Origin of the sequence: Culturomica massiliensis (assembly GCF_900091655.1) — a bacterium.
Taxonomy (GTDB): Bacteria; Bacteroidota; Bacteroidia; order Bacteroidales; family Marinifilaceae; genus Culturomica; species Culturomica massiliensis.
The window spans coordinates 749,731-807,401 of sequence record NZ_LT594621.1 but is presented as its reverse complement, the minus strand read 5'-3'; the positions used below and the strand labels follow the sequence as shown (position 1 = coordinate 807,401).

61 protein-coding genes (2 of these 61 only partly in view) are annotated in these 57,671 nt (G+C 41.6%); 5 read left to right on the top strand and 56 right to left on the bottom strand.

Translation table 11 applies throughout. The annotated features are described in order from the left end of the window. Positions 1-554, bottom strand: the start of a protein-coding gene (gene rimO / locus BN8908_RS04560; protein ID WP_187373427.1) for a 30S ribosomal protein S12 methylthiotransferase RimO. It extends 742 nt beyond the left edge of the window; 554 of the gene's 1,296 nt are visible here — the first part of the coding sequence; it begins with the start codon at positions 552-554; its stop codon lies beyond the left edge, outside the window. Between the two features lie 76 nt (positions 555-630). On the opposite strand from rimO, the gene BN8908_RS04555 reads away from it, so the two are divergent. From BN8908_RS04555 to BN8908_RS04545, 3 genes are all read left to right on the top strand, one after another. Further along, positions 631-2,460 carry a YgiQ family radical SAM protein gene (locus BN8908_RS04555; RefSeq protein ID WP_068689426.1) on the top strand — a complete coding sequence of 610 codons (1,830 nt, stop codon included), beginning with the start codon at positions 631-633 and terminating at the stop codon, positions 2,458-2,460. An 80-nt stretch (positions 2,461-2,540) separates the two neighbouring features. After that, positions 2,541-3,251, top strand: a complete 711-nt coding sequence (locus BN8908_RS04550) for a tetratricopeptide repeat protein (protein ID WP_235837408.1) — start codon at positions 2,541-2,543, stop codon at positions 3,249-3,251. 74 nt (positions 3,252-3,325) lie between these two features. Further along, complete coding sequence (locus BN8908_RS04545) at positions 3,326-4,777, top strand: DUF5106 domain-containing protein (protein ID WP_082989221.1); 1,452 nt, start codon at positions 3,326-3,328, stop codon at positions 4,775-4,777. Between the two features lie 166 nt (positions 4,778-4,943). Here the strand turns inward: BN8908_RS04545 and BN8908_RS04540 are convergent, their stop codons facing one another. Beyond that, positions 4,944-5,546, bottom strand: a complete 603-nt coding sequence (locus tag BN8908_RS04540) for a MarC family protein (RefSeq protein WP_021988644.1) — start codon at positions 5,544-5,546, stop codon at positions 4,944-4,946. A 139-nt stretch (positions 5,547-5,685) separates the two neighbouring features. Here BN8908_RS04540 and BN8908_RS04535 point away from each other — a divergent pair, with 139 nt between their 5' ends. Beyond that, complete coding sequence (locus BN8908_RS04535; RefSeq protein WP_068692102.1) at positions 5,686-6,390, top strand: peroxiredoxin; 705 nt, start codon at positions 5,686-5,688, stop codon at positions 6,388-6,390. 112 nt (positions 6,391-6,502) lie between these two features. On the opposite strand, the gene BN8908_RS04530 is transcribed toward BN8908_RS04535, so the two are convergent. The 6 genes from BN8908_RS04530 to BN8908_RS04505 all read right to left on the bottom strand — a co-directional run bounded on the left by BN8908_RS04530 (position 6,503) and on the right by BN8908_RS04505 (position 15,711). Further along, positions 6,503-7,417: a cation diffusion facilitator family transporter gene (locus BN8908_RS04530; protein WP_068689422.1), complete on the bottom strand. Its 915-nt coding sequence runs from the start codon at positions 7,415-7,417 to the stop codon at positions 6,503-6,505. Positions 7,418-8,152: 735 nt separating this feature from the next. Then, positions 8,153-8,716 (bottom strand): epoxyqueuosine reductase QueH, encoded by a 564-nt coding sequence (locus tag BN8908_RS04525; RefSeq protein ID WP_068689420.1) that lies wholly within the window; start codon positions 8,714-8,716, stop codon positions 8,153-8,155. Between the two features lie 6 nt (positions 8,717-8,722). Then, positions 8,723-10,783: a cation:proton antiporter gene (locus BN8908_RS04520; RefSeq protein ID WP_068689418.1), complete on the bottom strand. Its 2,061-nt coding sequence runs from the start codon at positions 10,781-10,783 to the stop codon at positions 8,723-8,725. A 196-nt stretch (positions 10,784-10,979) separates the two neighbouring features. Then, positions 10,980-12,509 carry a bifunctional metallophosphatase/5'-nucleotidase gene (locus BN8908_RS04515; RefSeq protein WP_068689415.1) on the bottom strand — a complete coding sequence of 510 codons (1,530 nt, stop codon included), beginning with the start codon at positions 12,507-12,509 and terminating at the stop codon, positions 10,980-10,982. Between the two features lie 327 nt (positions 12,510-12,836). Next, a complete protein-coding gene (locus BN8908_RS04510; protein WP_068692100.1) occupies positions 12,837-15,137 on the bottom strand; it encodes a TonB-dependent receptor in 2,301 nt (766 codons plus the stop codon). A 244-nt stretch (positions 15,138-15,381) separates the two neighbouring features. After that, positions 15,382-15,711 (bottom strand): hypothetical protein, encoded by a 330-nt coding sequence (locus tag BN8908_RS04505; protein ID WP_068689414.1) that lies wholly within the window; start codon positions 15,709-15,711, stop codon positions 15,382-15,384. A 204-nt stretch (positions 15,712-15,915) separates the two neighbouring features. Here BN8908_RS04505 and BN8908_RS04500 point away from each other — a divergent pair, with 204 nt between their 5' ends. Beyond that, positions 15,916-16,092, top strand: coding sequence for a (2Fe-2S)-binding protein (locus BN8908_RS04500; RefSeq protein WP_021986896.1), 177 nt, complete (start codon positions 15,916-15,918; stop codon positions 16,090-16,092). 32 nt (positions 16,093-16,124) lie between these two features. Here BN8908_RS04500 and BN8908_RS04495 read toward each other — a convergent pair whose 3' ends face one another. The 48 genes from BN8908_RS04495 to BN8908_RS04260 form a co-directional block, all read right to left on the bottom strand. Then, a complete protein-coding gene (locus BN8908_RS04495) occupies positions 16,125-19,031 on the bottom strand; it encodes an insulinase family protein (RefSeq protein ID WP_068689412.1) in 2,907 nt (968 codons plus the stop codon). Between the two features lie 151 nt (positions 19,032-19,182). Next, positions 19,183-19,653, bottom strand: a complete 471-nt coding sequence (locus BN8908_RS04490) for a nucleoside deaminase (protein ID WP_021986898.1) — start codon at positions 19,651-19,653, stop codon at positions 19,183-19,185. Positions 19,654-19,658: 5 nt separating this feature from the next. Next, positions 19,659-20,522, bottom strand: coding sequence for a prolipoprotein diacylglyceryl transferase (gene lgt / locus BN8908_RS04485; protein WP_068689410.1), 864 nt, complete (start codon positions 20,520-20,522; stop codon positions 19,659-19,661). A gap of 78 nt (positions 20,523-20,600) precedes the next feature. After that, on the bottom strand, positions 20,601-23,885 hold the full coding sequence (gene secA, locus BN8908_RS04480; protein WP_021986900.1) for a preprotein translocase subunit SecA: 3,285 nt from the start codon (positions 23,883-23,885) through the stop codon (positions 20,601-20,603). 183 nt (positions 23,886-24,068) lie between these two features. Beyond that, positions 24,069-24,389 carry a hypothetical protein gene (locus BN8908_RS04475; RefSeq protein WP_021986901.1) on the bottom strand — a complete coding sequence of 107 codons (321 nt, stop codon included), beginning with the start codon at positions 24,387-24,389 and terminating at the stop codon, positions 24,069-24,071. A 145-nt stretch (positions 24,390-24,534) separates the two neighbouring features. Further along, entirely contained in the window at positions 24,535-25,011 is a 477-nt protein-coding gene (locus tag BN8908_RS04470; RefSeq protein WP_021986902.1) for a hypothetical protein, read from the bottom strand. Positions 25,012-25,345: 334 nt separating this feature from the next. After that, positions 25,346-26,392, bottom strand: coding sequence for a type II secretion system F family protein (locus BN8908_RS04465; RefSeq protein ID WP_068689406.1), 1,047 nt, complete (start codon positions 26,390-26,392; stop codon positions 25,346-25,348). A gap of 35 nt (positions 26,393-26,427) precedes the next feature. Further along, complete coding sequence (locus BN8908_RS04460; RefSeq protein ID WP_161945854.1) at positions 26,428-26,985, bottom strand: type II secretion system protein; 558 nt, start codon at positions 26,983-26,985, stop codon at positions 26,428-26,430. A 66-nt stretch (positions 26,986-27,051) separates the two neighbouring features. Then, a complete protein-coding gene (locus BN8908_RS04455; protein ID WP_021986905.1) occupies positions 27,052-27,384 on the bottom strand; it encodes a hypothetical protein in 333 nt (110 codons plus the stop codon). Continuing rightward, on the bottom strand, positions 27,372-28,589 hold the full coding sequence (locus BN8908_RS04450; protein WP_068689402.1) for a hypothetical protein: 1,218 nt from the start codon (positions 28,587-28,589) through the stop codon (positions 27,372-27,374). The genes BN8908_RS04455 and BN8908_RS04450 overlap by 13 nt, the downstream gene beginning before the upstream one ends. 4 nt (positions 28,590-28,593) lie before the next feature. Continuing rightward, entirely contained in the window at positions 28,594-29,055 is a 462-nt protein-coding gene (locus tag BN8908_RS04445) for a hypothetical protein (RefSeq protein WP_068689400.1), read from the bottom strand. A 28-nt stretch (positions 29,056-29,083) separates the two neighbouring features. Next, entirely contained in the window at positions 29,084-29,443 is a 360-nt protein-coding gene (locus tag BN8908_RS04440; RefSeq protein ID WP_021986908.1) for a hypothetical protein, read from the bottom strand. An 87-nt stretch (positions 29,444-29,530) separates the two neighbouring features. Beyond that, the gene (locus BN8908_RS04435; RefSeq protein WP_068689398.1) at positions 29,531-30,025 is read right to left on the bottom strand and encodes a hypothetical protein; all 495 of its coding nucleotides are present in this window, start codon (positions 30,023-30,025) and stop codon (positions 29,531-29,533) included. 22 nt (positions 30,026-30,047) lie between these two features. Beyond that, the gene (locus BN8908_RS04430; RefSeq protein WP_068689396.1) at positions 30,048-31,031 is read right to left on the bottom strand and encodes a PilN domain-containing protein; all 984 of its coding nucleotides are present in this window, start codon (positions 31,029-31,031) and stop codon (positions 30,048-30,050) included. Positions 31,032-31,042: 11 nt separating this feature from the next. Then, positions 31,043-32,938 (bottom strand): type II secretion system protein GspD, encoded by a 1,896-nt coding sequence (locus BN8908_RS04425; RefSeq protein WP_068689394.1) that lies wholly within the window; start codon positions 32,936-32,938, stop codon positions 31,043-31,045. 10 nt (positions 32,939-32,948) lie between these two features. Beyond that, complete coding sequence (locus BN8908_RS04420) at positions 32,949-34,355, bottom strand: GspE/PulE family protein (protein ID WP_068689392.1); 1,407 nt, start codon at positions 34,353-34,355, stop codon at positions 32,949-32,951. After that, complete coding sequence (locus tag BN8908_RS04415) at positions 34,348-34,809, bottom strand: hypothetical protein (RefSeq protein ID WP_068689390.1); 462 nt, start codon at positions 34,807-34,809, stop codon at positions 34,348-34,350. The genes BN8908_RS04420 and BN8908_RS04415 overlap by 8 nt, the downstream gene beginning before the upstream one ends. An 18-nt stretch (positions 34,810-34,827) precedes the next feature. Further along, positions 34,828-35,241, bottom strand: coding sequence for a type IV pilin protein (locus tag BN8908_RS04410; RefSeq protein WP_068689388.1), 414 nt, complete (start codon positions 35,239-35,241; stop codon positions 34,828-34,830). A 686-nt stretch (positions 35,242-35,927) separates the two neighbouring features. After that, the gene (locus tag BN8908_RS04405; RefSeq protein ID WP_068689386.1) at positions 35,928-36,755 is read right to left on the bottom strand and encodes a hypothetical protein; all 828 of its coding nucleotides are present in this window, start codon (positions 36,753-36,755) and stop codon (positions 35,928-35,930) included. A 116-nt stretch (positions 36,756-36,871) separates the two neighbouring features. Next, complete coding sequence (locus BN8908_RS04400; protein WP_148453204.1) at positions 36,872-38,620, bottom strand: RHS repeat domain-containing protein; 1,749 nt, start codon at positions 38,618-38,620, stop codon at positions 36,872-36,874. Between the two features lie 365 nt (positions 38,621-38,985). After that, a complete protein-coding gene (locus BN8908_RS04395; RefSeq protein WP_068689381.1) occupies positions 38,986-39,435 on the bottom strand; it encodes a hypothetical protein in 450 nt (149 codons plus the stop codon). A gap of 12 nt (positions 39,436-39,447) precedes the next feature. Further along, a complete protein-coding gene (locus BN8908_RS04390) occupies positions 39,448-40,020 on the bottom strand; it encodes an RHS repeat domain-containing protein (RefSeq protein WP_082989220.1) in 573 nt (190 codons plus the stop codon). Further along, entirely contained in the window at positions 40,014-40,193 is a 180-nt protein-coding gene (locus BN8908_RS04385; RefSeq protein ID WP_148453201.1) for a hypothetical protein, read from the bottom strand. The genes BN8908_RS04390 and BN8908_RS04385 overlap by 7 nt, the downstream gene beginning before the upstream one ends. Positions 40,194-40,383: 190 nt before the next feature. Beyond that, positions 40,384-40,866, bottom strand: coding sequence for a hypothetical protein (locus BN8908_RS04380; RefSeq protein ID WP_148453198.1), 483 nt, complete (start codon positions 40,864-40,866; stop codon positions 40,384-40,386). A 1,070-nt stretch (positions 40,867-41,936) separates the two neighbouring features. Further along, positions 41,937-42,491, bottom strand: coding sequence for a hypothetical protein (locus tag BN8908_RS04370; protein ID WP_068689374.1), 555 nt, complete (start codon positions 42,489-42,491; stop codon positions 41,937-41,939). A gap of 69 nt (positions 42,492-42,560) precedes the next feature. Further along, complete coding sequence (locus tag BN8908_RS04365; protein ID WP_068689371.1) at positions 42,561-42,989, bottom strand: M91 family zinc metallopeptidase; 429 nt, start codon at positions 42,987-42,989, stop codon at positions 42,561-42,563. A gap of 64 nt (positions 42,990-43,053) precedes the next feature. Then, positions 43,054-43,167: an RHS repeat-associated core domain-containing protein gene (locus BN8908_RS18895; RefSeq protein ID WP_235837407.1), complete on the bottom strand. Its 114-nt coding sequence runs from the start codon at positions 43,165-43,167 to the stop codon at positions 43,054-43,056. Further along, entirely contained in the window at positions 43,116-43,502 is a 387-nt protein-coding gene (locus BN8908_RS18890) for a hypothetical protein (protein WP_235837406.1), read from the bottom strand. The genes BN8908_RS18895 and BN8908_RS18890 overlap by 52 nt, the downstream gene beginning before the upstream one ends. A 1,199-nt stretch (positions 43,503-44,701) precedes the next feature. Continuing rightward, positions 44,702-45,013 carry an RHS repeat-associated core domain-containing protein gene (locus tag BN8908_RS04345; protein ID WP_068689363.1) on the bottom strand — a complete coding sequence of 104 codons (312 nt, stop codon included), beginning with the start codon at positions 45,011-45,013 and terminating at the stop codon, positions 44,702-44,704. After that, positions 45,010-45,477, bottom strand: a complete 468-nt coding sequence (locus BN8908_RS04340; protein WP_148453196.1) for an RHS repeat domain-containing protein — start codon at positions 45,475-45,477, stop codon at positions 45,010-45,012. Before BN8908_RS04340 ends, BN8908_RS04345 begins: the two co-directional genes overlap by 4 nt. Positions 45,478-45,586: 109 nt before the next feature. Next, positions 45,587-46,183: a hypothetical protein gene (locus tag BN8908_RS04335; RefSeq protein WP_068689359.1), complete on the bottom strand. Its 597-nt coding sequence runs from the start codon at positions 46,181-46,183 to the stop codon at positions 45,587-45,589. After that, positions 46,180-46,485 carry a hypothetical protein gene (locus BN8908_RS04330; RefSeq protein WP_148453190.1) on the bottom strand — a complete coding sequence of 102 codons (306 nt, stop codon included), beginning with the start codon at positions 46,483-46,485 and terminating at the stop codon, positions 46,180-46,182. The genes BN8908_RS04335 and BN8908_RS04330 overlap by 4 nt, the downstream gene beginning before the upstream one ends. 158 nt (positions 46,486-46,643) lie before the next feature. Next, a complete protein-coding gene (locus BN8908_RS04325; protein ID WP_068689355.1) occupies positions 46,644-47,336 on the bottom strand; it encodes a hypothetical protein in 693 nt (230 codons plus the stop codon). A 1-nt stretch (position 47,337) separates the two neighbouring features. Then, positions 47,338-48,309 (bottom strand): RHS repeat domain-containing protein, encoded by a 972-nt coding sequence (locus tag BN8908_RS04320; protein ID WP_068689353.1) that lies wholly within the window; start codon positions 48,307-48,309, stop codon positions 47,338-47,340. Then, positions 48,303-48,479 carry a hypothetical protein gene (locus BN8908_RS18440; protein WP_154670132.1) on the bottom strand — a complete coding sequence of 59 codons (177 nt, stop codon included), beginning with the start codon at positions 48,477-48,479 and terminating at the stop codon, positions 48,303-48,305. The genes BN8908_RS04320 and BN8908_RS18440 overlap by 7 nt, the downstream gene beginning before the upstream one ends. Positions 48,480-48,495: 16 nt before the next feature. Beyond that, a complete protein-coding gene (locus BN8908_RS04315; RefSeq protein ID WP_068689351.1) occupies positions 48,496-49,524 on the bottom strand; it encodes a hypothetical protein in 1,029 nt (342 codons plus the stop codon). Between the two features lie 210 nt (positions 49,525-49,734). Then, positions 49,735-50,232, bottom strand: coding sequence for a hypothetical protein (locus BN8908_RS04310; protein ID WP_021986994.1), 498 nt, complete (start codon positions 50,230-50,232; stop codon positions 49,735-49,737). Positions 50,233-50,242: 10 nt separating this feature from the next. Beyond that, positions 50,243-51,376, bottom strand: a complete 1,134-nt coding sequence (locus BN8908_RS04305) for an RHS repeat-associated core domain-containing protein (protein ID WP_068689347.1) — start codon at positions 51,374-51,376, stop codon at positions 50,243-50,245. 16 nt (positions 51,377-51,392) lie between these two features. Beyond that, a complete protein-coding gene (locus BN8908_RS04300; RefSeq protein ID WP_068689345.1) occupies positions 51,393-52,505 on the bottom strand; it encodes a hypothetical protein in 1,113 nt (370 codons plus the stop codon). Next, positions 52,487-52,648: an HU family DNA-binding protein gene (locus BN8908_RS18435; RefSeq protein ID WP_154670131.1), complete on the bottom strand. Its 162-nt coding sequence runs from the start codon at positions 52,646-52,648 to the stop codon at positions 52,487-52,489. The genes BN8908_RS04300 and BN8908_RS18435 overlap by 19 nt, the downstream gene beginning before the upstream one ends. 469 nt (positions 52,649-53,117) lie before the next feature. Further along, complete coding sequence (locus tag BN8908_RS04290) at positions 53,118-53,669, bottom strand: RHS repeat domain-containing protein (protein WP_148453187.1); 552 nt, start codon at positions 53,667-53,669, stop codon at positions 53,118-53,120. Between the two features lie 158 nt (positions 53,670-53,827). Further along, positions 53,828-54,520, bottom strand: coding sequence for a hypothetical protein (locus tag BN8908_RS04285; protein ID WP_068689338.1), 693 nt, complete (start codon positions 54,518-54,520; stop codon positions 53,828-53,830). A gap of 1 nt (position 54,521) precedes the next feature. After that, positions 54,522-55,205, bottom strand: coding sequence for an RHS repeat-associated core domain-containing protein (locus tag BN8908_RS04280; protein WP_148453185.1), 684 nt, complete (start codon positions 55,203-55,205; stop codon positions 54,522-54,524). Positions 55,206-55,249: 44 nt separating this feature from the next. Beyond that, a complete protein-coding gene (locus BN8908_RS04275; protein WP_068689334.1) occupies positions 55,250-55,471 on the bottom strand; it encodes a hypothetical protein in 222 nt (73 codons plus the stop codon). A gap of 16 nt (positions 55,472-55,487) precedes the next feature. Further along, complete coding sequence (locus tag BN8908_RS04270; RefSeq protein ID WP_068689332.1) at positions 55,488-56,444, bottom strand: hypothetical protein; 957 nt, start codon at positions 56,442-56,444, stop codon at positions 55,488-55,490. Next, positions 56,426-56,587, bottom strand: a complete 162-nt coding sequence (locus BN8908_RS18430; RefSeq protein WP_154670130.1) for an HU family DNA-binding protein — start codon at positions 56,585-56,587, stop codon at positions 56,426-56,428. The genes BN8908_RS04270 and BN8908_RS18430 overlap by 19 nt, the downstream gene beginning before the upstream one ends. 74 nt (positions 56,588-56,661) lie before the next feature. After that, positions 56,662-57,201: a hypothetical protein gene (locus tag BN8908_RS04265; RefSeq protein WP_068689330.1), complete on the bottom strand. Its 540-nt coding sequence runs from the start codon at positions 57,199-57,201 to the stop codon at positions 56,662-56,664. 11 nt (positions 57,202-57,212) lie between these two features. After that, positions 57,213-57,671: the 3' portion of an RHS repeat-associated core domain-containing protein gene (locus BN8908_RS04260; protein WP_068689328.1), read on the bottom strand. 675 nt of this gene lie beyond the right edge of the window; only the last 459 of its 1,134 coding nucleotides appear in the window; its start codon lies beyond the right edge, outside the window; its stop codon occupies positions 57,213-57,215.

The following is a 57,671-nucleotide window of genomic DNA, read 5'->3' as shown; positions in this document are numbered from 1 at the left end:
AACTCCTTCACCCCATTCTTTACCAGATTACGGCACTCCTCCAATATCTCCTCCATTTCCCGGGATTGATATTTTCCGGTCATAATCGGAATGGCACAATAGGAACACGTCCGGTTACACCCTTCTGCTATCTTCAAATAAGCATAATGGGAAGGAGTCGTCAGTAAACGCTGATTACGGATCGTTTCATCGTATGAATTACCTAAATAATTCAATATGCCTTTCCAGTCAAACTTACCGAAATAGGCATCTACCTCCGGAATTTCCACTTCAAGTTCAGACTTGTAACGTTGTGACAAACATCCCATTACCAATATCCGATCAACTTCCCCATCCGTCTTACGTCTGACCTGTTCCAATATTGTATTCACAGACTCCTCCTTGGCATCGCCGATAAAACCGCAAGTATTGATAATGACAATATCCGCTTCTTCTTTTTCCGCATCTACCGCTACCTCATATCCGGCTTTTACCAATTGTTTGAGTAACAATTCTGTATCTACCAGATTTTTCGAACATCCCAAACTGATTATATTTACTTTCTTCATATACAAATTCCTTAATTCTGCTTTACAATTTTTGGTGTGCAAAGGTATAAAAAAACGCTATCTTTGTGCAATATTTAAAGGAATGAACAACGAAAGGAAACTACAATGGTTACCGACTTCTGCTAAAGAAGTACAGGAACGTGGTTGGGACACACTGGATGTCATCTTATTTTCCGGAGATGCCTATGTCGATCATCCTTCCTTCGGTATTGCCGTTATCGGAAGACTTTTAGAATCTTTAGGCTTAAAGGTAGCGATCGTCCCCCAACCCAATTGGCGTGATGATCTCCGTGATTTCAAAAAACTGGGACGTCCCAATCTTTTCTTCGGTATAAGTGCCGGTAGTATGGATTCAATGGTAAACCATTATACCGCCGCCAAAAGGCTGAGGTTTGACGACGCATATACCCCCGGAGGAAAATCCGGATTCCGTCCCGATATGCCTACAATCGTCTATACCCGGATACTGAAACAACTTTATCCGGACATACCTGTAATCATCGGCGGAATAGAAGCTTCGTTACGGCGGTTGACACATTACGACTATTGGCAGGATCGCCTGCGTCCGTCCATCCTGACCGAAAGCGGTGCCGACATGCTGATCTACGGCATGGGAGAAAAACCGCTTACAGAACTGTGCAGACTATTAAAAAAAGGAGTTCCTTTTGCCGGTTTAACCAATGTTCCGCAAACCTGTATACAAAGACCGCAACATGAATCCTGTGCCGGAAATAAAAAATGGCAAACGATCCGCCTGTTTTCACACGAAGAATGCCTGAAAGATCCGATAAATCACGCCCGTAATTTCCGCCACATCGAAGAGGAATCCAACAGTCTGGAAGCTGCCCGGCTCATACAAGCTTACGAAGACGTTCAAATCATCGTCAATCCGCCTTATCCTCCCATGAGTACATCTGAAATCGATGCTATATATGCCTTACCTTTCACCCGCCTCCCACACCCACGTTACAAAGGGAAAGAAATTCCGGCTTACAATATGATCCGGCATTCCGTGACTCTTCACCGGGGATGCTTCGGAGGTTGCGCCTTCTGTACGATATCTGCCCATCAGGGGAAATTCATTTCTTCCCGTTCCGAAGAGTCCATACGACAGGAACTGGAAGAAATTACCCGTATGCCCGACTTTCGGGGGACAGTAACCGACCTGGGCGGCCCCTCCGCCAATATGTACGGAATGCAAGGCCAAAACAAAACTCTATGTGCCGCTTGTAAACGCGCTTCCTGTGCTTTCCCGACCGTATGTAAAAACCTGAACACAGATCACGGCCCCCTTTTAAAAATATATACCATAACCCGGCAACAGCCCAAAATCAAACATGCATTCGTCGGCTCCGGCATCCGCTACGACCTTTGCCTGCACGATTCCGGAAATAAAAACATCAACCGGACCAATGAAGAATATTTACAAACCGTCATCCGTCATCACGTATCCGGACACTTTAAAGTAGCACCGGAACATGCAACCGATAATGTCTTGAAAATAATGCGGAAACCTTCATTCAAACTATTCTATGAACTGAAGGAAAAATTCGATGCGATAAACAGCCGGAATGGACAGAAACAACAAATAATCCCCTACTTTATATCCTCCCATCCGGGATGTCACCTGGAAGATATGGCTGAATTGGCTATTCTTACCCGTGAATTGAATTTCCGGTTGGAACAGGTGCAGGATTTTACCCCGACACCCATGACATTGGCAACTACGATTTTCTATACCGGATACCATCCCTATTCGCTGCAAAAAATCGCATCCCCAAAATCAGAATCGGAAAAAAAACAACAAAATATGTTCTTTTTCTGGTATAAAAGAGAGTTTCGGGAAAAAATTATCGCTACCTTAAAAAGAATTAAACGTCCGGATCTTATAAAAAAAATATATAACAGATAATAAAAACCAATACAAAACTTTAATATTTCGATACGAATAACTAATTTTGGGTCTAATAAACCAAGATGTAATATAGAGAGATGAATATTAGATATGGATTGATTATCACGGTAGTGGTTTTATTGGCTTCCTGTAACAGCAAAGTTACCCAAACCAATAAAAACGGATTGAATTACATCAAACAAGGCTTGTACGATCAGGCCATCGTAGAGTTCAACAATGCAATTATAACGGATAATGAATGGTTACCGGCTTATTACAACCGGGCAATTTGCTATGCCAATACCAAACGTTACAAAGAAGCTCTGAACGATTTCAATTACATTCTCGCCAATTGCCCGGATCATGCTGAATCTTATTTTAACCGGGGGATTGTGTATGAGAATATCGGCATATACAACAGTGCCATTAAAGATTACTCGCAAACGATCAACTTACGTCCGGACTTTATCACAGCCTATCATTACCGGGGAATTGCCCGGTTTTATATGAAAGATTACGAAGGAGCCCTGGCCGACTACAACAAAGCAATGGAACTCGGGCTGGCCGAAACCGGACTTTATTTCAACCGGGGAGTAATCATGCAAATACAAGGCAACCTTGATGCTGCGATTAAAGATTATACAGAAGCCATCAACATCGATCCTTCCAATGCAAAATCCTATTACAACCGGGGAATTGCCAAGTTGGCTCAGGAACGGTCTGACGAAGCTTTGAAAGATCTTGAGATAGCATCCCGGCTGGGTTTTGCCAAAGCTAATGATGCAATCAACACTTACTTCAGATATTAAACTGTAAGGCAAACATCCGGCTGAGTATTTATCAACATTCAATCATTTCCATCCTATTTAGATTATTCGTAAAAATGAAAAATCTTTTTATTCTATTCTTATTTTGTGGAGTTTTCCAACTCACGACAGTGCATGCACAGGGGTATAACATCCGAATCAACGTCAACAGTATGGCAGGTAAAAATGTAATACTCGCCAACTACTTTGAAGGCAAAGTATATGCCTGTGATACGGCAAAACTGGACAACCAGGGAAATGGCTTTTTCCGTAACAATCAGAAAAAACTGGCAAGGGGAATGTATATCCTGCTGTTTTCTCCCAGTAACTATTTCGATCTGATCATCGGAGACAATCAGCATTTTTCGATAAAAACCGATACGACCAACTATCTGCAAACCATGAAATTCGAAGGTTCTCCCGAAAATACAGCTTTTCTGGACTTTCAGAAATTCATGACCTCTCAAAATCAGAAAATGCAGGTATTGAGAAATGAATTTGAAAAAAATCCGGATAAAGGAAAAGAAGAAATCAGAAAAGCCTATACCGATAAATTCAATCTGGCCGACCACGAAGTCCGCAAATATGTTGCCGATCTGAGTAAAAAATACCCGGGTTCGGCATTAGCAACCTTCGTAAACTTTACACTCAGTCCGGAAACACCCGATTTTTCAGCACAGGTACCCGAAGGTACAAAAGACCGGGATATGGAAATCCGCCGCCGGGCATTCTACTACACCAAAGCACATTTCTGGGACAATACAAATCTTACAGACAGCATGCTGATCCGGACTCCGGTATTCAAAAACAAACTGGACGACTATTTTCAAAATTGGGTAGTCGTACATCCGGACTCTCTGTACCGTGCCTGTGTAGGTGTCATCGAAAAGGCCAAACCCTGTAAGGTAATGTTCCGTTACCTGCTGAACTACTGCATCGTATACACCTTCGATAATAAAATCATGGGAATGGACGAAGCCTTTGTAAAATTAGGTGAACATTATTATATGAGCGGACAAGTGGATTGGCTCGACAAAGAGCAATTGAAAAAAATCACGGATGAAGTCATTAAAAGACAATATAACTTAATCGGTCAGAAAGCCCTGGATTTAAAATTGCCGACTTTAGAAGGCGGATGGGTAAGTTTGCTTGAAACCAAAGCTCCTTATACCCTGCTTCTATTCTGGGAACCCAATTGCGGACATTGCAAAAAACAGGTTCCTTTGGCCAAAAAAGAAATATATGACCGGTTCAGCCCGTATGGATTAAAAGTATTTGCCGTCAATACGCATACCGATAAGAAGCAATGGGAAGAATTTATAGAGAAAAACGAGCTTTTTGATTTTATCAATTGCTGGGATCCGAACAGACAATCCAATTACTGGACAATCTACAACGTATTCTCAACCCCGGTCATGTACATTCTCGATAAAGACAAAAAAATCATAGCCAAAAACCTGGCTGTCGAACAAATGGTCGACCTGCTCAAAAACGAATACAAAAAACAGGGCATCGAGATAAAAAACTAAACCGAAGAATTGTAAAATTTTAGATTGTAAATCGTCCGCTGATTCCGCAGATATATGAATTTCAAATTCGGAAACCCTGGCGGATCAAATTTACAATCTAAAATCCCTTACAAATATTACGACTTATCTTAATCGTAAATCTGAAATCATAAAGCGTAAATCATATCTACAGGCTTTTAATAAAAAGCGTAATCCCGTCAAACACCATTTGCAAACCGATCGTAGCCACAATCAATCCGATAATACGGATCAAGGGATTCATAAAATTATACCTGATTAAAAAATTTCCGATACGGCGGGCTTGCAACATGCAGAACAAATTAACCCCCAAAGCCAATAAAATGGCAACAATCGTTATTTCCCGCCCGTATTGCACCGGGAAAGTCACGGCTGCCGTAATCGTGGCCGGTCCGGCAATCATCGGAATGGCAATAGGTACCGTCGTCAAATCGGCAATCTTGATATGCTCGTCCACCTTAAGAAAAAATCCCTTCAACAATCCCGAAAGGCCGTTGTATATCAATACAGCACCGCACGTAATCTGAAAAGAATACAATTCGACCCGGAAAACATAAGAAAAAGTAATCTCTCCCAAAAAAAGAAAAAAAATAAGAATAATCGCCGCAGTAACGGTAGATTTTATGGAGATATAACGTAACTCACCCGATGTAAACCGTTCCTGTAAAGACGTAACTATCAAAATCTTTTGCAAAGGATTTACCAGTGCCAACAAAGCTACACAGCATCCCAGGATAATCTTTAGGTTCATAGCGGATATTTTTACTCTATCTTCTCACAAAATTAGCCGTTTTTTACGAGATAAACATTAAAACAAGTCAAAAAGTCGAAAGCAACAAAATAGCCCCGGAAACGTTACACATTTAAAACCATAAATCGCTATGAATACAATGGAAAACGATATCACAGCCATTCCCCGTATCGGAGATGATGCTCCGGCATTTAAAGCCATAACGACCGAGGGTGAAATTAATTTTCCCGACGACTTTCAGGGAAGATGGATCATTTTGTTCAGTCATCCGGCAGATTTTACGCCTGTATGCACGACTGAATTTATTACTTTCGGAAATATGACGGCAGAATTTGAAAAAATGAACTGTCAGTTGGTCGGACTTTCAATCGACGGCGTATCCAGCCACATAGCCTGGCTACGGACAATAGAAGAAAAAATCAATTATAAAGGAATGAAAAACGTTAAAATTCATTTCCCCGTAATCGACGATGTAGGCATGAAAATAGCCAAGACCTATGGCATGTTACATCCGGGAGAAAGCAATACCAAAGCTGTACGGGCCGTTTTTTTCATCGATCCCGAAGGCATCATCCGGACAATTCTGTACTATCCGATGGCATTGGGACGCAACTTCGACGAAATGAAACGCATCCTGATCGGTTTACAAACCATCGACCGTTTTAAAGTAGCCTTACCGGCAGACTGGAAGCCGGGAGACGATGTTATAACAACATCTCCGGGAACAATGGAAAAGGCCGAACAACGAGCCAACGAAGAGGAAGCAGGTATGAAATGTTACGATTGGTTTCTCTGTACCAAGCCGCTTCCACTGGAAAAAATAGAGAAAAATATCCGGAGATAACCGGTATTTCCTATGTTTCTTCAAATAACCGATATACAAACAAAAGCCCGTTAACCGATCTCGTAAACGGGCTTTTCTCATACGGTTGTCCGGATGTCATTTTCACACAGTATCAATCTGCCAAAGCATTGTTTTCACAACAGCCGTCGCAATGTTCACCGACAGTCTCAAACTCCAGCGTAGCATGAGCAATCCCGGAATTTCCCAAACGATGCTTTAAAGTGCATTTTAAATCCTCCATCTGCCGGATGTCCTCCACGACAATATGAGCTGTCAAGGCCGTTTCCGTCGTACTCAAGGCCCAGATATGCATGTGATGACATTCCTTCACCCCCGGTGTCGATACGATAACTTTTTCAATTGTCTTGTAATCCGTATTTGCCGGAACTCCGTCCATAGAAAGCCGTAAACTATCGCGCAGCAATCCCCAGGTAGAATAAACGATAATAACAGCAATACCGATACCGATCAAAGGGTCTATCACATAATAACCCGTATATTGAATAATGATGCCCGAAACCATAACGCCGACTGAAACCAAAGCATCTGCAACCATATGCAAATAAGCGCCTTTCACATTCAAATCCTTTTCCTTATCCTTCAGGAACAACCAAGCCGTAACGGCATTTATCAATACACCGACACCGGCTACCCAGGCCACAGCATCTCCTTCCACCGGACGGGGCTGGAATAATTTATTGATACTCTCTCCGACAATAAAACCGACAGCTACCAGCAATATAACTGCATTCAACAAAGAAACCAATACCGTACTTTTCTTGTAACCGTATGTATATCTGGGAGTCGCCTGCACCTTGGCCAGACGAAAAGCCAGCATAGCCAGCAACAAACTGGCCACATCCCCAAGATTATGACCGGCATCCGAAATCAATCCCAAAGAATCGAACCAGAAACCTGCAGTAAATTCAATGACGACAAAACCTGCATTTAAGACAATTCCGATAATAAATGCCTTATTCAACGAAGTGATCCCATACGAATGATCATGATGATGATGCTCAGACATAACGACAAAATTTCCGTATTCTATAAATAATCTCTTCCAAATCCTCCCCATATATCCCCCCTCCGTTCATCCAACCCTAAATCCCGTCTCCTCATATCCCCAAATCAAAAATCGTAAATCTAAAATCGTAAATCAAAACCAACCCTACATACCTTAACATCCCACTACAAAAAAATCTCAAATTCGTCTACCCTATACTCCCCAATCAAAAATCGTAAATCTAAAATCGTAAATCAAAACAACCCTACATACCAAAACATCTCACTACAAAAAAATTCCAAATTCGTCTACCCTATACTCCCCAATCAAAAATCGTAAATCGTAAATCGTAAATCGTAAATCAAACCAACCCTACATACCAAAACATCTCACTACAAAAAAAATCTCAAATTCGTCTACCCTATACTCCCCAATCAAAAATCGTAAATCTAAAATCATAAATCAAAACCAACCCTACATACCTTAACATCTCACTACAAAAAAAATCCAAAATCAGTCTACCCTATACTCCCCAATCAAAAATCGTAAATCTAAAATCGTAAATCAAACCAACCCTACATACCAAAACATCCCACTACAAAAAAAAATCCAAAATCCGGCTGCCCTATACTCCCCAATCAAAAATCGTAAATCTAAAATCGTAAATCAAAACCAACCCTACATACCTCAACATCTCACTACAAAAAAAAATCCAAAATCCGGCTACCCTATACACCCCAATCTAAAATCGTAAATCTAAAATCGTAAATCAAAATCCCCCTTCCCTCGTCTACTGAATTCACAACCGCAATATTGCTGATTGTAAAAACCGTTTTCTGCCAGTAAAATCCGGCGGCGTTCGGATAATCCCTCTTTGCGCCAGTTTTTCTCCCAAAAGGCAATCCCTTCAAATTGCCCGGCAGCCCAATGTCCGGCCTCCGCAATTTGTTCCAGATTCTTCCAACGGGAAGAAGCCAGTGTCGTTGCAAAACGGTCGAACCCCTTCTCCTGCGCCATACGGGCAGTTGCCAGCAGACGCATTTTAAAACACACAAAGCAACGTTTTCCCCGTTCGGGCTCCCTTTCCAATCCGCTGACCAGTTCCAACCATCCCGCATGATCGTAATCCCCGTCTATAATCTCCAACCCCAAAGCCCGGGCATAACGGCTGCATTCCTCCTTCCGGATATCATACTCCGTCCGTGGAAAAATATTCGGATTAAAATAATACAATGTCGGACAAAACCCGTTTGCCGTCAACCATTCGATAATCGCTGCGGAACAAGGAGCACAACAAGTATGTAGCAACAATTTCTGCATATCACATCAGGTTAAATAACGACTTCCCTTCGTACTTGCCTGCAAGGGATAGACTAAAATAAAACTGTTTGCCTGAAAATATTTATTGAGATAACCCGGGATCCGGTTCATCCCCGGATTATAAGAAATCCGGTCATGACGGCTCATAACCACCCAAAGCATATCATCCGGCCTCACATCCCGGAAGACAATCAGAAAATCATCCCAATCTCCAAACTCCTTATACTCCGCTTGTACTTGCTTGGGTAAAACACCTTTCAATTGTTCCAAGGTCTGAAACGTTCCGTAAAAAACAACTCTGGCCCCCGTATTCTGCACCAGATTTCCGGTCCGGTTTGCCCATTGAGTAAAACCGATTTCCTTCTCTGCCTGTTCGGGAATAACCACCAGATGCCGCTTCATGGTTGAAAGTGGCTGGACAGATTTATAAATTAAAGTCGTGACATCGCTATGATTTAAAATATCTTCTGTGATACGCCCCAAAAAAGAAGTCGAGATTCCTTTTTCTTTGTGCAAACCCAGCACCAGATCGGTGATACTGTGTTCCAATATCACACTCAATACTGCATTCGGTACATTCAGATCATAACGTAATAGTTCCTGCAAATGCGTATCCGTTGCCGCAGCCGTCAAAGCTGCATTTTCCAATAACCTTTTTGCCTGTTTTACACTTCCTTCCTCCGTCGATTGATTATCCAACACCTTCAAGGCATACAAAAAACGCATGTTCTTCGGCGATTTCACCGCCAGACTCAAATTTACCAACTCCTCGGCGGTTTCCTCATTGCTGACCGGAATCAATATCCGCTCCTTATGCTCTTCAACCTGGCGTTTCTCCTCAGAAATCTGCGCCACAGCCAAATTGTGAGCACCCCGCTGCGCCGAAAAAGAAGCCATCGTACACGTTACCAAAATCATCAATATCGTACCGTTCAACACACTTTCGTTCAATAAGCGTATCGGTTCTCCCTCCGGAGTCTGCCCCAGAATAGCGTTATACCCAACCATCACGGCTGCCAGAGTCGCTGCCGCCTGCGCATTACTCAAACCGAAAATGACCCGCCTTTGGTCCACCGACATACGAAAGGTCTTCTGTGTCAGCCAGGCAGCAGCATATTTTGCCGCCGTTGCAATGATAATCATTACAATGCCGACCTTGATCGTCTCAAAACTAGTGAAAAACACCCGGTAATTGATCAACATGCCGACTCCGATCAAAAAAAACGGAATAAAAATAGAATTCCCGATAAATTCCACCCGGTGCATCAACGGAGAAGAATGTGGAATCAACCGATTCAAAGCCAAACCGGCCAAAAACGAACCGATAATCGCTTCCATTCCGGCCAACTGCGCCAGATAGGCACCCAGAAATACCATGACCAGTACAAAAATATATTGAGAGATACTATCCTGTACCCGTTTGAAAAACCAACGCCCGATCAAAGGAAAAACAATAACGACAAACAAAGCGAATACAATCACGGATACGGATAACCGGGTCCAGAAATAATCTCCCGTCTGTCCGGTAGCCATTCCTACAATAACGGTCAGCACCAACAAAGCCAAAGTATCGGTGATCATCGTTCCCCCCACGGTAATACTTACGGATTTATCCTTCGTAATGCCCAGCCGGCTGATAATCGGATAGGCAATCAGCGTATGGGAAGCAAACATACTTGCCAGCAAAATAGAGGTTTCCATTGAAAAATTCAGGACATAATAGCCTGCGACAATCCCTAAACCCATCGGAATCAAAAAAGTATACATACCGAAAACCAGGCTCTTCCCGCTATTCCGTTTAAAATCACCCATATCGATCTCCAAACCGGCCAAAAACATAATATATAACAAACCCGCCGTTCCTGATAAAATGATGCTGCTATCCCGCAGCACCAAATTTAAACCGTAAGGTCCGATAATTGCCCCGGCAATAATTAAACCCAGCAAATGAGGTACCTTCAATTTATTCAGCAGTAAAGGAGCCGACAAAATAATAATCAGGATCAACAAAAATTTCAATACCGGATCTGTCAGCGGCAATGAATGGGATATCGATAACAATAACATAACTCTTGTATTACAATTACACAAATTTAAGAAAATAGCAGGAGTTTCGGAACGGAAATCTCTGTCATTAATTTATTTTATTTTTGTTTGAGGATTTACGATTCCGGTTCAACCGGACCGCTTATCAACTATTCCAATTTAAAATGACTTTACGTACACAAAGCATACCTAAAAACAAAAAACCTTTCCAACACAGCTATTTTACCTCTATTCTCCCGTCCGTATAAGGTGTTATACGTCCTTTCATCTGTATATAGTCTGCCAATACATCAGAAAGTAAGCGGGATGTATTTTCACGGTAGGTTATATTTCCAAGTCCGGCCTCATATCCGTCCTTACCTGCTGCCACATAATCACAGGTTGCCATATAATAAATCATTGTATCCACCACCGGTTTCCCCCCGATTGATAACGCCTTTACCTGTCGGGCTTGCCGGTCATATACCACATGAACATCCCCGGAAACTTGAGCAAAAGCACCGTTTCCCGGGGTAACGGAAGCAATAAAGGTAAACAGGCGCCGTACATCCGCTCCGCTCATTCCGATCACCTCCAGCACATTGGCAAACGGCAATACGGACAAAACCTCTTCCCGGGTAATCTCTCCGGCAGGTAATCCGGCACGTATACCTCCTGAATTTACCAAACCGAAATCAGCTTTCAGATGCAACCCTTCCGTAGCTTTCCATTTCAAGGCATCAGCGACCAAATTTCCGAGACTACTCTCCCGATAGCGGGCCACATTTTCATCCCGCTCATACAAAGCGAATTCTTTTGTTGCTAAGCCGACAACCGTTTGCAAATCTGAATGAGCAACCTCTATATAAGGCTCCAATTGCCGCCATAACATTATATCCGGAGCATACCCTTTTATAGGTACCGATTTCCAATCGAATCCTGTCAGCCGGTGCCCTTTTACCCGAAGTTTTCCCATTCCGACGTAACGTCCGCTCTGATTCGCAGTCACGATCCAGGTACGATTAACCCATTCCGGTTTTTCAATATACGAATGCGAATGCCCGTCTACCAAGATATCGATACCGTCTACCTGAGAAGCCAGCTTCCGGGAAGTTACATAATCCGGAGTTGTTTCTGTAAATCCCAAATGTACCAAACCGATCACGACATCCGCTCCTTGCTCCCTCAACACCTTCACCATCCGGGCTGCAGTATGAATTTCCTCTTCAAAATCCAGCTTATCGGCACAAACACTGATATGACGTGTATGAACAGTTGTAATACCGAATACACCGACTTTTATTCCGCCGATTTCTTTAATCAGATATTCCTGACCTAAAATCTTTCCTTTTTGCCGGATATTCGAAACCACAAAAGGGAAATCAGCCCATTCCATTTGTTTAAGCAACACCTCCAAAGGTTTGTCGAACTCGTGATTACCGACCGTCACTGCATCATATCCCATATAATTATAGGCTGCAATATCCGGATGAGCGTCTGCCATATTCGAAGCTGCCTGCCCTGTATTGAAATCACCGGCGTCCACTAATAACACATGCTTATTCTTCTCCCGGATTTCCCGGATAAAAGTAGCCCGCTCAGCCATTCCGCCCATACTATCGACAGGCACAATACTACCATGACTGTCATTGGTATGCAGCAAGATCAGTTCTCTTTCCTTTCCCGGTTCATCGCAGGAATATACAACAACTGCCAACGATAAAACAGCAATCCATACCAACACCCTAAAACGTGCAAAAAACATCATTAATTTTATTTTTTAGAGACTTAACAAACTTTTTGAGGAGAAACAAAATTACACAGATTTTACACCAAACAAAAACCCCGGGACAAAATCATCAGATTTTATTTCAGATGAAAAAAATTAAAATCCGGAATTCCACCTTGTCTATAAAAAAGACTGCAGTTCATTTGTCTGCAGTCTTTCCAAATCATTATTAATCAATCGTTATCTTTGTATTGTGATAGGACAAAGATAAACCGTTGTCTGTTTGCTGCAAATCCCCATTTAGAGGTAAAAAGCAGTTCTTTTTATGCGCAGACTCACTATTTATAGTTAAAAACAGTCCGGTTCTTAAAAAGAAATCTTTACACCGGCAAAATAACTCCGGGGAAGTCCGGGACCGTATATATATCCCGAGTCCCGGTCAGGGCCCTTGTCAAAATCCGATTGATAAGCTTCAAATATGTTACGTACACCGGCATTCAATTGTAAACCGATCTCTTTACTTATTGAAAAATCATAAGCCAGTTTTACATCCATATCCAAAAAATCACGCGTATCCACCGCGATATCTTTGGGAATATACCCTTTTGCATGCGGCACCAGCATTTCACCGGTATAAGTACCGGAAAGCACTACCGAAAAACGCTTGACCGGATTAAGTAAAGCCGTAAAATACCCATATACATCCGGTGTACGGAAAATTTTTCTTTCAGCAGGCACCTCCGGATCTTCACTCCATTTTTCGGGTTCCTTATAACGGCTGCGCTGTATCGTCGCTCCGGCCTGTAATTCCAGCCAACGGGTAAAAACAGCGCGCCCTTCCAGATTTACTCCCATTACCTCCGCTCCGGAACCGTTCCGTCTTTCCTTCGTCAGAATCCCATTGTCCGTACTGATATCTTCCAGAACAAATACATCCTTCAAATTTGTATAAAACCCTTCTACCAGCAAATTCACCTGCACCTGTCCGAAACGATGATACATATCTGCCGAAACACTGACACTTTGCGACCGTTCTTCCTTCAAATCCGGATCGATTTTTATTATCGCCACCTTTCCACCGACCGCCGCAATATGCAAATCCTCGTCAAAAGCCTGCGGCGCCCGAAAACCTCCCGAATAACTGGCCCGGAAATTCAGATTGGGAGTCGGATTATACCGGATATTCACGCGCGGACTCAATACGACATGATCCAACATATTGTGCTTATCTGCCCGTCCCCCTATCAGAAAACTCCAGCGATCGTTCTTCCATTCGTTTTGTATAAAAGCACTTACAATCCGTGTCGTCTGGTCAAAATCCCGGTTATACCCGCAAATCTTATCCGCCAGGCGATCGTAATTAAATTCGGCACCGACGGTTAAGTCCGAAGGCATAAATAAAAACCGGTCGAAATGATAAAACAACTGCCCCCCGCCGACATATGTCAAATCCGTCGTATTCCCGTAAGCATTCAAATCTTTTCCCGTACCGTAATAGCTCTCCCGGTTAATGTGTTGTACCGACGAAAACAAGCTGAAACGGTATTTTTCATTCGGGGCAAAATAATCGAACTTCAAACTTCCCGTATTGATATCATGTTCCACTTGCTCGGCTATATCGGCCTCGTGTGGCGGTCTGTCCAACTTATTACCACCCCGTCTGAATTCATGAATGGTATGATATTCGGCTGTCAGCCGGCTGTAAGTTCCCGTTTTCAAAAACGAACGCATCCCCAGCGTCTTACTTTTGATCTTCGGCAACTCCGTATATCCGTCTCCGTCATAATCGTATCCCGGCCGGAAGCGCGACTGCCCGAACACATACAGACCTGCTTTCCGGTTATCCGAAACCAGGGAAGCATTCAATGAAGTCGCATGATCGTATGTATTACTTCCCCCCAACATCGTTACATTATGGGCAATTTGAGCCGAATTACGTTGTGGCTCTTTTGTAATGATATTGATTGTTCCGGCAATTGCCGAAGACCCGAACAAAGCGCTTCCCCCTCCCCGCATTACCTCTACACGTTCAATCATATTTGCCGGGATCTGCTCTAACCCGTAAACTCCGCTCAAAGCACTGAAAACCGGACGCGAATCAATCAGTATCTGAGTATAGGGACCGTCCAGCCCATTAATTCGTACCTGTTGAAATCCACAATTCTGGCAATTATTCTCCACCCGGACCCCCGGCTGAAAATTCAGCCCCTCGGCTAAACAAACTGCTCCCTGTGTCTCGAACATCTTTGTATCCAAAACCTTTACTAAAGTCGGAGCCATCCGCCTTGTCGTCTCGTTCCGGTTAGCCGAAACCACCACTTCGTCCAAAGCCACCTGATCTTCCTCTACCTCAAAATTAACTTCCAGGGTTTTCCCTTTCTTCAGCACGACCTCCCGCTGTACCGGCTTATAACCGACAGCCGTTACAACCATCGTAAACTTTCCTTCCGGCAGGTTTTTCAAAAAATAATGTCCGCTTGCATCCGTCGCCGTTCCGATTGTTGTTCCCTTCAATGCCACTGTCATAAATGCCAGATGTTCTCTGCTTTTTTTACTTATCACATGTCCGTATATATTGGCGTCTGTCGGATTCAGTTCAGGCGGTATACCCTGTAAACAAACAGACACACTCAACAACAATACCACTAAAAGTATATATCTCTTCATCATAAACAAATTTCTTTAAAAACATAAATAATAAGATAGTCTGAACTCCGGGACAACTGAATTTCAGATCATTGATTGATCGGAAAGAATGAAATAAAAACAAAGATTACAAGATGAAAAATCGTTCATCTTCCAATAAAACGGCTCTCCCTGAAACGTCATATAAAATAACGCAACAGATAAACGATAAAAATAAATCGTAAATTATAAAAGAGAAATTCAATCTGAAATCCGATCACAGTCCCTATAGACCGGCCGGAGGACCACGAAGAGATAATACGCCGGGTACAGCAGATATAAAAACCGATGCACCGGACACACAGAGTACGACGGGTAATTCCAAACAAACAGCGGCAAAATCGAAACAGGGAACGACATCTGTCGTCGAAGTATACGAAGTAACGGCATGTATCAACTGGAACCCGGCATGTGTATGCGAATGGGGAGGCTGTCCCGGAACATTTTTAAACAAATGCGAATGCACGATCGTTACCCCATCCACGACATGGACGTGGGTACAAAGCGAAATAATCCCGATATATCCGATAAAGATAACCGGAAGCAAGAACCTCATTATTTCATTTATAATCCGCTTCACATTCTATTTTTAGAGAAATGCAAAAATAGTAAAAATCGAATATCTTTTCATATATTCACGCAAATTATAAATCTTATCTATAATGACATAAAAAGATATGATCGGATTTATTAAGGCTGACAACGGTTTTTATCGTAATTTTGGAACAAAATAATTATAAATCAATAAAAACAAACGATTATGAGTGAAACGATATGTCATTGCTTTGATGTAAGCCGTGAAGAAATTGAGAAAGCCATCCGCGAAAAAGGACTGAAAACAGTAGAAGAAGTAGGAGAAGAAACCAATGCAGGAACAGGCTGCGGCGGTTGTCAGGAACAAATTCAGGAAATCCTGAATGAAATAAACGGAAAATAAAAAAAGGTGCCAGTGCTGGCACCTTCTTTATTTTAATAACCGAATATCTCTTCCCGGGTCAAATGGGTAATCGGTCCGTATTTTTGCAAGCCCTTCAAATCCAGTTCTTTTTCGTCTCCTAAGATACAATACGTATACGTACGACCTTTAATCCATTCTTCCTGGAATTTCTTCACATCCTCCAACGTCATCGTCTGGGCTTTTTCAAACAACTCTTTACGACGATCCGTTGTCAGCCCCAAATCTTGTGCCCCCAAATAATTCCACAATATATCCGATTTCGTGATACGCTGTGTCCGTAAGCGGGTCAGGAGAGCATCCTTAGCCAGCTTAAAGGCGTTTTCCGATTCCGGCATATCGTTGATAATTTCATCGAAAGCCGCCAATGCATCTATCATCTTATCATTTTGACAAGCGATAAAAGTATTGAAAATATAAGGCTTATCCAACTTTCCGGGTTGACTGAGACCGGCTCCGGCCGAATAAGCCAAACCGCGGGCTTCACGCATTTCCTGGAATACAATGGCATTCATTCCACCGCCGAAATACTCATTGTACATGGATAATACCGGATAAATAGACGGATTGAATTTTTCTCCCCGATTGGAAATAGAAGCCATATAAATCTGTTTTGCATCGTAAGGAGCAATAAGCACCTTATTGGTCGGCGTCAACTGAGGAACGAAACATTTATTATCAGGGACAGGAGTCAATTGCTCCGGAACCTGGTGCTTGTCATTGATAACAGCAACCACTTCCTCCATCGTCATCGGACCGTAATACAGTATCTTATGCGCATAATTGTTCAGTTCACTGGTCCGCGACAGTAAATCTTCCGGCTTCAACTCCTGCAGTTCCTTAGCCGACAATATATTGCGGGCGGGTGAATTCGGTCCGAATTGAGCATACTGAGTCAATCGGCTGAAATTGGCGGATTGGTTCAATTTTGCATTCTGACGGGATTTCAAAATATCGGCCTTCATGTTTTCCAGAACTTCCGGAGCCGGTTGAGCATCTGCCAGCAAAGATTCAAACAATTCCATTGCCTTACCCATATTCTCACTCAATCCGGATATACCTACAAATACCCGTTCCGTTCCCGGAGATACAAAATAGTCACAAGCCAATTTATAGAATTCCTGTTTGATCTGTTCCGGAGTCATCTTGCTGGTACCCAGATAATCCAGATACTGTACGGCCGTTCCTAAAACTTTGTCCTGAGAAGTACCCATATCAAATACATACATGATCGTAAACAGATCGTTCGTTGTATTCTGCTTGTAAAGCACAGGAATGCCCGATTTAGCCGTCGTCTGTCCCATATCCTTGGCATAATCCAGAAATACCGGTTCGATCGGTTTCACCTGCGAAGCCTGAATTTCCCGCAAAAATGCACTGGAAGTATCCCGGTTCATAAAAATCGGCGTAATGGCAGGCTTTGACATTTTCTTTTCATTCGGGTCTTTTCCTTCCCGTTTGTATACCACAGCATAATTATCCTTGAAATTCGCATTTGCAAAGTCCACAATCTGTTGCTTGGTAACTTTACTCATTTTATCCAATGAAGCCACCTTATCTTTCCACTCGATTCCATTGATAAAAGCATCCACAAACTGATCGGCCCGGGAGCTGTTGCTCTCCATCAACGATTGCATATAACGTTTATAATTGTTTACCGTAGCCTCGATTAAACTCTCGTCAAATTCGCCTTTCTTCAGTTTTTCGACTTCCGCCAATAAAATATCTTTGGCTTCTTCCAACGTCTGTCCTTGTTTCGGACGGGCATTCATCATAAACATACTGTAATCGGACATCATATTCGGATAAGCATAAGCCGACAACAATTTTTGTTGCTGATTGATATCTAAATCGATCAAACCCGCTTTACCGTTATACAAAATCTGTCCCACCAATTCCAGTAATTCAGCATCCGGAGAAGAAGCTCCCGGAAAACGCCAGGCCAAAGCCACATTTGCAGCCTCCAATCCCAGGACTTCTTTTACAATCGGTTGTTCTATGGCAGGTTCCGGCTGGAAATTCAGCTTCGGTAAATTGGGGTTCGGTTGCATACCTCCGAAATATTGCTTGATCGTAACAATGACTTCATCCGGATTGAAATCACCCGACATACAAATAGCCATATTGTTGGGCACATACCATTCCTTGTAATAGTTCTTGATATTGGTAATAGACGGATTCTTCAAATGCTCCTGTGTCCCCAACACCGTTTGGGTTCCGTAAGGATGATTCGGGAAAAGAGCCGCCATTATCTGCTCGTACACCTTCCGGTTATCACGTGTCAAAGACATGTTTTTCTCTTCATACACCGTTTCAAGTTCTGTATGGAAACCGCGGATAACATTATGCTGGAAACGATCAGCCTGTATTTTAGCCCAATTTTCAACTTCATTCGAAGGAATATCCTCTACATAAACCGTCATATCGTTACCGGTATAGGCATTCGTACCGTTGGCGCCGATAGCGGACATCAGCTTGTCATACTCATTCGGGATAGCCAGCTTCGAAGCTTCATACGAAATACTGTCGATTTTCTTGTACAAAGCCGCACGCTCGCCTTCGTCCGTTGTTTTCCGGTACACCTCAAACAAATTCTCGATTTCATCGAGCATCGGTTTTTCCTGTGCATAATTCTGCGTACCGAACTCTTCCGTACCTTTAAACATCAAATGCTCAAAATAGTGAGCCAAACCGGTCGTTTCAGCAGGATCGTTCTTACCGCCGACACGCACGGCAATGTAAGTCTGAATACGCGGCTTTTCCGGATTAACGGTCAGATATACCTTCAAACCGTTATCCAAAGTGTATATGCGGGCATTCAAGGGATCACCCGGCACACTTTCATAGTCACGGGATGTGTTGCAAGAAGCCAACAAAGCTCCCAACACAGCCAAAAACAAAACATAAAAGATTCTTTTCATACTCATATATTTAGGAAGTTAACATCCGTCGTGAAAGCAATCTTCTACTACCCATCCTATCATTTGGAAACAAATATACTTTTTTTTAATTATTATCAAATAATTTCATTTAATAAATGATAAAAAAAACAGAGGTAAAACCTCTGTTTTCTCAATATATCGTCTTATCTTCTTTCGTTCGCCACAACCGGAACTCTTCTCCGGCCTCTTTTTCCCGCTGGTTACAGAAAGGAATACTCCGCTCTGCCTCCGGCATCTCAATTTCCCGGTATATAAACGAATCATCGAATCCAGCCTCTGCAGCATCCGTCTTCGTACAGGCATAATACACCTTGTCCGGACGAGCCCAGTAAATAGCTCCCAAACACATCGGACAAGGCTCACAACTGCAATAAATTTCGCAACCCGCCAACTGAAAACTACCGAGTCGGCGGCAAGCCTGCCGGATCGCATTTACCTCGGCATGTGCCGTCGGATCATTATCCGGAGTAACCGTATTAGCAGAAGCAGCAACCACCTTTCCATCTTTCACAACCACCGCTCCGAAAGGACCTCCTGCCCCTTTTTTCACATTCTCTACAGCCAACCGAATGGCCTCTTCCATAAACTTCTTCTCGTACATAATAACTATTTTCTCTTTTTGACTTTGTGACTCTGTGACTCCGTCACCCTATGACTTTTACTGTACCATATCATAAACAAGCCCGCAATTACAAACGGAATACTCAGCCATTGTCCCATATTAAGAGCCATATCAGCTTCCCACGGCTCCTGCGGTTCCTTTATAAATTCAATAAAGAAACGGGCTGAAAAAATCAGTATCAAAAACAATCCGAACAAAAAGCCTAAATGCTCCTTAGCCCGTGTTCTCCAATAAAAATACATCAGAATTCCGAAACTGAGCAGATAACAAACCGCTTCGTACAATTGAGCCGGATGTCGCGGCGTCGACGGATCAGCAATCCCGCTGGCGTTGACAAACTGAAAAGCCCAGGGCACATTGGTCGCTTTTCCGATAATCTCCGAATTCATCAGATTCCCCATCCGGATAAAAAAACCGGCCAAAGCAATCGGAATGACAGCCCGGTCCAATATCCAAAAAATCGATTTTTTACTCACCTTCCGCGAATAATACCACAATCCTGCAATAATACCAACCGCTGCACCATGACTGGCCAGTCCCTGAAACCCGGTAAATTTGAAAGGATTGAACTGAAACGGTAATACAATTTCCAAAGGATGCTGACTATAATAAGCCCAATCGTAGAAGAAACAATGCCCCAAACGGGCACCGATCACCGTCGCAATAGCCACATATATCCACAATTTATCCAACCAGGCCTGGCTCAACCCCTCCGACTTAAACATCTTTTCCTCCACCTTATATCCGAAAATAAAGGCCAAAGCAAATAACAAACCGTAATACCGGATCGAGATCGCCCCCAGATTGAACAATTCCGGGTCTACATTCCAATTGATATACAATAACATTGATTCAGGATTTATAGCTTATGATTTACGGCTCCTCTCCTTCCGGACAAAAACCGCAAATCACAAATCTAAAATTAATTATTCTGTCTTTCCGTGACAATTCTTATACTTCAAGCCGCTTCCACAAGGGCAGGGATCATTACGTCCCACCTTCGGACCGACACGCACCGGCTCATGTTTCGGCGGTTGTTGATTCTGGGGAACCGCAGCTTCTGCACGCCCTTCTTTCATACGGCTCATGTCCGTACGGCGTTCCCTGGCTTCCCTGACTTCTTCCGGTTCCTGCATCGGAATCTGTCCTTTCATCAAAGTAGATACGATACCCCGGTTGATCTTTTCAACCATGGTTTTAAACAAATTATAGGATTCGAATTTATAAATCAACAGCGGATCCTTCTGTTCATAAGCTGCATTCTGTACCGACTGCTTTAATTCGTCCATTTCACGCAACTGCTCCTTCCAGGCATCGTCAATCTGTGCCAATATGATTGACTTCTCATAAGAGCGCATCAGATCCTCTCCCTGACTCCGGTAAGCCTTTTCCAAATTCGTCACCACATTATACATCCGTTGTCCGTCTGTAAACGGAACGACGATATTCTTAAACATCTCTCCCCGGGTCTCGAATACATTCTTGATTACCGGATAGGCCTGCTCTGCAATATGTTCCCCCTTACGCGTATATACTTCCCGCACCTTATCGTACAATTTCTCCGTCAAATCCTCGGCCTTCATAGTTTGGAATTCCTCCGGCGTAACTTCAAAATCGATCGAGAGTATACGCAAAACTTCCATCCGTAAACCTTCCAAATCATTCGCCGGCTGATATTCATTCACAATAGTTTCACATACATCGTAGGTATTATTGGCAACAGCAACCCCGATACGCTCTCCCAACAACGCATTCCGGCGCTGTTTATAAATAATCGTACGCTGGGAATTCATCACATCGTCATATTCCAGCAAACGCTTCCGGATACCGAAATTATTCTCTTCCACTTTTTTCTGTGCCCGTTCGATAGAACGGGTGATCATCGAATGCTGAATAACATCTCCCTCCTGATGACCCAAGCGGTCCATTACCCGGATAATTCTTTCGGAACTGAACAAACGCATCAGATCGTCTTCCAGAGAAACAAAAAACTGGGAAGATCCCGGATCTCCCTGACGTCCGGCACGGCCCCGCAACTGACGGTCCACACGACGGGAATCATGCCGCTCCGTACCGATAATAGCCAAACCTCCCGCTTCCCGTACCTCCGGAGTCAACTTGATATCGGTACCACGACCGGCCATATTGGTAGCAATAGTTACAGTACCTTTCTGTCCGGCCTGTGCTACAATATCAGCCTCTTTGTGATGCAACTTCGCATTCAGCACATTGTGAGAAATATTCCGCAATTTCAGCATACGGCTCAATAACTCCGACACTTCTACCGAAGTCGTACCTACCAATACCGGACGACCGGCTTCTACCAGACGGACGATTTCATCGATCACCGCATTGTATTTCTCCCGCTTCGTCTTATATACCAAATCGTTGGCATCCTTCCGGATGATCGGTTTGTTCGTCGGGATCACAACGACATCCAGCTTGTAGATATCCCACAACTCACCGGCTTCCGTTTCTGCCGTACCGGTCATACCGGCCAATTTATGATACATACGGAAATAATTCTGCAACGTAATCGTAGCAAAAGTCTGTGTAGCCGCTTCAACCTTCACATCTTCTTTAGCTTCAATCGCCTGGTGCAGACCATCCGAATAACGGCGCCCCTCCATGATACGACCGGTCTGCTCATCCACAATCTTCACCTTATTATCGATCACCACATATTCTACATCCTTCTCGAACAAAGTGTAAGCTTTCAGCAACTGACTTACAGTATGCACACGCTCCGATTTCACGGCGTAATTCTGAATCATTTCGTCTTTACGCTGCAACTTCTCGTTTTCATCCTTCACCGTCTTTTCAATTTCGGCGATTTCTTCACCGATATTCGGAAGAATAAAGAACTTCGGATCCTCGCCGGCAGCAGTAATCGCATCGTGTCCCTTATCCGTCAAATCGATCGTGTTCTGCTTCTCATCAATCACAAAATACAGCGGATCTGTAATTTCCGGCATCCTCCGGTTATTTTCCTGCATGTATTCGTTTTCCGTCTTGATCAATATTGCCTTATTCCCTTGCTCACTCAAAAACTTAATCAAAGGTTTATATTTCGGTAAACCTTTATGTGCTCTAAGCAACAGGACTCCCCCTTCTTTCCGCTTCTTCGAATCGTCACTATTCAGCAACTCCTTCGCTTCATTGAATATCTTCATCACCAGCTCACGCTGCATCCTTACCAAACGGTCAACACGCGGCTTATATTCGTCGAACATCTGATCGTCCCCTTTCGGTACCGGACCAGAAATAATCAAAGGCGTACGGGCATCGTCGATCAACACCGAGTCAACCTCATCCACAATCGCATAATTGTGTTTACGCTGTACCAGATCCTCGGGATGAACCGCCATGTTATCGCGCAGATAATCGAAACCGAATTCGTTATTCGTACCGAAAGTAATATCCGCCATATAAGCCTTACGGCGTTCCGGAGAATTAGGCTGATGCTTATCAATACAATCCACAGACAAACCGTGGAACATATACAAAGGTCCCATCCACTCCGAGTCACGCTTTGCCAGATAATCATTCACCGTCACCATATGCACTCCGCGCCCCGTCAAAGCATTCAGAAATACCGGTAAAGTAGCAACCAACGTTTTACCTTCACCCGTAGCCATTTCCGCAATCTTGCCCTGATGAAGCACAGCCCCGCCGATCAACTGTACATCGTAATGCACCATATCCCACGTCACCTCATTTCCTCCGGCAATCCACGAATTAAACCAAATCGCCTTATCTCCTTCAATCTCCACAAAATCATGATTCACAGATAAATTCCGGTCAAATGGGGTAGCTGTTACCTCAATTTCCTCGTTTTCTTTAAAACGACGGGCTGTATCCTTCATAATCGCAAAAGCCGCAGGTAACAATTCCGTCAGAATCTCCTCCACCTTCTTATCAATCTCCTCTTCCAGCTTGTCGATACGGTCGTATATTTCCTCCCGTTCTTCGATTGTCGGCCGTTCTTCATCCACCTTTCTCTTCAACTCTGTTATCTCGTCCTGCTCTTCCTGTATATGCGCCCGGATTTTGGCTTTCAAATCATCGGCAGCAGCACGCAACTCGTCATTACTGAGTCCTTTTATCTTTTCCCACTCGGCATTTACCTTGCCCACAATCGGCACCAACTCCTTCATATCCCGATCCGACTTATTACCGAGTAATTTCTTCAATATATCATTTAAACCCATTGAATTGTAAATTTTAAATTGTAATTAATATTTTGTTGCCTGGCAACTCTGTTAAAAATATAACTTGTAAAAATAAAACTTTCGATCCTTACCGGAAATCGTCATTCATTAAAATGCACGACCTGCCTTCAAACCGGGATTCATATCCGAATCCTGGGTCATAAATCGAAAACTGTATCAGGATTACAGCCCCGGAGCCCGGATTTTATGGGAAGTATATGCCGGAGTCTCGATTTGCTCCGCTTTCCCGTAATCAGACAAAAAAATCGTCTTATGAACCGCAATGTCCGGCGACCAGAAATATTCCGGAGCCAGGTCAAAAACAAGCTGCTCCGCCTCCTGATCCCCGACATATTCCGACACCGTTTTAACCGTAGTCGTAACAATCAGCCTGCACCTTTCCCCCCTTAAAGGCTCCGGGTTTCCCTGCACCTTTAAAGGAACTGTCACGACACATCCGGCCATGACATACAATGCCGCTATCAAATACCTGTTCATTTCCACAAGCTACAAAGTTAAGCTAAAAAGTAAAAACGGAAAATAAAATCCTGAAAATATTAAATATCCTCCGATACCACAAACACCTCCTGAAACAAACGCCCGGGCTCCCAATTTATTTTATACGGTACATATTCCTGTAAATAAATATTTAACGGACAATCCAAATGTATTTTTTTTTTAAACGCGAACACTTTACATACACTGCTTCCACACTTTCCAAACGGTACATCAACATCAATTCCAATGCCGTAAAACCCACAGCCAGAAAACACAAAAACTCGACATCCGTATCCCGAAGCTCAGGATGGGACGCCCGTAACTTATCGGCAATTCCGTCAAAACATTGATTTATAATTTTACACAACACCGTCTTGCCCTCCCCGTCTATAATTTCCTTTTCTATAATTTCATAAATACGGTGATAAATAATTTCATAACGATTCTTATATTGTCCGAACAACAATGTCAGATGTCGTACATACGACAATATAATCCCGGAGATAAATTTAAAATCCTCATCCCCTTTATCCGCTACAATTCTTTTCTGCCTTCTCCTTCTGCTAAAAATTCTGTAAACACTCTCTTTTAGCCCTTGAATCTGATCGATAAAAAATGTTTTTTCCATAAGTACGTAAAATTTAAAATTTGTAAATTAAAGTTACGCACTAAATTATTAACATTTTTTTACATCAAACCTATATATGAATTAATTGCATAATTGAAAAATAGTATATTGTAAAATATAGAAATGCAATCCGTCGGATTAATCATTATATTACAGATTAAAATAAGTAAAGTTTATATTCTGATATAAAATACAATAGACATTTATAATATTTATTGTAATGACAAAACGGTTTCCCTTTCCGAAAAGTAAAATATTTCTAAATATTATATATATTTCCGATGATTTAGACCGGATAACCGGAAAAATACAACAGGTATTATTGAGATAAAAATCAATATATCGTTGTTCCCAACCGGAACATCGGCAGGTACATTGCAATCAGAACGGCAGCCACTAAAGCACCGACACCCAGTACCAAAATCGGTTCAAGCAGATTACCCGCCTGCTTCAATCCGTGCTCGAGGCGCTGGCTGAGTTCCTCTCCCTGTCTCGACAACATATCCCCCAAACGGTTGGTTTCTTCTCCCACACGCAACAACATGACCAATTTACGGTCGTACAAACGGGGAAAAAGCGAAAGGGCAGTGGAAAAAAGGGTTCCCCGTCCCAGTTCCTGAGCAATGGAGGTAAAAGATTTACGGTAAGGGTAAAAAGAAATAATTCCCTCCAGCAAGCCGATACTCCGTAAAAGCGGTACCCCTGAACTATTCAGCAACCAAAGTAAACTACAAAACCGGGCTTCACAATTCTGCCGGATAAGTCCGCCGACCAAAGGAAGACGAAGCAGAAAAGCAGCTACAGCCGATTGCACCTCCGGGCGTTTTCCGAAATAACGAAAAAACAACGCCCCGCCTCCGGCGACTGCCGTCACTCCTCCCAGCCAATACGGAAACGAACGGGAAAGAGCGATCATACCGCGGGTCATGGCCGGCAATTCTCCCCCCATACGGGTATATACCTGCTCGAACATAGGCACCACCACTAAAATCATAAACACCAATACGATAACCGCCGTTCCCAATACCACCAAAGGATAACTGACGGCACTCGAAATCATCCGGCGACGGGCAATCCGTTTACGGTAATATTCAGCCAGAAACACCAAAGCTTCACTCAACCGTCCCGTTTCTTCCCCGATACGTACAACTCCCCGGTCCAAAGGAGAAAAACCTCCGTTTTCTTCCAACGCCTGCCACAAGGCATTTCCTTTCACCACAGAACGATGTATCGACTTTAACATTTCTTTTATCCGCCCCTTCTCTTCGCCTTCCGTCAACAGTGAGAACGAGCGGCTGAAATCAAGTCCCGAAGCCAGTAAAGAACTCAATTCCGAAAACAAAGTCTCTTTTCTCGAATCTTTAAAAACCAAAACTGCCATTACACCTGATTTAAATAAATACCTTTATTGATCTTTTACCTGTTCTCTTCTGTCTGAAAAACTTTTCCCCACCGTTCCGAACCGCGATCAGTACAACCGAATCCGAATTCTTTCCGATGTTTGCCCAATTGCAGAAGTACATACAAGCTGTCTATCCGTTTCGGAACATCGCTTTCAGATGTCCATCTGACGTCATCTACATTTCGGAACAACGTGTCCCGCAAAACGGGTATACAATCGTCCCCTTCCCCGAATAACACAACCAGACAATCTCCCTCCCGGTACAGATACACCTCATTTCCGGCAGCACGATGAACGACCAGTCCGTCCCCCCTGACAGTAAGTGAATCTGCCGACATACACAAAGTTTCCAGACGGGAAACGGCCGTAAAAAACGTACTTTCCGACAAACTCCTCTCTGTCTGTTGTCTTCCGTAACGCCCTGCCATATTCCAGGCCTCAAATACCATGAGAAACACAATTCCTCCGACTATCATGACCACCAGCAATTCAGGCAAAGTCATAGCCCGATAGGTATATTTCCGAACGCATCGCATTTTTACCTGCACCTTCTTTAAACCTATCGGATTCATACAGTAAAAACACCTTCTAAAACAGTTGCCCCATCGGCTTCCACCTATTCGGAACCTCATGTCCATCTATTTTAAATAAACAAATACCGGCTTATACTGCCCGTGTCCTGGAATAACCGTCAGAGTTACCTGCCGGAAACCCGGACGATAAGGCTTGACATCTACTCTTATTTTCCCCCACTTGTATTCCAGGGTTTCATTCTCCTCCTCCTTTCCGGATAAACGGTAATAGGTACGCACGGCTGTGACGGCATCCGTCAACTCTATCGGTTCGCTATCCTGCACCGAAAACCGTACCAAAGTTTCCATCGTCACGGCAAAGACAATCATCAGGATCAAAGCCGCAACAATCACTTCAACCAAAGTCGAAGCCCCGAGCCGTTTATTTATTCCAGCCATCCGATCACCTCCTTTTCCGTATCTCCGGCCAACCAGAAAGGCCAGATCATGTCCTTACTTTCTGACAAGTCCACTCCATACAGGATATCTGCATAATAGCCCGCCGGAGAAAAATAATAACTCTCCCGAAGAAAAAGAGCCCCCGCTACTTCTCCCTGCACCTGGGCAATACCGTCCACATACACCAGTCCCCTCACCTTCGCCGTCGGAACCTGACGGTAATGCAGCACGGGAGGCCGGTTTTCCGCTCCATCCCCGTCGACCACGACATAACCGTTCAGGACAGCACTATCCCGGATTTCAACCCTTCTTGCCGGATTTTCCGCACTTAAAAACACCCCCGAAGGATACTCCAACTCCACCTGCTCATCCAACACTACCGTATCCCGGGCAAAAATCTGCAATGATCCCCGAAAACCTTTACCCACCATTACAGAAGGCGCTGCTACCAAAACACGGCTTAAACGGCACTCCGGACCGATATACAAAGGAAAACGGCTGTACAACACCAATCGTCCGGCATAGTTTCCGCTAACCCGTTCTTCACAAACAACCGGCAAAGTTTCCTCCCGGAAACTACGCTTCAAACCGGCAAAACCGTCGCAGGGAATGGAAAGCGGTTCCTGCAGACGACCATACTCACCGGCTTGTTTTCGTAGTCCTTCCAAAACTTCCGGTAAACCCGTCCCACTCCGACAAACGGCAGAATCCGCCAGTATCTCCCCGGTGAAAAATTCGGAATTGACTGACGTATAATTGATTCCGGCTTTCGGTACGGCTACCTTTCCCCGGATTACCGTACGGCCTGCCAGACAAAAAACAGCCCCTTTATCACTCACATACAATTGTACATTACGGTTATACAATCGTTTTTTACCTACCCAACGTACCGAAGCTCTCCCCGAAGCAAGTGAAACTGTCACGACCTCATACAATCCCCAAGGTAAAACTTCAACCCGGATACGGGAACGTTCGTCCGGAGGGAAAAGCACATAACCGGAAGTATCCGTCAATACAACCGACGTATCCCGGCAATACAACAAAAAACCGGAATCCAGCCACATTCTCTCCTGTTGTTCCGCCACCCATTCCCGGACAGGACGACCATAATACATCTTCAACGAAAAAATTCCGCAGACAAACAACAGCATCAATACAGACACCACAACAACCGTCGCCAGAACCGAAGCTTTAAACGTCTTCATATCCTTATTTTTTCAATACGTACCTCTGATTCCCCTTTACAAATACGGCAGAATCTCCGGCTGATTTTACAATCCGGAAGCCGTCAATTACGTCTCCCACCCCCACAATCTCACGACGACCGTCCGACTCCAACAACACATACGCCCGTTTTCCCCGCCTCAGTCTGCCCCGGAAAAGAAAAGACGGCGGATCAGCCGTATGCAAGGGCATATCGGGAACAAAGAAAGCAGAGGGACGTATAGCCGATTGCTTTCCGGAGTTTACCTGTAATTCTGACTTCAGGAAAGGATCGGGATAATCTACCCGTATACTGTCACATACCGTAACAGCAGGTGACGGCCGGTAACCGTTAACGGCGTCCATATCTTTCTGATCTCCCAAAGCGCCGGCAATCCGCCAAATAACGATACTCCATACAACGGCAACAACAAGCAAAAGCACACCTACTACCTTTCTATTTTTCATAGTTACTCCCTTTTATTCCCGATCTGATTCATTCCCGATCTACCGAAAAAGCCAAAACAGTATCCTGTGACTCATAAGCCGAATTACATCCCCTCACCGACCACTCATAAGGTCCTTCCGGCAAAACCGTTTTCCAATGATTGCCGGTTACCAGTGTATCTGCAACATAACGGCCGATACGGGCAAAGGATGGAGACACCACCACCAGACGGTAGGCAGAAGCCCCCTCCATCAACTTCCAGACAAATACCTGCTCCGCTTCGTTTAAGACCCATCCCGCTCCGGGAGCCATCACCTCCACCTTTTTCCGGCTGATATCTTTTTCGAAGACATCTTCACAAGACAGGAATAACAAACAATACGACAAAAACAACACTTTAATTTTCATAACCTGTTTTTACATAAACCCTATAACGAATGACACATTTTATTTAATAACAACCTTTATTCAAGCGACAATCCCCAACGCTGAAATTTATTTTTCCCCCGCCAACTCCACAACAATCAATGCCAAATGCAATTCCGGCTTGTCATTGTATCTTTCCTTAAACAACCGGAATCCGGCAGAAACGATCTTCACCGAAGGCATTTCCGTCTCCAATACATCCATGAAACGAAGTAATCCGCCATACCTTCCGGCCAAAACCAATTCGCCCGCATACAAACAATACTTCCCTTCCTTATGAAGCACTACGGGCAAATAGCTGACGACCCCGACATTTTCGCGGCGGATGATTTCCGTCAGCCCGTCCAGTAACTTACCGTCCACCAATAAGGAACCGCCGATCTCCTCCTGCTTCGTTTCATTCGGTAAAGGCAATTTCTGTTCCGACAATTGTTCCGACTTCACTTTTTCAGCCGTATACCGCTTCCAAAGGCCTACGCTTCTCTTCAAAGCGAATGACCAGACAAATAAAGGCAACACAACGACCAGTACCGACAATTTCACAAGCCCCGTATATTCTTTCATAACTTCTATTTTAATCCCGGAATTACAAAGAAACCTTGATTTCAAAACGATATGCCTCCCGTCCCGACAACCTGTGTATCGTTTTTAATTCTATCTCCCGGCAAAAAGTTTCCTTTTCCAGCAAACGGCAAAAACGGGTAACCGTTCCGGGATCCGAAGTCTCCCCGCCGATCAACACCACTCCCGATACGATTTCCGGATCCCGCCCCGATCGGAGCTTTCCCTCAGAAGGAGCTACACTCAATAAAGACAATTGCATCTCCCCCGGAACATGCCGGGCAATCCGGTCCAACAGTAAAGCACAACGCCCGACCGACCACCTACGGACTTTCTCCGACAAATTGCGAATTCCTTCATCCTCCCGGCTTCTTCCTTCCCGTTCCCGCATACGTACCGCCACGATCGCCTCCTGTTCCCGCACTCTTTCTTCCAATGCAACGGTTCCGAAAAAATTACCGATCAGTACGATCAGCCAAAAACACAACAACGGTAACCTCAAGCGCCGGAAAACACATTCTCCCAACACCTTTCCTTTCCGGTCAGGCCGGAACAAAACCCGGAATCTCATTTCTTCCTTTCGAATCCGCAACCACCGGACAACTTCATCTTCTTCCGGCGAAGACAGACTTTTTTCTTCTCCCCTGGACAAATACACTCCGTACACCTGTATACCTCTCTGTTTCAATCCGGTTACGACCTCGTCAGCCTTATCCCGCCGCATAAACCGTAACACCGTTCCATCTTCCCTCTGTTCCGAATCGTATAACAAATCCGGATTCCCGGTAATTCTGCGTATACTTTCATCACCTTCCCGGTAAACCCTCCGCAATACCCCTTCCCCCTCCAGCAATACGAATGTTAAAGCCTGCCTTCCTGCGACTTTTTCCGGTATACTCACACATTTTCCTTTACGCAGTACATACAGAACCGTTTGAAAACTTCCGTCCGGCAGAATAACCACCTTTAGAAATTGAGCGTATCCGGTGATAGTTTCAGGTAATACCATTGTTGAATTATTTATAATACTGTCGGTTTAATAAAAATATTGAGTTTTTGGTTCACCTTATTGTTTCTGGTCGATCCGAACAACCACTTCAACAAAGGAATACGGGCAATATAAGGCAATCCCCGGCTACTGCGGTCCCGGCTGTTGCGTTCGATCCCGCCCAGCAACACCATTTCACCGTCTTTCACCCTGATCTGAGACTTAAAACTACGGGTAGCCGTCGAAGGGGGAGCATCTTTTTCCTCTTTTCCCGTAAATTCGCTCTGTTCGATTTCTACCTGCAAAGTGATATGTCCGTCCTCTCCCACATAAGGTACAATCCGTACACACAAATTAGCATCTATACTTTTCCAGGTATAGGAATCCGATTGTATGGGAGTCTGTGACCCGATAATATTACTCGACACTTCTTTGTAATACCGGGTTTCCCCGCTTTTCAGCGTCGCCTCGTGTCCGTTCAGCGTCGAAAGTTTCGGTGTCGAACGCAACTCAATATCTCCGGCCTCTTCCAGAAATTTAAGATTCATGTAAAAATCAGGAGTAACCCTTCCCAGATTCACCGATCCGAAACCGTTGAAACTATTAATCAGCTTATTTACCGATACAGCTCCCAAAGTCATATTGATACCGGGAGAAAAAGAGCCCTTCGTTACCGCCGGTTTCTCCCCCAGGCCGGCTTCAATTCCGGCTTCCCGGATCGTACTTTTCGTCACCTCGACAATCATAACGTCAATCGTTATCAAAGGTACTCTCCGGTCTATGCTCTCCAGAAAACGACACACGGCCGTCACATGCCGGCTGTCTCCGCTTACGATCAAACTGTTGAGATCGGGGAAAAGCTGCACCTGCACCTCTTTTTTCAATGCATCCGGTATCAGCTCGGGTAAATGCTCCGCCGTACGGTAACGCAACGGAACGACACGCGTTGTCACCAAAGCATTCTCCTTCCCTGTTGTTCCGAATACATACACCCCGTCATACTTCCCGCAACTGATCCCGCTTCCCGCCAGTACAACGTCGAAAAAAGTCTCATACTCTATATGCTGTAAATACACCGAAGTCTGGCCCTTCAAAGGGGTGGCAAAAAAATAATTCAGCTTTAGCAACTCACAGGCTTCTGACAATATATCGCTCAAATTTCCATTTGTTATATGTGCGGTAAGACAGCCCAGACTATCGGCCGATAACCGGTCTGTTGCATATACCTCTCTCCGGACAAAATGCTTATTCCGTTCCTGCCCTTCAGATTCTCTTTCTCCGGAGGAATCAAAAATCCATACGCCTCTCTTTTCTTCCGTAACCACCAAACCGTTAGCTGCAGCCAAAGCACGGATTGCATCAGGCACTTTTAATTGTTGCAGATAAGACGATACGCGGGAAGCATACAAATTCTGAGGTACAATTACATTTTGTCCTGTCAGCCGGGTGATGCAACGAGCCACCTCCGGAAGCAAAACTTCCTGAAAATCGAAAGAGAGAGAAACCTGTAACGAATCGTAACGCACCGTTGGTTCCGGTTCGGATTGCGGTAAAACGGCAGCTGAACGGAGTGTCACAATATTACCGCTGATTTCGGCCTCCAAACCGTACTCCCGGCAAAGAAAATACAACAGGTCTGTAATACGTGCCCGACTGAAATTACAGGCGACCAAAGGATCGGTTGCTACCTTTACACATAAATTCACCTGATTGACTGTCGCAATACTACGTAATAACTCGGAAAGCGGAATATTTCCCACCGAAAGATCCGTTTCCTGCAAATAAGCGGGATCCCTGCTTCCCAAACTATCCAAAGTCCTTCGTAAAACATCTGTCTGTACTACCGCCAAAGAGTCGGCACTCTCCTGGGCATACACACTTCCCGATACGACCAATATAATCACTGAAAACAAACACCTTAAAATCATAACCTACCGTTTATTCGTTCAACAAGGGCAATACCTCTTCCAGAGAAGTCAGACCGTCCTCTAACAGTTGCAAGGCAGACTCTCTCAATGTTTTTATCCCTCTTTCCTTTAACAAAGCCGCTATTTCCGTTTCCTGATTACGAATGGCCAAAGCCAAACGCGAATCGACAGGCAGCACCTCATAAACGGCCTTCCGCCCGGAATAACCGGTATAATAACAAGCCTCACATCCTACAGCCCGGAAAAGACGGCGGGGAACACCGGCCAAATGCGCCAATCCTCCCTCCTCTGCATTCATCCCGCACTTGCAATGAGGACAAAGCAAACGCACCAAGCGCTGAGCCATACACAAAAGCAACGTATCGGCAATCAGAAAAGAATGAAGTCCCATATCCGTAAGGCGGGCCACACATCCCCAGGCACTGTTCGTATGTATCGTCGAAAAAATCAAATGCCCCGTCAAAGAACTTCTTACGGCCATACGGGCCGTTTCCGTATCCCGGATTTCTCCCAACATGATAATATCCGGATCTTGCCGTAAAAAAGTACGCAAAGCACTACCGAAGGTAAGCCCGATCTCCTCCTTCAACTGCACCTGATTGACCCCCTCCAGCGTATACTCCACGGGATCCTCTATCGTCAGAATATTATTGTCTTCACGGTTCAGCAAACGTAAAGTGGCATACAATGTAGTGCTTTTACCCGAACCGGTCGGACCGCTGATCAGGATCAACCCATGCGGATTGGAGACAGCTTCCCGGTAATCCGCCAATTGCCTGTCATCAAAACCCAAATTATCCAGATCGAGCAATTCCGTATGACGCGTCAGTAAGCGAAGAACGATCTTTTCACCGTATATGGCCGGCAGACAAGACACCCTGACATCAAAACGACAGGCCTCCCTATTGAAAAAAATCCGTCCATCCTGCGGCAAACGCTTTTCGGAAATATCCAGATTAGCCAAAATCTTTATCTGATTGACCAAAGCCGCATAATTCTCCTTTCCGATTGCATATCGTTCCAATAAACGCCCGTCTATCCGGAAACGTACCCGGCAACGCTCCTCATAAGCTTCAAAATGCAAATCGCTGGCATAACAATGATAAGCCTCCAATATCAACCGACTCAAAAAATCCGAACTTCCTACATCACCATCGGACATATCCGCAATCGCTCCCCCATACCGATAACACTGCCGCATAAGCCGCTCGAATCCGTCTTCCGGTAAAACTTCCACCTGTAGCTTCACCCCCCGGACTACGGCAATTTCCTCCCGTACACTGTCATAACAACATCCTTTTTTACCATAACATTTCAACTCTCCGGCATTCCTCTCCACAGGAATCAAATGATAGGCACGGGCTTCCTCTGCTGTAAAAAAACCCGTTATACCGGCCGGAATATGCTTCTCATCCATAACCCAAAACACGCATTAAGATTAACAACATATACATACATCCCAAACCGCCCACCAGAGGTATTGTCACTTCCCTCCTTTTTATCCGGACATACACCCACCACACCGACAACATAATCAAACCGGAAAAAGTCAGAAAAAAAGTCAACTCCCAACAGGAAAAAGCAGGCAGCAACAACAAACAAAACCACAAATCCCCCACTCCGATTTGTTTACGTAACGATTTTTTGCCGTAACGCAGGTAATAATACCCGGCTACAATTATTCCTATAAAGCAAAGCAACGACAGGTTTACGAATATTCTCACAAAGAATGCACAACACCCCCATTCGTAATAAGACATTCCCCACTGTAATATTCCGAACAGTAACAAATCCGCCAATGTAATTCTACGCATCCGGAAATCCGAACACATCATACTTCCCAAAGGCAGTATCAATAACAAATCCCACATATTGCTTTATTTCAGGCCTTAATCTTTCGTTACTTCCTTCAGGTTTTTATCCTGGTCGATTTCCCAGACATTGTATGTCCCGTCTCCGTCGAAATCGACCACAGCGGTAGCCTTCGCTTTAAATCCTTTCTCACTGGCTTCGGTAACTTCAATCCGGTAATTGGCACTTCCTCCGTCCGTCACCAGCTTCTGCTGCTCAAAGCCCAACTCCTCCAAAGAAGCCGAATACCGGGAATGCATATAAAAATGAGTTTTTTCCAAGGTGTGCAAAAACACCAACTGCTGCTGAGCCTCCGTACTTTTAGCCTTTGATATAAGAGGCATCAGATTAGGCAAAGCAATCAAAACAAGAATCCCGATGATAACAAGCACAACTAATAACTCAGGCAAAGAAAATGCCTTCAACTCCAATTTTGCACGAATAGATTTCATAACGATTGCATTTGATTATTTGTGCTAAATTTAAAGCACAAAATCCAAAAAGATTCTCCGACATGCAAACAGAAACCTTATCACTGCACTTCTAAACACCTGATTATAAGACCTGTTTTTTACAAAAACCTTATCACTGCAAAAACAGCCCTTTTTTAACTAAAAAAGAGACCAAAAAACACCGGATATATCAGAATGACAAAAAAATTTACATCATAAAAAACAAAAAAATTTCCGGCAGATTTTTGCCGGAAATATATTAAAACAAGCTTATTGCTTATCACGCAATCTCCCTTTACAAAGAATACCTATTAAGTATCCATTCCCCATCGCATTAGGACGACCCAGAAAATTGATATTTAAATCGGGAGAAGGTTCTAATATACTAATATACCGTTCATTTATAACAAAATAAAAACGACTGTTACGAAGAAGCGTTAGCATAAAATTAGGGATTGTTGATCACTTTTTCTGGAAAGGACGATTTTGGGGGATAAAATAAGACAAGAACAACCAAGATTTAACAGAAATAAGCAGTGAATAGGCAAAAAATGCCTTAAAAATGATTTTTTAGCGGCAAAGCCGCCCGTCTCTGAAAAAGAAGAGGGTGTCCAAAAAGTGAACTGGCCCCCAAAAGTTGGACACAAAACTTTTGGGGGTAAGTTCATTCCTAGTGGCTTTGTTCATTATTCAATATTTGTTATCTCAAATTCAAATCCACTTAGCTTTTCTTCTTCAACCATTTTCCTGAAAGCTGGTGAACAAAAATAAATCGGCTCTGGCCGTAACAATCCACGTCTAACACCAACTTTTTGCCTGCTTGCATAGAAATCATATTTCCCGATTGATTGGCTATTTAAAACGTAAGGTTCTGACAAAAGATTTAAACCGATTGTATCACCTTTTGGACATTTGTAAATTTCTCCTTCGTTACTCGTTGATAAATCAAATGGATTAATACCTACAATCGTATTGGGCGATAATTCAATATCCGTATTTGCAGTAAGTTGGTAATATTTTTCAACGTTGACAGCACCAAACTGTAAGCCTTTTAAATTTCTCCGCTTTACTGCATTTACAAACTTTTCTGATACAACTACTTCGCCCCCTATTGTTTTAGCAATATCCTTTTTGGGCATCGTTCCTTTCTCAAGAATTAAAGGACTTACCTGTTTCCTGTTAGCTCCGCATATAGTACAAGCTGCCGTTTCATCATACAGCGTTCCGCATTCTTCACCTGTCGGCTCAAATATTGTTTTTATTTTTAAATGCAGTAATATAGCTGTATCTAATTCCCTTCTACTGTATTTACGTCCGATTTTCCAACCAAAGAAAAATTTCCCGTTATATTTTTTCCTTACTTCTTCTGCAATAATTGGCACTTGCCTATATCTTGAGTCTTCCTTTGAGAGTTCAACAACTTTTACAGATGTTCCTATATTCTGACCTTCATCTGCTTTAAAAAGCAAATGAGCATAATCGTAGTTTATTCTAAGTTCTAATGTTTCTTTCATTACTATTCTTAAATTTTAGATGTTCCTATATTCTGACCTTCATCTGCTTTAAAAAGAAAATAAGTATAATCGTAGTTTACAGTAAATTCTAATGTCTTTCATTACCATTTTTAATTTTAATAGCTTGGCGGCAATGGATACTTAGAATAAACCTGCTTTATTATATCTTGTAATTCCGTGGCACTCGGAACACCTTTACCATAAGGCCACAATGCTCTAAACTCATTTGTGATTACTTGGTGATATGATGCGTCTAACGGAACAAGTGGACCATCCTTCCCACCGCCTAAATATTTCGGAGTGATATGGTGCATCTCTATTTTACCTGCTTTGCTTGGATATAGGCTCCGTGCTGTCTTTAGCAAATCATCAGAATACTGTATTTCCCCCTTAGCAGCATGCCTCGCCAATCCCTGCAATCCCAAAATTCCGGCACTTAAGCCTGTAGCAACCAACTCCGGATTAGTCCATTGGCTTAAAGCTTCGCTCCATCCCATCCGCAAAGCATTAACCATTATCGGATTCAACATATAACGGGCTGCATTATTACGCGACCAAGTCGTTGAAAATTGATCCAAAGCATTGAGTTGAGCTTCTGAAAATTGGTAATCAGCCAACCCATATTCTCCTTTTAAATAATCATTAAAACCGGAAGAATTAATACGTTTGACATCCCAGCTCGAGGCTTGTAAAAGCGCCAAAAAATCAGCAATCCGATCATCAGGAACTTTTATAACATCGTCACTCTTATCTGAAGATTGAAATATTACATTATAATATTTATCTACATAATGGGTACTAAGCTGACCGTCCGGGTCAATATAGATAAGCGGATTATTCCCGCAATATACATAAGGACTCAAACCGTAATACTTCTCCAGCAACGGGTCCACGCCGAACCAACGCCCCGATTCCGCATCGTACATACGGGCACCGTAGTCCAGATAACCCAATCCGCCCGTTGTCTGCTCCTCCTTGCCGTTGTATTTAAAACGGTTACCGGCAAACAAAGCGTAATTGCTCCGCTCCTGACGCATTCCGAAAGGATAGTAATCGTTCTGTTCCTTGACCGATCCCGTCTGATCCATGACCAGGCGGATACTGCCCAGATGATCTTTGACATGATAATAGGCTCCGCCCGAATAAATACGGCCCTCATTAAAGCCTGCACTCTCGAAAGTCAAAGAACTGCCGTTAATCTGATAAATCAGACTTCCGTAATATTCGTAACCCCGGCCATCCGCTCCGACAACCGAAAGCTTCGTACCGTCCGAAGCATACGCATAAGTCGCTACACGGCTGCCCGATTGGATTACGCCTGATAACAAATTTAAAAAATTATATTCTAAATTCAAAGCTTTCCGGCTGTCGGACAACATATTTCCGTAGTTGTCATAAGTATAAGTTCCGTTTACTCCGGATACATTCAGGCCTGTCAAACGATTTCCGGTATATTGGTACGTATATGCCTTTGACGACAGTCCGGTATTCTGGCGGTTTAATGTCAGTAAGTTGCCGTTTTTATCATAGGTAATGCCCTGTTCGAAATAGGCTATCCGCTTTATATTGTTTTCATAATATTCGTTGCCCGCAAACCGGTTCAGGTTATCGTAAGTAAAAGTATACAACGACGTATTTTTCAAAGGAAAAACACAGTCCCATTCCGAAATATTCCCGTTGTAACAGGCCGTTCCTTTCGTCGGATTCTCATAACGCAGATTCATCGTAAACTGCGTGCCCGACTGACGGGTCTGCAAGCCCCTGATATTATAAGCCCTGGTATCCGTATACAGATTATTACCGTAAGTTACATTCTGTAGTTGCCCCAACTCGTTATACACATAGGTGGTTTTTGCTTTTTCCACCCCACCCAGATAAACCGTCTGACTGAGCAAGCGGTCGCGGTTGTCGTACGTATTTACCTGTTTTATTTACATCATAAAAAACAAAAAAATCCCGACAGAATTTCTGCCGGGAAACCTATATTTCAAGCTATCGTTTACTTGAATATAATAATTCTTATCTTACAATTTATAATAGTAAATTTTTTGTGTAATCACATAACAATATAATATAAAAGATAATATTTTTTAAGTAAAAGACTTTACTACTGAAATTCAGTCAATAAATCCTATCTTTTTCCTAAGGAGAAAGAAAGAACGGGATTCAAAAATGAATCTCGTTCTTAATATTTAAAACAAGCCAATTAAAACTGCCTCTTGTTTAATTATTATTCAACTTTTTCCTCGTAATATGCAGGATAAACAGGAATTAATCGACAATAACTACTATCCGATTGAAATTTACTATATATTTCCAAAGCATTATCAAAATACGAAACGTATTCATTCCAATTTGCTTCTGTCAATCGTAAATCATTGCAATTTTGATATACAAAATCTGCATCCAATATTAAATCGCCATTCCAATCACGGTAAATTCTAAATCGAATTGTATCTGTCTTAATATCTACCAATTCCACCCAATTACCACCATCACAACCGCCTTTCCAAACAGCAGAAATAGGAACATTTACAGGTTTTTTCCATTCTTCACATGATTGCTTGAACTTCCAATTAAAGAATAAAATCGCACAAATAATAGCTATTATAATTCCTGCAAAAAAATATAACAATTTAATCTTTATTATCTTTAATCTTAATTTTTGCATCTTTTTCATTGCCTGTTCCGATTATATTACTTTGTTTAAACTTTGAATGGTAGGTTTTCCGTCTTTTCCTATAACGACATTTGAAATTGTAACAGTTCTTATTAAGCCTTTACCCTCTTTATCGTATCTTCCATATTCATAGTATTTTGTCAGACCTGTTTTATTGTCAATCAATAAAACTCCTGCGTATCCAGTAAATGGAATTCCGTTTGCTCTGTATTTTGGAAAAGCAATATAAATCGCATCCCGCCCATCCGGATCAATCATATTTAACGGATTATTCCCACAATACACATACGGACTCAAACCGTAATACTTTTCAGACAAGGGGTCCGTCGTAAACCACCGGCCTAAGGACTGGTCGTACAGGCGGGCGCCGTAGTCCAGATAGCCCAGGCCACCGACCGTCTGTAATTCCTTGCCGTTGTATTTAAAGCGGTTTGCGGAAGACTGGGCGTGTTCGCTGCGGGGATGCCGATGACCGAAAGCATAATAATCGTTTTCTTCCAGTAAACGGCCGCTGCCGTCGACAATTGCGCGGATACTGCCCAGATGATCTTTCAGATGATAACAGATACTGCTGCCGCTCACCACTCCCTCACCGAAAAGACCGCTTTCAAAAACAAAAGAACTACCACCGGTAAACCAGACTTCCCCACATAAGCATAACCGTTGCCGTCACTACCCCATACCTTTAACTTAACTCCGCCGTAACCGTATTCATAACCAGCTATAATCGTACCACCTTCCCTGACATTGTGTAACAAATGTAGAAGATTATATTCAAAATTCAAATTTATTTGAAAAGCCCCCAAATATATAGATTAAAAAATCCCGGCAGAAATTCTGCCGGGAAAATAGTAAAACAGTCTTATTCCTTATCATTCAATCTTTCTTTACGAAGAGAATAAAGAACTTCAATAGCCAAACAATATTATAAAATGAAAGGGAAATAATTTATCTTTTTCTAACTCTTATCATTTGTCCTTCAGAAGTTTCTAAATCAAAAGTATATTTTTTGTCTTTTGATAATGGGGCTAATCTTTTCTTATACTTCTTTTTGTCTAAATTGTAAATTTTAAGAATAACAAATGTCTGTTCAAACCAATTCTTTCCTATTTCGATTTCATAATTATAAATTTCCTGTTTCCCTTTAGATGAATATTGATAATAATCAAATTGAAGAAACAAGGTAATTTCTTGCTCTGAAAGAATCAGATTATAATCTTCGGAACTCAATGATAAATTACCTGCGTAGTAGTTTATATCTATTCTTTTCAAAACATTCATACCTTGCTTAACTATAATTACAGGTTTAGTTAATGAAGTTACAATTTCTCCATCAACACAGACTATAAAATCAAAATTTTTTCTATTTTCTTGAGCCATAGAAATTTGACATATAAATAGGAATAAAATCCAATACACACACTTTTTCATAATTTTCATTTTTTATTATGTTTTGAATAGCTTTTCTTGTAAATTCTACTTGTAGCGTTGTATTCCTATTATAAATAACGCCCCATTGGATCTATTGGGAAAATTTAAAGTCCCATTAGAGTTTATAGTAGCAGTCTTTACAGTTCCCAAAGGTCCGACCATAATATTTGTATTATATTGACTGAAAGTTCCTCTGTCTGTTGCTGAAGGAATGCTTGCCGATTGCGGAAATATTTAGTTACCTACTTGTTGTACTGTTTATCAAAAAAGTCCAAATAATTTCCAAATAAGTCGTTGCTGCTCTTTTGTAAATGATAATATTTTACGATTTTTTTTGATTTTTGAGCATTTTATATGCAGACATTGTCGATATATTAAACTCCAATTTTTTATCGTGATTCTTATCATACAAAATGAAATAATAATAAATAGCAGTATATTCTGAGGATTGGACGTCATATATAATCTCGTCATGCTTCGTCCCTGAAAACAAAGAACTCAAACGTTTATCTGCTAAATCAAATTTATAGACATTTAAAATTCCTTTATCTCTTTCTCCTTGATATACTTCAAAAAATGAATCTGCTTCCTTGATAATGAGAAAAAGAGATGGACCAATAAAATAACCTGCATAAGCACAGCTTTTTAGTGTATCTTCTAAATTATTCTCTACAATAATTTCCCTAATAATTCGTCTACCCGCCTCATATTCATCGTAAATACGAACAGATTGAGTATTATTTTAACTATATAGCCAAATTGGGATTACAAAAAATACTAATATCATATACAAAAAAATTTCATATAAATTTCTATTTAAATTCTGGTAGAGCAGATGGATTCGAAATAACAATTCTTGGCCCATGAGTACTACCATATATTAATATAATTAATCCCCATAACTCGTAAAATCAAGTTTTCTGTTTGAACTGCATCAACGTGTTAGTTTGCATGTCCTCGTCCTAAAGCTAATGAACGACTGCATCCAATCACTTCATGGCCGCTTGTTACAACCCGTTCATTAGGATTATTTTACTTTTCGGTCGGCCTCTTGACGACAATATGCTTTCTTAATCTACTCCATCTCTCTTTAAATTAAAAAAATCATTAAAGGTGAAACAATCAATAAAATATTTACCTTTATTGAAGGTGATTTTAGTCGCATAAATAATTTCTTCGGGTAAATTCACTTTATTAATTTTTTCTTCTCTTCTAATTTCCGGAATATTCCAATCCGACACTAACTTCATCATATATTTTGTGAATAAACGTTGCTCTGTTTGCATAAGTTTTCCAGGTTCATTCGTATAAGACAATGTGTCATTTTTATTCCAAACGGTAAAAAAGAAATCGCCTTGGATACCATCCATTTCCAAAATATAAATAGTATCATTTTCTTTTGAATAATTTAATTTGGCCAAATAATCCCACTGTATTAACTTATTTATATTGTCCATCTGTATTTTCACATAACGAGAGTGTTTCCTATTCTGATTTAATAATTTAATGTCAATACCTTGACAATTATAAATCTTGTGGTATATCTTAGAATGATAAGTGTTTCTAGACGTACCACAACACAAAAAGATACAGGCAAATACTGAACCGAATATATATTTTTTCATAATTTATTTATTTCTATAAAAAAATGGTATATATAACAAAGGGATACCCCCTAGACTTCTTCCATTTGATTAATTATAAAATAAACTTAAATTTCCATGAATTATTCGAGTACTCTCTAATCCAACTCGTCTTCCTGAACTCACATCTATTCCATAATGAGTACGCAAAGGTATATCATTTTCTGCCCTTAACTGATTTTCTATATGAGTAGCATATTTTTCTGCATTTGGTATTGTAGTTCCTCCAACAGTTACCCAAGTTGTATTATCAATAGTTCCTCTCCAACAATCCTGAATATGAGCCATTTCATGTCCTAACCCTATGTACGCTGGTCTGTTTTCTGTACCAATTTGGTTCATTCCTCCTGTTGTTGAATTAGGATTCCATTTTACATAAACTTCATTTAGGTCAACTGTATTTTTCCCTTGTACTATCTGTACATTTTTTGTCGAACTAACTAAATCAGACACTAAAGCATTACCAACATTTCCACCCATCCGTAAATCATTTAATGCAGTTGTTAATGAGTTTACAAAAGCATCAGTTCCTGAATAATTGTAGTTATACTATCCCATGTAAATCAACAGCATTGATAGAATTATTCCCACAATACACATACGGACTCAAATCGTAATACTTTTCAGACAAGGGGGGCGTCGTAAACCACCGCCCCAAGGACTGGTCGTATATACAGGCACCGTAGTCCAGATACCCCAGGCGCCGACCGTCTGTAATTCCTTGCCGTTGTATTTAAAGCGGTTTGCGGAAGACTGTGCGTGTTCGCTGCGGGGATGCCGCTGACCGAACGCATAATAATCGTTCTCTTCCAGTAAACGGCCGCTGCCGTCGATAATTGCACGGATACTGCCCAGATGATCTTTCAGATGATAACAGATACTGCTGCCGCTCACCACTCCCTCACCGAAAAGCCCACTTTCAAAAACAAAAGAACTACCACCCGTAAACCGGTAAACCAGACTTCCCCACATAAGCATAACCGTTGCTGTCACTACCCCATACCTTTAACTTAACTCCGCCCTAACCGTATTCATAAACAGCTATAATCGTACCACCTTCCCTGACCTTGTGTAACAAATTTAGAAGATTGCATTCAAAATTCAAATTTTTTCGACTGCCTTTTGACAGGTTACCGTAAATGTCATAGCTGCCGCCAGATACATCCCAACTAAACAATAGCACAGCACACGTAAAAAGTCCCAAAATTTTCATAATTGAAAAGATTTAATAAATAATAAAAAATGAATCAAGCATTGTCAGACAATTCGAACAATAACTTATTTCAATTTTATCACATGACATATCTGTTATTCAACCGGAACAACACAAAAGCTACACGATTCGAATGACAAAAAAATTTACATCATATAAAAACAAAAAAATCCCGACAGAATTTCTGACGGGAAAATAGTAAAACATTCTTATTCCTTATCATTCAATCTCTCTTTATGAAGATAATAAAGAACTTCGACAACCAGAACAAAAGGAAAACAATTTATCTTTTATCTTCTTTAGATGGCTTTTTCACCATCCCCTAAAAAGAAAACCCCGCATTTACGGGGCTTCTCTTTCATATAATTTATTTTGTTTTTTTCAAAATAAAATAAATTATTGGAATTGTAATAAGTTCAGAAAACAAAGCAGGTAAATTAATAAATTCCAATATCATTATATCAATATTAATAATCCAAGATTTCCAAATAATAAGTGATAATAAAACCGAAATCCCCAATTGAACTAACAATAATGAAACTATTTTATATTTGTAACTTACTACCTTTCGCAAAACGAAAAACAATACAATACTACCAACTATATATATTATAGAACCTAAAAAAAGTTGTAACAATAGAACTTCCCATATTGAAATATTTTGTTCACTCATATCTATTCCTCCAATATCGTTTTTTTAGTTTTTGGATTATAGGTAACAGGCTTGAAATTATCTTGGTATTCTTTTACAATGCTATTAGGCCTGGGATCAACAATTGTTGGTGCTTTCTTCTTTACTTCTGAGTCTTGTTTAACAACCTCAGTGGCAAATGTCCCACAGTTATTACTCATTATTGAGTATTCTTTTCTATCGGGATCGTTATTTTCGGCTTTTTTGGACTGCGCTGCGCATAATCATTCATTTCCTTAAATTTATCGCTTTTGATATAAGCACCCTCAATTCGCCCTCCGTGTCCTGCTATTTCAGATATTTCCCCATAACTTTATTCAAAGACTCCGCAGTCGGTTTATCCTCTTTTCCCATTACAATATTCGATATTGTCCGTTGCCTAACTTCACCTATTTCTGCTTTATCATATCTTCCATATTCGTAATATTTAGTTATCCCCGTTTTATTGTCAATTAACCATATTCCTGCGTGTCCTAAATTAGACCATTGTTTTCCAAAAGCAGATATTTTATAATCTGGAAAAGCAATATATACCGCATCTCTTCCATCCGGATCAACATACCTTAACGGATTATTCCCACAATATACATACGGACTCAAACCGTAATACTTTTCAGACAAGGGGCCGTCGTAAACCACCGCCCCGAGGACTGGTCGTACAGGCGGGCGCCGTAGTCCAGATAACCCAGGCCGCCGACCGTCTGTAATTCCTTGCCGTTGTATTTAAAACGGTTTGCGGAAGACTGTGCCTGTTCGCTGCGGGGATGCCGGTGACCGAAGGCATAATAATCGTTCTCTTCCAGTAAACGGCCGTTGCCGTCTATAATCGCACGGATACTACCCAGATGATCTTTCAGAGGATAACAGATACCGCTGCCGCTCACCACCCCCTCACTAAAAAGCCCGCTTTCAAAAACAAAAGAACTACCCGTAACCCGGTAAACCAAGCTTCCTACATAAGCATAACCGTTGCCGTCACTGTCCCATACCTTTAACTTAACTCCGCCGTAACCGTATTCATAACCAGCTATAATCGTACCACCTTCCCTGACATTGTGTAACAAATGTAGAAGATTATATTCAAAATTTAAATTTATTTGAAAAGACCCAAAAAATATATAGATTAAAAAATCCCAGCAGAAATTTTGCCGGGAATAGATTAAAAATGACCTATTACTTATCATGCAATATCCCTTTACGAAGAGGACCTATAAGTATCCATTCCCCATCTTCATTTGGACGACCCAGAAAATCAATATTCAAATCGGGAGAAGGTTCCAATTTACGAATATAACGTTCATTTATAACAAAATAAAAATGACTGTTACGAAAAAGCGTTTCCATAAAATTAGGAATCGTAGAGTAATTACCTCTGTTATAAAGATACTCCAGCCAATCGTTTCCATACATAAACTGACGCGTTTCAAAACTATGGGGAGGAATATTTAAAATACGATGAGCTTCCATTTCAAGCGTATCACCCTGATATATACCATAAGCTCCGTTCAAGCGGGAAGGATGCCTGCTAGGAAGTTCCGGATAGTCCCGCATAAATATACGCACAACACTATCACTATGATTCTCTATGGTGATATCCAAAAAAAGAAATCCCATAAAACTCTCTCCCAATGGATAATATTTATCCGGATATTGATTCGAATAGACTTGATCTATACGGATATTGATCTTATCAACCAAAGACTCCGGCTTACGACATCCGTGGAAACCAAAAAGCATTCCAAAAATTATAAAAAAAAGAAATCTGTTCATTTATACCAATATTTTAAAATAAAAGGACGCATCTGACGATAACGGTCCGGGTTCTCCTCTTTTACTATACCATAATATCTAAACAACATTTCTCCCCGAAACAAAAGTGTACAATGTTTCCACAAAGCGTGTTTGAATTGCAATTCATAAGCCAGATAAGAACTACCCATAACCCGGTACACCAGACTTCCCACATAAACATAACCGCTGCCGTCCCCGCCCGATACCTTTAACTTACCTCCGCCGTAACCGTATTCATAACCGGCCATAATCGTACTACCTTCCCTGGCATTATGTAACAAATTTAAAATATTGTATTCAACAATTCAAATTTATTTGAAAAGGATAGGAAAAATATGTAGATAAAAAAGAGGCTGTCTAACAATAAAAAAATGAACTGCGCCTCAAAAGTTAGACACGAAACTTTTGGAGTGCAGTTCATTTCGCGGGACTGTTTATTTTATTTTTTCTTTCTTAATTTTATTCCATTAAACAAAATTGTATTATTTTTTAACGGAAAACGGTCTTGTATCGGTTTGTAATGAAAAATATCATCATTAACAAATGTCTGAAAAGCAATACGATACACGTTGCTATTTGTGTATTTCACATAATACGTTTCACTTTGTATTGTATCTTGTAGTGGAATAGGGACCATCCAAGCGTTATCTTTTACAGATTGAAAACCGCGTATATAAAAACTATCTACAACAAACTTTTCAACAAATAAAAGAGTATCTTTATTCATTGAGTAATCTATTCCATTGATATTCAAAATCCAATTTGTTAATATGTCTGACTTCAAAAGATTATTGAATACAAATATAGAAGATGCGCACTTATCATTTTCTGTTTCAGTTATAATCATAGGAATATCTTGCATATTTTTAATATAACTACTCAAAACTATATTGTTTCTTTTTTGACTAACTGACCAAACCCCCGAAGAAATCTCACCGTGAAAACCACCCCTATAATGATAGCCAAATGAACTATCATTATTCAAAGTTATATACAAAGTAACAGGGTTTATCTTCGGATATTTTCCTTGTTGAACAAGCGTATATTTTCCTGTTATATTATGTTGGGTTTGACACGAAAAAAGCACAGTTCCACCCCAACAAAGCAAAATAAATTTAAAAAATAATTTCATGTCATTTATAATTTTCAGGTCGATAAATATAAATACCTGTGTTGCGGTCTTTTAATCCATATAACCACTGAAGGTTAATACCAAATACCGTACGCGGGTGTTTTACATCAGAAGAAGGAACAACACCATTTGTAATTGAGTATTCTGTTGCATACGCTTGTATCTCTAATCCCATTGGATTTTGCATTAGCGCATTATTCGTACCTAATGGATTAAATGTTATTTTTCCGTTATCGTGTTGAATAGCATGAGTTGTTTCATGCGCTCTGTTTCCTGTCATTCCGTAATTATTTATAATGATAGTTCCATCACTCATAGATGATAAAGTAGCAGTAGTTCCCGCTTCCACGGTATTAAACGTATAGGAAGTTTTGGAATTACCTAACTGTGTTATGCCATTGTCTAAATTGGATAAAAGCGTTCTTTGGAATTGTATATTTTCTAACTTGCCTTGCTGTTTTGCTATTCGTTGAGTTTTCTTTTCAACACTTAACTTTGTGTTATTTTCTATTTTCTCAATTTTAGCATTTATGCTTGTTTCTTGCTTTGCCAAAGATTTATCACGGCTGGCAATTTGTTGCTGTAACTGTTTGGCAATTTCCTCATCTTTCTTTTCTTTCCACTCTTTCCCATCCGGATCAACATACCTCAACGGATTATTCCCACAATATACATACGGACTCAAACCGTAATACTTTTCAGACAAGGGGTCCGTCGTAAACCACCGGCCTAAGGACTGGTCGTACATGCGGGCGCCGTAGTCCAGATAACCCAGGCCGCCGACCGTCTGTAATTCCTTGCCGTTGTATTTAAAACGGTTTGCGGAAGACTGTGCCTGTTCGCTGCGGGGATACCGGTGACCGAAGGCATAATAATCGTTCTCTTCCAGTAAACGGCCGTTGCCGTCTATAATCGCACGGATACTGCCCAAATGATCTTTCAGAGGATAACAGATACCGCTGCCGCTCACCACTCCCTCACCGAAAAGACCGCTTTCAAAAACAAAAGAACTACCCGTAAACCAGACTTCCCCACATAAGCATAACCGTTGCAGTCACTACTCCATACCTTTAACTTACCCCCTCGGTAACCGTATTTATAACCAGCTATAGTCGTACTACCTTTCCTGACATTGTGTAACAAATTTAAAAGATTGTATTCAACAATTCAAATTTTTTCGACTGTCTTTTGACAGGTTACCATAAATGTCGTAGTCATAGCTGCCGCCGGATATATTCTTACGCTCGTAAATATCGCCCGAAGCGACCACGGCCGATTCCGTCAGACCGGACAAGCTGTTACCGTTGTAGCTATAGGCCAGATTGTCTACCAAAACACCGTTTTCGTAATGGTTACCTCCGGTAAATCGGCCGGCTCCGTCATAAGAAAACGTATACAACTGTTCCGCTTTGCTACCGTAACGGCAACTCCATTCCGAAATATCTCCCCCATAAAGTCCCGGCCCTTTCTGTGCATTCTCATACCGCAATCCCAAACGGAAAAAAGAAGAACCCTGTTCCGTCAAACGCCCGCGTATATCGTACGACAGGGGTTCCGTCGCCGCATTCTCCCCGTAACGGCGGACAGACAATCGACCCAATGCGTCGTATTCATAATCCACCTTGCCTTTATATACACCATTCAGGTATACCTTACAACAAAGCAAACGACTTACATGGTCATAGTTATTGACCTTCTCCAAACTTGTGGTAACACCTCCGACGGTATGAGTTTCACATTCCGAGGTTACATTACCCACAAAATCATAGGCATAATGATAACGGCTCACTCCGCCCAAATGGTTTTGCTCAACACGCTGTATCAAACGTCCTTTACTATCGTAATAAAAACAACGCTTGACATAACGTCCCGAAAGCCCCGGTTCCGAGACTCTGTTACCGGCCAGTATCCGCTCTTTCTCATACGTCTGTAAACCCACCACACGACTGTCATAAGCCGAAGCATAGCCTGTAGCAACCACAAACCCCAATCCATTCACGGGGGGATAACTGTCGTAACAACGCTCCGCCAGTACAATACTGCTTCCGCTGCCGTAATGGTACGACTCCTGTAGCAAGCGGTTATGGTTATCATAACTCAACATAAAATGCCGGTCTCCCTGGTCACGGCTGACAGGAAGTCCGGCGGCATTGTAACCGATCTTTTCCGTCACCACACCGGGAAGCATACGGTACTTGTCTTTTCGATAGCTTTGGTCAGGTTATCAAGGCTTATTTCTCTATCATGCACAGGGCTTGCATAAAATTTCTTTACACCGCCACCTGCCACATCAGGTCGTGAGCATTCTACTGTTTTATCAGTATTGCCATAATTTTGATGTTTTATGTCCTGATGGACGGTTTATACTCTGGTTAATTGCTAATTCTGTTTTGCGTTTTTATTGTTTAGCAGGATAATGCAATAATCTAAATTGACGATTCTTATATTCAATAACCCAACAACCAGTATCATCTTCCATCATAACAAGATCGCCTAATTTGTGTTCGATGTAAGAAAATTTTTTCTTGTGTTCTGTTGATTCAAGAAAATCGGGTAATTCATCGTGGACAAAAACAAAATATCCTTTCAAAATAAAAAAGCCAATAAGACCTTCAGATTTATAAGGATAATTGCTTAACCAAAATTCAAGCTTTTGACAAGCAGTATCATTTTTTACGTTCAAATGAAAATATTTATATTCCCTAAAAATATTTAAAACTGTATCCTGATTTATGTTAAATAACAAACTTTCTAATTCGTATTGAACCTTTTCGTTTGATAATACAAGCTGTTTAACTTCGTGAGTAATTTCTGTCCACGTTTCTTTGCCAAGTTGCTGGCCTTTTGTTGAAAACATAAATAAAACTGATAATATTATTAAAAAACTCATTTTCATAGATCTGATATTATTTACCAAATGGTATTTTTTGTTTGCCAGGAACATAATAGAGATTAAAAGTAGGAGCAGGAACATTTCGTTGCTTCATAATATTAGTAATTTGTGAAGCAAATCCATTGTCGCTTTTACTTGGCTTTGGAGTATATGGGTGGCTATGGTTTAATTCTCTAATTGTATATCCATGTAACAGTTGTCCGCGAAGTAAATAAGTCATGCCTGGTTCTGTTGCCTTCATATGCCCTGTTGTAATAAAGTTCAATCCTTTATCTTCTGCAACTCCAGTCATCGCTTGGCTAATTTCTACACCTGTTCCACTTCCAGATACATTATTAGACATAAATTCAAACAGTTTTGTTCCATTGCCATCTCCTCTTATTCTATATACATCGTAAGTATCTGTTGTTTTTCCATCAGGAGAAAAAGATATAGACCTTTGAGATTCCACAGTTCCATATTCAAAATTAATGCTATTATAATTTTTATTGCCTTCAGCATCAGTTGTAAATGTGCGTTGATAATTGCCATCTGCATCTTTAACAACCATATAAAAAGCGTCTTGCGTTTTGTCTTTTATGCGGTTTATTATCCGTCCTTCATTGTTAACCTCCCAAACGTCTCGCCCATCCGGATCAACATACCTCAACGGATTATTCCCACAATACACATACGGACTCAAACCGTAATACTTTTCAGACAAGGGGTCCGTCGTAAACCACCGCCCTAAGGATTGGTCGTACATGCGGGCGCCGTAGTCCAGATAACCCAGGCCGCCGACCGTCTGTAATTCCTTGCCGTTGTATTTAAAACGGTTTGCGGAAGACTGTGCCTGTTCGCTGCGGGGATGCCGATGACCGAAGGCATAATAATCGTTCTCTTCCAGTAAACGGCCGCTGCCGTCGACAATTGCGCGGATACTGCCCAGATGATCTTTCAGATGATAACAGATACTGCTGCCGCTCACCACTCCCTCACCGAAAAGACCGCTTTCAAAAACAAAAGAACTACCCGTAACCCGGTAAACCAGGTTTCCCACATAAGCATAACCGTTGCAGTCACTACTCCATACCTTTAACTTACCCCCTCGGTAACCGTATTTATAACCAGCTATAGTCGTACTACCTTTCCTGACATTGTGTAACAAATTTAAAAGATTGTATTCAACAATTCAAATTTTTTCGACTGTCTTTTGACAGGTTACCATAAATGTCGTAGTCATAGCTGCCGCCGGATACATTCTTACGCTCGTAAATATCGCCCGAAGCGACCACGGCCGATTCCGTCAGACCGGACAAGCTGTTACCGTTGTAGCTATAGACCAGATTGTCTACCAGAACACCGTTGCTGTAACGCTTCAATGATAATATATTGCCGTTTTTATCATAACCGATCCCCTGCTCCACATATTTATTTACCAAAACACCGTTTTCGTAATGGTTACCTCCGGTAAATCGGCCGGCTCCGTCATAAGAAAACGTATACAACTGTTCCGCTTTGCTACCGTAACGGCAACTCCATTCCGAAATATCTCCCCCATAAAGTCCCGGCCCTTTCTGTGCATTCTCATACCGCAATCCCAAACGGAAAAAAGAAGAACCCTGTTCCGTCAAACGCCCGCGTATATCGTACGACAGGGTTTCCGTCACCGCATTCTCCCCGTAACGGCGGACAGACAATCGACCCAATGCGTCGTATTCATAATCCACCTTGCCTTTATATACACCATTCAGGTATACCTTACAACAAAGCAAACGACTTACATGGTCATAGTTATTGACTTTCTCCAAATTTGTGGTAACACCTCCGACGGTATGAGTTTCACATTCCGAGGTTACATTACCCACAAAATCATAGGCATAATGATAACGGCTCACTCCGCCCAAATGGTTTTGCTCAACACGCTGTATCAAACGTCCTTTACTATCGTAATAAAAACAACGCTCGATATAACGTCCCGAAAGCCCCGGTTCCGAGACTCTGTTACCGGCCAGTATCCGCTCTTTCTCATACGTCTGTAAACCCACCACACGACTGTCATAAGCCGAAGCATAGCCTGTAGCAGCCACAAACCCCAATCCATTCACCGGGGGATAACTGTCGTAACAACGCTCCGCCAGTACAATACTGCTTCCGCTGCCGTAACGGTACGACTCTTGTAACAGACGGTTATGGTTATCATAACTCAGCATAAAATGCCGGTCTCCCTGGTCACGGCTCACAGGAAGTCCAGCGGCATTATAACCGATCTTTTCCGTCACCACACCGGGAAGCATACGGTACTTGTCTTTTCGATAGCTTTGGTCAGGTTATCGAGGCTTATTTCTCTATCATGCACAGGGCTTGCATAAAATTTCTTTACACCGCCACCTGCCACATCAGGTCGTGAGCATCCTACCGTTTTAATCAGTATTGCCATAATTTTGATGTTTTATGTCCTGATTAGAAAATCCACTCAAACCAGCTCCTTAAATTCACTTTAAAGTGAATTTAGGGGGGAGCAGCTGAGAGTGAATTTTCCATGATTCGACCACACAAAGAAAAAAGCCCCAAAAAAAGAAAAACCCCGCAAGTGCGGGGCTTTAACTGATTAAAATATTATCGGAAAAACATAACTTCCAAAAGCAAGAAGCCATATCAATAATATCAAAATCAGAAATAATCTAAATCTAATTCTCTCTTTGCATAGAAGTATTGATATGTAAATCCCAATAGTTCCAAACACAGCATTTATCAACAATATCCAATTGGGATACATAAAAAGGAACAATAAATTTGTAAATTTATAGCAGTAAAGCAAATAAAAGGACTTGAACAATAATAATGTACTTATTCCTGTTGCTATAATTCCAAAGACTTTATTTATTTTAAGATTCTCCATAACCTACCTACCAATTAGAAGTTGCTTTTTTAATTCTACCATCCGGATCAATCATATTTAACGGATTATTCCCACAATATACATACGGACTCAAACCGTAATACTTTTCAGACAAGGGGTCCGTCGTAAACCACCGCCCTAAGGACTGGTCGTACAGGCGGGCGCCGTAGTCCAGATAACCCAGGCCACCGACCGTCTGTAATTCCTTGCCGTTGTATTTAAAACGGTTTGCCGAAGACTGGGCGTGTTCGCTGCGGGGATGCCGGTGACCGAAGGCATAATAATCGTTCTCTTCCAGTAAACGGCCGCTGCCGTCGACAATTGCGCGGATACTGCCCAGATGATCTTTCAGATGATAACAGATACTGCTGCCGCTCACCACTCCCTCACCGAAAAGACCGCTTTCAAAAACAAAAGAACTACCCGTAACCCGGTAAACCAGGTTTCCCACATAAGCATAACCGCTGCCGTCACTGCCCGATACCTTTAACTTACCCCCTCCGTAACCGTATTCATAACCGGCCATAATCGTACTACCTTCCCTGGCATTATGTAACAAATTTAAAATATTGTATTCAACAATTCAAATTTATTTGAAAAGGATAGGAAAAATATGTAGATAAAAAAGAGGCTGTCTAACAATAAAAAAATGAACTGCACTCCAAAAGTTTCATGTCTAACTTTTGAGGCGCAGTTCATTTCGCGGGACTGTTTATTTTATTTTTTCTTTCTTAATTTTATTCCATTAAACAAAATTGTATTATTTTTTAACGGAAAACGGTCTTGTATCGGTTTGTAATGAAAAATATCATCATTAACAAATGTCTGAAAAGCAATACGATACACGTTGCTATTTGTGTATTTCACATAATACGTTTCACTTTGTATTGTATCTTGTAGTGGAATAGGGACCATCCAAGCGTTATCTTTTACAGATTGAAAACCGCGTATATAAAAACTATCTACAACAAACTTTTCAACAAATAAAAGAGTATCTTTATTCATTGAGTAATCTATTCCATTGATATTCAAAATCCAATTTGTTAATGTGTCTGACTTCAAAGGATTATTGAATACAAATATAGAAGATGCGCACTTATCATTTTCTGTTTCAGTTATAATCATAGGAATATCTTGCATATTTTTAATATAACTACTCAAAACTATATTGTTTCTTTTTTGACTAACAGACCAAATCCCCGAAGAAATCTCACCGTGAAAACCACCCCTATAATGATAGCCAAATGAACTATCATTATTCAAAGTTATATACAAAGTAACAGGGTTTATCTTCGGATATTTTCCTTGTTGAACAAGCGTATATTTTCCTGTTATATTATGTTGGGTTTGACACGAAAAAAGCACAGTTCCACCCCAACAAAGCAAAATAAATTTAAAAAATAATTTCATGTCATTTATAATTTTCAGGTCGATAAATATAAATACCTGTGTTGCGGTCTTTTAATCCATATAACCACTGAAGGTTAATACCAAATACCGTACGCGGGTGTTTTACATCAGAAGAAGGAACAACACCATTTGTAATTGAGTATTCTGTTGCATACGCTTGTATCTCTAATCCCATTGGATTTTGCATTAGCGCATTATTCGTACCTAATGGATTAAATGTTATTTTTCCGTTATCGTGTTGAATAGCATGAGTTGTTTCATGCGCTCTGTTTCCTGTCATTCCGTAATTATTTATAATGATAGTTCCATCACTCATAGATGATAAAGTAGCAGTAGTTCCCGCTTCCACGGTATTAAACGTATAGGAAGTTTTGGAATTACCTAACTGTGTTATGCCATTGTCTAAATTGGATAAAAGCGTTCTTTGGAATTGTATATTTTCTAACTTGCCTTGCTGTTTTGCTATTCGTTGAGTTTTCTTTTCAACACTTAACTTTGTGTTATTTTCTATTTTCTCAATTTTAGCATTTATGCTTGTTTCTTGCTTTGCCAAAGATTTATCACGGCTGGCAATTTGTTGCTGTAACTGTTTGGCAATTTCCTCATCTTTCTTTTCTTTCCACTCTTTCCCATCCGGATCAACATACCTCAACAGATTATTCCCACAATACACATACGGACTCAAACCGTAATACTTTTCAGACAAAGGGTCCGTCGTAAACCACCGGCCTAATGATCTTTCAGATGATAACAGATACTGTTGCTGCTCACCACTCCCTCTCCGAAAAGACCGCTTTCAAAAACAAAAGAACTACCCGTAACCCGGTAAACCAGGTTTCCCACATAAGCATAACCGTTGCAGTCACTACTCCATACCTTTAACTTACCCCCTCGGTAACCGTATTTATAACCAGCTATAGTCGTACTACCTTTCCTGACATTGTGTAACAAATTTAAAAGATTGTATTCAACAATTCAAATTTTTTCGACTGTCTTTTGACAGGTTACCATAAATGTCGTAGTCATAGCTGCCGCCGGATACATTCTTACGCTCGTAAATATCGCCCGAAGCGACCACGGCCGATTCCGTCAGACCGGACAAGCTGTTACCGTTGTAGCTATAGACCAGATTGTCTACCAGAACACCGTTGCTGTAACGCTTCAATGATAATATATTGCCGTTTTTATCATAACCGATCCCCCGCTCCACATATTTATTTACCAAAACACCGTTTTCGTAATGGTTACCTCCGGTAAATCGGCCGGCTCCGTCATAAGAAAACGTATACAACTGTTCCGCTTCGCTACCGTAACGGCGGACAGACAATCGACCCAATGCGTCGTATTCATAATCCACCTTGCCTTTATATACGCCGTTCAGGTATACCTTGCAGCCAAGCAAACGACTTACATGGTCATAGTTATTGACCTTCTCCAAATTTGTGGTAACACCTCCGACGGTATGAGTTTCACATTCCGAGGTTACATTACCCACAAAATCATAGGCATAATGATAACGGCTCACTCCGCCCAAATGGTTTTGTTCAACACGCTGTATCAAACGTCCTTTACTATCGTAATAAAAACAACGCTCGATATAACGTCCCGAAAGCCCCGGTTCCGAGACTCTGTTACCGGCCAATATCCGCTCTTTTTCATACGTCTGTAAACCCACTACACGACTGTCATAAGCCGAAGCATAGCCTGTAGCAGCCACAAACCCCAATCCATTCACCGGGGGATAACTGTCGTAACGACGCTCCGCCAGTACAATACTGCTTCCGCTGCCGTAATGGTACGACTCTTGTAACAGACGGTTATGGTTATCATAACTCAACATAAAATGCCGGTCTCCCTGGTCACGGCTCACAGGAAGTCCGGCGGCATTGTAACCGATCTTTTCCGTCACCACACCGGAAAGCATACAGTACTTGTCTTTTCGATAGCATTGGTCAGGTTATCAAGGCTTATTTCTCTATCATGCACAGGGCTTGCATAAAATTTCTTTACACCGCCACCTGCCACATCAGGTCGTGAGCATTCTACCGTTTTAATCAGTATGGCCATAATTTTAATGTTTTATGTCCTGATGGACGGTTTATACTCTGATTTACTACTACTTTTGTGTTTTATTATTTCTATTATTTCCGCTTGTACCAATTGCCTTTAATATTAGTCCATTTAGTTTCCTTACTTCGTTTCTGTAACTCATCTTCATTAGCAAACCGAACCAAAGTCAACGTTTCAATATCTTTCAGATAAACAAAAACATTTCCTGCTGTATCAACATTCAAACGAGGTATTTCATATCGCATAAACACTTGTGCTAATTGTTGAAGTTTTGCAGTATCAGAATCGACATGATATTCTGTCGTCCATTTTGCTTTCGTTACATGATAATTTTTTTTGTCCAATGTTACAATATAACATCCTGTTTTTGAAGTATCATTTACAAAATAAGATACATCCATGACAAGAATTTGGTCGTTTTCATCTCCTCCACGTTTGAAAATATTAACACCTTTGAATTGAGAAAAATCCTCCAACTCGTATTTATCAAAAAATGCCTTTTTATGAAAATATACTGCACATTCGCCATATAAATATAAAACAGGTCGTGATATGAAAACAATACCGATTATTACTACTATACTGACAATTATTATCTTCATTATTTTCATTGTATAATCGTTTATGGTCTTGATAATGGTCCTACGGTAACTCTGTAATACATATCCTTATAGCCATGCTTATTGGCATGTCGCACACCCATCCGTATTGAAAATTGGTCGTCCTGAGAGTCTAATTGTGGCTTATAGCCATTTGTACTTGGATTGAAAACACTATTATAATGTGCCCCCATTCTTAGTTCAAACGAAGTTAGTCCAAGTGCCCTGCCCGCGGCTCCAAACAAGAAATTTCCATAATTATAACGATTATGAGCAACGCCATCCACTAAAAATAATGATTGATTATAATCGGAATAATTGCTTGGTATTCCTGTAACAGCAAAATCAAATCTACCTTCACCTTTTCCTTCTTCTGAAATATATCCATACCTGCTATCAGAATTTGCGGTCTTATTTTCAGAATTAAATGCACCTGCCCATGACAGCATGCTGATAATCTCGCTTTCCTGTACAAACTGAAC

Excerpts from the sequence above, each read along its gene's own strand:
- secA (WP_021986900.1), bottom strand. The coding sequence starts at position 23,885 with ATGGGTTTAAATGATATATTGAAGAAATTACTCGGTAATAAGTCGGAT.
- BN8908_RS04515 (WP_068689415.1), bottom strand. The coding sequence starts at position 12,509 with ATGATGTTTTTTGCACGTTTTAGGGTGTTGGTATGGATTGCTGTTTTA.
- BN8908_RS04395 (WP_068689381.1), bottom strand. The coding sequence starts at position 39,435 with ATGAAAAAGATGCAAAAATTAAGATTAAAGATAATAAAGATTAAATTG.
- BN8908_RS04490 (WP_021986898.1), bottom strand. The coding sequence starts at position 19,653 with ATGTACGAGAAGAAGTTTATGGAAGAGGCCATTCGGTTGGCTGTAGAG.
- BN8908_RS04470 (WP_021986902.1), bottom strand. The coding sequence starts at position 25,011 with ATGGAAAAAACATTTTTTATCGATCAGATTCAAGGGCTAAAAGAGAGT.
- BN8908_RS04380 (WP_148453198.1), bottom strand. The coding sequence starts at position 40,866 with ATGAAAAAGTGTGTGTATTGGATTTTATTCCTATTTATATGTCAAATT.
- BN8908_RS04335 (WP_068689359.1), bottom strand. The coding sequence starts at position 46,183 with ATGAACAGATTTCTTTTTTTTATAATTTTTGGAATGCTTTTTGGTTTC.
- BN8908_RS04315 (WP_068689351.1), bottom strand. The coding sequence starts at position 49,524 with ATGCTTCCCGGTGTGGTGACGGAAAAGATCGGTTACAATGCCGCCGGA.
- BN8908_RS04270 (WP_068689332.1), bottom strand. The coding sequence starts at position 56,444 with ATGCTTTCCGGTGTGGTGACGGAAAAGATCGGTTACAATGCCGCCGGA.
- BN8908_RS04325 (WP_068689355.1), bottom strand. The coding sequence starts at position 47,336 with ATGAAATTATTTTTTAAATTTATTTTGCTTTGTTGGGGTGGAACTGTG.
- lgt (WP_068689410.1), bottom strand. The coding sequence starts at position 20,522 with ATGTTATTGTATATCAATTGGAATGTAGACCCGGAATTGTTCAATCTG.
- BN8908_RS04300 (WP_068689345.1), bottom strand. The coding sequence starts at position 52,505 with ATGCTTCCCGGTGTGGTGACGGAAAAGATCGGTTATAATGCCGCTGGA.
- BN8908_RS04460 (WP_161945854.1), bottom strand. The coding sequence starts at position 26,985 with ATGAATCCGATAGGTTTAAAGAAGGTGCAGGTAAAAATGCGATGCGTT.
- BN8908_RS04505 (WP_068689414.1), bottom strand. The coding sequence starts at position 15,711 with ATGAGGTTCTTGCTTCCGGTTATCTTTATCGGATATATCGGGATTATT.
- BN8908_RS18430 (WP_154670130.1), bottom strand. The coding sequence starts at position 56,587 with ATGGCCATACTGATTAAAACGGTAGAATGCTCACGACCTGATGTGGCA.
- BN8908_RS04520 (WP_068689418.1), bottom strand. The coding sequence starts at position 10,783 with ATGTTATTGTTATCGATATCCCATTCATTGCCGCTGACAGATCCGGTA.
- BN8908_RS04510 (WP_068692100.1), bottom strand. The coding sequence starts at position 15,137 with ATGAAGAGATATATACTTTTAGTGGTATTGTTGTTGAGTGTGTCTGTT.
- BN8908_RS04550 (WP_235837408.1), top strand. The coding sequence starts at position 2,541 with ATGAATATTAGATATGGATTGATTATCACGGTAGTGGTTTTATTGGCT.
- BN8908_RS04435 (WP_068689398.1), bottom strand. The coding sequence starts at position 30,025 with ATGAAAGAATATACGGGGCTTGTGAAATTGTCGGTACTGGTCGTTGTG.
- BN8908_RS04465 (WP_068689406.1), bottom strand. The coding sequence starts at position 26,392 with ATGGCAGTTTTGGTTTTTAAAGATTCGAGAAAAGAGACTTTGTTTTCG.
- BN8908_RS04405 (WP_068689386.1), bottom strand. The coding sequence starts at position 36,755 with ATGAAAGAAACATTAGAACTTAGAATAAACTACGATTATGCTCATTTG.
- BN8908_RS04530 (WP_068689422.1), bottom strand. The coding sequence starts at position 7,417 with ATGTCTGAGCATCATCATCATGATCATTCGTATGGGATCACTTCGTTG.
- BN8908_RS04365 (WP_068689371.1), bottom strand. The coding sequence starts at position 42,989 with ATGGGTGGAAATGTTGGTAATGCTTTAGTGTCTGATTTAGTTAGTTCG.
- BN8908_RS04310 (WP_021986994.1), bottom strand. The coding sequence starts at position 50,232 with ATGAAAATGAGTTTTTTAATAATATTATCAGTTTTATTTATGTTTTCA.
- BN8908_RS04410 (WP_068689388.1), bottom strand. The coding sequence starts at position 35,241 with ATGAAATCTATTCGTGCAAAATTGGAGTTGAAGGCATTTTCTTTGCCT.
- BN8908_RS04440 (WP_021986908.1), bottom strand. The coding sequence starts at position 29,443 with ATGAAAATTAAAGTGTTGTTTTTGTCGTATTGTTTGTTATTCCTGTCT.
- BN8908_RS18435 (WP_154670131.1), bottom strand. The coding sequence starts at position 52,648 with ATGGCAATACTGATTAAAACGGTAGGATGCTCACGACCTGATGTGGCA.
- BN8908_RS04455 (WP_021986905.1), bottom strand. The coding sequence starts at position 27,384 with ATGGCTGGAATAAATAAACGGCTCGGGGCTTCGACTTTGGTTGAAGTG.
- BN8908_RS04445 (WP_068689400.1), bottom strand. The coding sequence starts at position 29,055 with ATGAAAAATAGAAAGGTAGTAGGTGTGCTTTTGCTTGTTGTTGCCGTT.
- BN8908_RS04425 (WP_068689394.1), bottom strand. The coding sequence starts at position 32,938 with ATGATTTTAAGGTGTTTGTTTTCAGTGATTATATTGGTCGTATCGGGA.
- BN8908_RS04545 (WP_082989221.1), top strand. The coding sequence starts at position 3,326 with ATGAAAAATCTTTTTATTCTATTCTTATTTTGTGGAGTTTTCCAACTC.
- BN8908_RS04415 (WP_068689390.1), bottom strand. The coding sequence starts at position 34,809 with ATGTGGGATTTGTTATTGATACTGCCTTTGGGAAGTATGATGTGTTCG.
- BN8908_RS04420 (WP_068689392.1), bottom strand. The coding sequence starts at position 34,355 with ATGGATGAGAAGCATATTCCGGCCGGTATAACGGGTTTTTTTACAGCA.
- BN8908_RS04500 (WP_021986896.1), top strand. The coding sequence starts at position 15,916 with ATGAGTGAAACGATATGTCATTGCTTTGATGTAAGCCGTGAAGAAATT.
- BN8908_RS04495 (WP_068689412.1), bottom strand. The coding sequence starts at position 19,031 with ATGAAAAGAATCTTTTATGTTTTGTTTTTGGCTGTGTTGGGAGCTTTG.
- BN8908_RS04430 (WP_068689396.1), bottom strand. The coding sequence starts at position 31,031 with ATGGTATTACCTGAAACTATCACCGGATACGCTCAATTTCTAAAGGTG.
- BN8908_RS04535 (WP_068692102.1), top strand. The coding sequence starts at position 5,686 with ATGGAAAACGATATCACAGCCATTCCCCGTATCGGAGATGATGCTCCG.
- BN8908_RS04265 (WP_068689330.1), bottom strand. The coding sequence starts at position 57,201 with ATGAAAATAATGAAGATAATAATTGTCAGTATAGTAGTAATAATCGGT.
- BN8908_RS04540 (WP_021988644.1), bottom strand. The coding sequence starts at position 5,546 with ATGAACCTAAAGATTATCCTGGGATGCTGTGTAGCTTTGTTGGCACTG.
- BN8908_RS04555 (WP_068689426.1), top strand. The coding sequence starts at position 631 with ATGAACAACGAAAGGAAACTACAATGGTTACCGACTTCTGCTAAAGAA.
- BN8908_RS04370 (WP_068689374.1), bottom strand. The coding sequence starts at position 42,491 with ATGAAAAAATATATATTCGGTTCAGTATTTGCCTGTATCTTTTTGTGT.
- BN8908_RS04525 (WP_068689420.1), bottom strand. The coding sequence starts at position 8,716 with ATGCAGAAATTGTTGCTACATACTTGTTGTGCTCCTTGTTCCGCAGCG.
- BN8908_RS04450 (WP_068689402.1), bottom strand. The coding sequence starts at position 28,589 with ATGAAGACGTTTAAAGCTTCGGTTCTGGCGACGGTTGTTGTGGTGTCT.
- BN8908_RS04285 (WP_068689338.1), bottom strand. The coding sequence starts at position 54,520 with ATGAAATTATTTTTTAAATTTATTTTGCTTTGTTGGGGTGGAACTGTG.